This window comes from Streptomyces sp. NPDC059224 (assembly GCF_042754285.1).
Taxonomy (GTDB): Bacteria; Actinomycetota; Actinomycetes; order Streptomycetales; family Streptomycetaceae; genus Streptomyces.
Window position 1 is genome coordinate 113,750 of sequence record NZ_JBHZAN010000022.1, and the last position, 57,671, is coordinate 171,420.

General features: G+C 71.1%; 46 protein-coding genes, 1 pseudogene and 1 riboswitch (1 of these 48 cut by a window edge). Of the genes and pseudogenes, 22 read left to right on the forward strand and 25 right to left on the reverse strand.

The annotated features are described in order from the left end of the window. Nucleotides 1–194 precede the first annotated feature (194 nt). The gene (locus ACFXI4_RS24870; RefSeq protein WP_384994614.1) at nt 195–2,798 is read right to left on the reverse strand and encodes a PA14 domain-containing protein; all 2,604 of its coding nucleotides are present in this window, start codon (nt 2,796–2,798) and stop codon (nt 195–197) included. Between the two features lie 157 nt (nt 2,799–2,955). Between ACFXI4_RS24870 and ACFXI4_RS24875 the strand changes: the two genes are divergently transcribed. From ACFXI4_RS24875 to ACFXI4_RS24900, 6 genes are all read left to right on the forward strand, one after another. Beyond that, entirely contained in the window at nt 2,956–3,969 is a 1,014-nt protein-coding gene (locus ACFXI4_RS24875; protein WP_362725487.1) for a LacI family DNA-binding transcriptional regulator, read from the forward strand. A 142-nt stretch (nt 3,970–4,111) separates the two neighbouring features. Next, nucleotides 4,112–5,209, forward strand: a complete 1,098-nt coding sequence (locus tag ACFXI4_RS24880; RefSeq protein ID WP_384994617.1) for an ABC transporter substrate-binding protein — start codon at nt 4,112–4,114, stop codon at nt 5,207–5,209. 1 nt (nt 5,210) lies between these two features. Further along, nucleotides 5,211–6,728 carry a sugar ABC transporter ATP-binding protein gene (locus ACFXI4_RS24885; RefSeq protein WP_384994620.1) on the forward strand — a complete coding sequence of 506 codons (1,518 nt, stop codon included), beginning with the start codon at nt 5,211–5,213 and terminating at the stop codon, nt 6,726–6,728. Further along, nucleotides 6,721–7,683 (forward strand): ABC transporter permease, encoded by a 963-nt coding sequence (locus tag ACFXI4_RS24890; RefSeq protein WP_384994623.1) that lies wholly within the window; start codon nt 6,721–6,723, stop codon nt 7,681–7,683. The genes ACFXI4_RS24885 and ACFXI4_RS24890 overlap by 8 nt, the downstream gene beginning before the upstream one ends. After that, a complete protein-coding gene (locus ACFXI4_RS24895) occupies nt 7,680–8,711 on the forward strand; it encodes an ABC transporter permease (protein WP_384994625.1) in 1,032 nt (343 codons plus the stop codon). The genes ACFXI4_RS24890 and ACFXI4_RS24895 overlap by 4 nt, the downstream gene beginning before the upstream one ends. A 350-nt stretch (nt 8,712–9,061) precedes the next feature. Next, nucleotides 9,062–9,205: a hypothetical protein gene (locus ACFXI4_RS24900; protein WP_384994627.1), complete on the forward strand. Its 144-nt coding sequence runs from the start codon at nt 9,062–9,064 to the stop codon at nt 9,203–9,205. Between the two features lie 18 nt (nt 9,206–9,223). Here ACFXI4_RS24900 and ACFXI4_RS24905 read toward each other — a convergent pair whose 3' ends face one another. Further along, a complete protein-coding gene (locus tag ACFXI4_RS24905; protein WP_384994629.1) occupies nt 9,224–11,080 on the reverse strand; it encodes a glycoside hydrolase family 2 protein in 1,857 nt (618 codons plus the stop codon). A gap of 220 nt (nt 11,081–11,300) precedes the next feature. On the opposite strand from ACFXI4_RS24905, the gene ACFXI4_RS24910 reads away from it, so the two are divergent. The 4 genes from ACFXI4_RS24910 (at nt 11,301) to ACFXI4_RS24925 (ending at nt 15,680) form a co-directional block, all read left to right on the forward strand. After that, complete coding sequence (locus ACFXI4_RS24910; RefSeq protein ID WP_384994631.1) at nt 11,301–12,377, forward strand: LacI family DNA-binding transcriptional regulator; 1,077 nt, start codon at nt 11,301–11,303, stop codon at nt 12,375–12,377. A 120-nt stretch (nt 12,378–12,497) separates the two neighbouring features. Further along, nucleotides 12,498–13,841 carry an extracellular solute-binding protein gene (locus tag ACFXI4_RS24915; RefSeq protein ID WP_384994633.1) on the forward strand — a complete coding sequence of 448 codons (1,344 nt, stop codon included), beginning with the start codon at nt 12,498–12,500 and terminating at the stop codon, nt 13,839–13,841. A 12-nt stretch (nt 13,842–13,853) separates the two neighbouring features. Next, entirely contained in the window at nt 13,854–14,801 is a 948-nt protein-coding gene (locus tag ACFXI4_RS24920; protein ID WP_384994636.1) for a carbohydrate ABC transporter permease, read from the forward strand. A gap of 12 nt (nt 14,802–14,813) precedes the next feature. Continuing rightward, a complete protein-coding gene (locus tag ACFXI4_RS24925) occupies nt 14,814–15,680 on the forward strand; it encodes a carbohydrate ABC transporter permease (RefSeq protein ID WP_384994638.1) in 867 nt (288 codons plus the stop codon). Nucleotides 15,681–15,875: 195 nt separating this feature from the next. Here the strand turns inward: ACFXI4_RS24925 and ACFXI4_RS24930 are convergent, their stop codons facing one another. Both ACFXI4_RS24930 and ACFXI4_RS24935 read right to left on the reverse strand, forming a co-directional pair. Continuing rightward, the gene (locus ACFXI4_RS24930) at nt 15,876–16,355 is read right to left on the reverse strand and encodes a hypothetical protein (RefSeq protein ID WP_384994640.1); all 480 of its coding nucleotides are present in this window, start codon (nt 16,353–16,355) and stop codon (nt 15,876–15,878) included. 213 nt (nt 16,356–16,568) lie between these two features. Beyond that, nucleotides 16,569–17,117, reverse strand: a complete 549-nt coding sequence (locus ACFXI4_RS24935) for a GNAT family N-acetyltransferase (protein ID WP_384994642.1) — start codon at nt 17,115–17,117, stop codon at nt 16,569–16,571. A gap of 531 nt (nt 17,118–17,648) precedes the next feature. Here ACFXI4_RS24935 and ACFXI4_RS24940 point away from each other — a divergent pair. Together ACFXI4_RS24940 and ACFXI4_RS24945 are read left to right on the forward strand one after the other, a co-directional pair. Further along, nucleotides 17,649–22,439 carry an RICIN domain-containing protein gene (locus tag ACFXI4_RS24940; RefSeq protein WP_384994645.1) on the forward strand — a complete coding sequence of 1,597 codons (4,791 nt, stop codon included), beginning with the start codon at nt 17,649–17,651 and terminating at the stop codon, nt 22,437–22,439. 160 nt (nt 22,440–22,599) lie between these two features. Beyond that, a complete protein-coding gene (locus ACFXI4_RS24945; RefSeq protein WP_384994647.1) occupies nt 22,600–22,857 on the forward strand; it encodes a hypothetical protein in 258 nt (85 codons plus the stop codon). A gap of 80 nt (nt 22,858–22,937) precedes the next feature. Here the strand turns inward: ACFXI4_RS24945 and ACFXI4_RS24950 are convergent, their stop codons facing one another. Beyond that, the gene (locus ACFXI4_RS24950; protein ID WP_384994649.1) at nt 22,938–23,507 is read right to left on the reverse strand and encodes a TetR family transcriptional regulator C-terminal domain-containing protein; all 570 of its coding nucleotides are present in this window, start codon (nt 23,505–23,507) and stop codon (nt 22,938–22,940) included. 182 nt (nt 23,508–23,689) lie between these two features. Here ACFXI4_RS24950 and ACFXI4_RS24955 point away from each other — a divergent pair, with 182 nt between their 5' ends. The 3 genes from ACFXI4_RS24955 (at nt 23,690) to ACFXI4_RS24965 (ending at nt 26,362) form a co-directional block, all read left to right on the forward strand. Further along, complete coding sequence (locus tag ACFXI4_RS24955) at nt 23,690–24,709, forward strand: alcohol dehydrogenase catalytic domain-containing protein (RefSeq protein ID WP_384994652.1); 1,020 nt, start codon at nt 23,690–23,692, stop codon at nt 24,707–24,709. Between the two features lie 293 nt (nt 24,710–25,002). Further along, nucleotides 25,003–25,722, forward strand: coding sequence for a molybdopterin-dependent oxidoreductase (locus tag ACFXI4_RS24960; RefSeq protein ID WP_384994655.1), 720 nt, complete (start codon nt 25,003–25,005; stop codon nt 25,720–25,722). Beyond that, nucleotides 25,673–26,362, forward strand: a complete 690-nt coding sequence (locus tag ACFXI4_RS24965; protein ID WP_384994658.1) for a cytochrome b/b6 domain-containing protein — start codon at nt 25,673–25,675, stop codon at nt 26,360–26,362. The genes ACFXI4_RS24960 and ACFXI4_RS24965 overlap by 50 nt, the downstream gene beginning before the upstream one ends. Before the next feature lie 29 nt (nt 26,363–26,391). Here ACFXI4_RS24965 and ACFXI4_RS24970 read toward each other — a convergent pair whose 3' ends face one another. After that, nucleotides 26,392–27,747, reverse strand: a complete 1,356-nt coding sequence (locus ACFXI4_RS24970) for a mycothione reductase (RefSeq protein WP_384994660.1) — start codon at nt 27,745–27,747, stop codon at nt 26,392–26,394. Between the two features lie 157 nt (nt 27,748–27,904). On the opposite strand from ACFXI4_RS24970, the pseudogene ACFXI4_RS24975 reads away from it, so the two are divergent. After that, nucleotides 27,905–28,161, forward strand: a pseudogene (locus ACFXI4_RS24975) (toxin Doc); the annotation flags it as partial. A gap of 44 nt (nt 28,162–28,205) precedes the next feature. Here ACFXI4_RS24975 and ACFXI4_RS24980 read toward each other — a convergent pair. After that, nucleotides 28,206–29,105, reverse strand: a complete 900-nt coding sequence (locus ACFXI4_RS24980) for an NAD-dependent protein deacetylase (protein WP_384994662.1) — start codon at nt 29,103–29,105, stop codon at nt 28,206–28,208. Nucleotides 29,106–29,378: 273 nt separating this feature from the next. Further along, nucleotides 29,379–30,635, reverse strand: coding sequence for an alpha/beta hydrolase (locus ACFXI4_RS24985; protein ID WP_384994665.1), 1,257 nt, complete (start codon nt 30,633–30,635; stop codon nt 29,379–29,381). A 128-nt stretch (nt 30,636–30,763) separates the two neighbouring features. On the opposite strand from ACFXI4_RS24985, the gene ACFXI4_RS24990 reads away from it, so the two are divergent. Continuing rightward, nucleotides 30,764–31,210, forward strand: coding sequence for a MarR family winged helix-turn-helix transcriptional regulator (locus tag ACFXI4_RS24990; RefSeq protein ID WP_384994667.1), 447 nt, complete (start codon nt 30,764–30,766; stop codon nt 31,208–31,210). A 58-nt stretch (nt 31,211–31,268) separates the two neighbouring features. Here ACFXI4_RS24990 and ACFXI4_RS24995 read toward each other — a convergent pair whose 3' ends face one another. Together ACFXI4_RS24995 and ACFXI4_RS25000 are read right to left on the reverse strand one after the other, a co-directional pair. Further along, complete coding sequence (locus tag ACFXI4_RS24995) at nt 31,269–31,772, reverse strand: hypothetical protein (RefSeq protein WP_384994669.1); 504 nt, start codon at nt 31,770–31,772, stop codon at nt 31,269–31,271. Between the two features lie 209 nt (nt 31,773–31,981). Next, the gene (locus ACFXI4_RS25000; protein WP_384994671.1) at nt 31,982–32,521 is read right to left on the reverse strand and encodes a hypothetical protein; all 540 of its coding nucleotides are present in this window, start codon (nt 32,519–32,521) and stop codon (nt 31,982–31,984) included. 824 nt (nt 32,522–33,345) lie between these two features. Here ACFXI4_RS25000 and ACFXI4_RS25005 point away from each other — a divergent pair. Further along, nucleotides 33,346–34,113, forward strand: coding sequence for an SDR family NAD(P)-dependent oxidoreductase (locus ACFXI4_RS25005; RefSeq protein ID WP_384994673.1), 768 nt, complete (start codon nt 33,346–33,348; stop codon nt 34,111–34,113). Between the two features lie 78 nt (nt 34,114–34,191). Continuing rightward, a complete protein-coding gene (locus ACFXI4_RS25010; protein WP_384994675.1) occupies nt 34,192–35,115 on the forward strand; it encodes an RNA polymerase sigma-70 factor in 924 nt (307 codons plus the stop codon). 38 nt (nt 35,116–35,153) lie between these two features. On the opposite strand, the gene ACFXI4_RS25015 is transcribed toward ACFXI4_RS25010, so the two are convergent. Further along, on the reverse strand, nt 35,154–36,203 hold the full coding sequence (locus ACFXI4_RS25015) for a helix-turn-helix domain-containing protein (RefSeq protein ID WP_384994679.1): 1,050 nt from the start codon (nt 36,201–36,203) through the stop codon (nt 35,154–35,156). Between the two features lie 213 nt (nt 36,204–36,416). Between ACFXI4_RS25015 and ACFXI4_RS25020 the strand changes: the two genes are divergently transcribed. Next, on the forward strand, nt 36,417–40,625 hold the full coding sequence (locus tag ACFXI4_RS25020) for a S8 family serine peptidase (protein ID WP_384994682.1): 4,209 nt from the start codon (nt 36,417–36,419) through the stop codon (nt 40,623–40,625). A 107-nt stretch (nt 40,626–40,732) separates the two neighbouring features. Here ACFXI4_RS25020 and ACFXI4_RS25025 read toward each other — a convergent pair whose 3' ends face one another. Together ACFXI4_RS25025 and ACFXI4_RS25030 are read right to left on the reverse strand one after the other, a co-directional pair. Further along, entirely contained in the window at nt 40,733–41,665 is a 933-nt protein-coding gene (locus ACFXI4_RS25025) for an aldo/keto reductase family oxidoreductase (RefSeq protein WP_384994685.1), read from the reverse strand. Nucleotides 41,666–41,713: 48 nt separating this feature from the next. Continuing rightward, on the reverse strand, nt 41,714–42,574 hold the full coding sequence (locus ACFXI4_RS25030; protein ID WP_384994687.1) for an aldo/keto reductase: 861 nt from the start codon (nt 42,572–42,574) through the stop codon (nt 41,714–41,716). 225 nt (nt 42,575–42,799) lie between these two features. Between ACFXI4_RS25030 and ACFXI4_RS25035 the strand changes: the two genes are divergently transcribed. Beyond that, nucleotides 42,800–43,807: a hypothetical protein gene (locus tag ACFXI4_RS25035; RefSeq protein WP_384994690.1), complete on the forward strand. Its 1,008-nt coding sequence runs from the start codon at nt 42,800–42,802 to the stop codon at nt 43,805–43,807. Between the two features lie 54 nt (nt 43,808–43,861). Here ACFXI4_RS25035 and ACFXI4_RS25040 read toward each other — a convergent pair whose 3' ends face one another. The 8 genes from ACFXI4_RS25040 to ACFXI4_RS25075 form a co-directional block, all read right to left on the reverse strand. Further along, complete coding sequence (locus tag ACFXI4_RS25040) at nt 43,862–44,617, reverse strand: tetratricopeptide repeat protein (RefSeq protein ID WP_384994692.1); 756 nt, start codon at nt 44,615–44,617, stop codon at nt 43,862–43,864. Nucleotides 44,618–44,687: 70 nt separating this feature from the next. Beyond that, a complete protein-coding gene (locus ACFXI4_RS25045) occupies nt 44,688–45,482 on the reverse strand; it encodes an SGNH/GDSL hydrolase family protein (RefSeq protein WP_384994694.1) in 795 nt (264 codons plus the stop codon). 849 nt (nt 45,483–46,331) lie between these two features. Beyond that, nucleotides 46,332–47,759 (reverse strand): RICIN domain-containing protein, encoded by a 1,428-nt coding sequence (locus tag ACFXI4_RS25050; RefSeq protein WP_384994697.1) that lies wholly within the window; start codon nt 47,757–47,759, stop codon nt 46,332–46,334. A 397-nt stretch (nt 47,760–48,156) separates the two neighbouring features. Then, nucleotides 48,157–49,857: a dipeptide ABC transporter ATP-binding protein gene (locus tag ACFXI4_RS25055; protein ID WP_384994699.1), complete on the reverse strand. Its 1,701-nt coding sequence runs from the start codon at nt 49,855–49,857 to the stop codon at nt 48,157–48,159. Next, nucleotides 49,854–50,777, reverse strand: coding sequence for an ABC transporter permease (locus tag ACFXI4_RS25060; RefSeq protein ID WP_384994701.1), 924 nt, complete (start codon nt 50,775–50,777; stop codon nt 49,854–49,856). The genes ACFXI4_RS25055 and ACFXI4_RS25060 overlap by 4 nt, the downstream gene beginning before the upstream one ends. Next, a complete protein-coding gene (locus tag ACFXI4_RS25065; protein ID WP_384994703.1) occupies nt 50,774–51,733 on the reverse strand; it encodes an ABC transporter permease in 960 nt (319 codons plus the stop codon). Before ACFXI4_RS25065 ends, ACFXI4_RS25060 begins: the two co-directional genes overlap by 4 nt. 3 nt (nt 51,734–51,736) lie before the next feature. Beyond that, complete coding sequence (locus ACFXI4_RS25070; protein ID WP_384994706.1) at nt 51,737–53,356, reverse strand: ABC transporter substrate-binding protein; 1,620 nt, start codon at nt 53,354–53,356, stop codon at nt 51,737–51,739. A 233-nt stretch (nt 53,357–53,589) separates the two neighbouring features. Beyond that, nucleotides 53,590–53,706: a putative leader peptide gene (locus tag ACFXI4_RS25075; RefSeq protein ID WP_384994709.1), complete on the reverse strand. Its 117-nt coding sequence runs from the start codon at nt 53,704–53,706 to the stop codon at nt 53,590–53,592. A gap of 35 nt (nt 53,707–53,741) precedes the next feature. Next, nucleotides 53,742–53,855: riboswitch (SAM riboswitch) on the reverse strand. A gap of 252 nt (nt 53,856–54,107) precedes the next feature. On the opposite strand from ACFXI4_RS25075, the gene ACFXI4_RS25080 reads away from it, so the two are divergent. Beyond that, complete coding sequence (locus ACFXI4_RS25080) at nt 54,108–54,923, forward strand: DUF427 domain-containing protein (protein ID WP_384994711.1); 816 nt, start codon at nt 54,108–54,110, stop codon at nt 54,921–54,923. A gap of 18 nt (nt 54,924–54,941) precedes the next feature. Here ACFXI4_RS25080 and ACFXI4_RS25085 read toward each other — a convergent pair whose 3' ends face one another. The 4 genes from ACFXI4_RS25085 to ACFXI4_RS25100 form a co-directional block, all read right to left on the reverse strand. Beyond that, nucleotides 54,942–55,763, reverse strand: coding sequence for a DUF1684 domain-containing protein (locus ACFXI4_RS25085; protein WP_384994713.1), 822 nt, complete (start codon nt 55,761–55,763; stop codon nt 54,942–54,944). A 277-nt stretch (nt 55,764–56,040) separates the two neighbouring features. Next, complete coding sequence (locus ACFXI4_RS25090) at nt 56,041–56,238, reverse strand: hypothetical protein (RefSeq protein ID WP_384994716.1); 198 nt, start codon at nt 56,236–56,238, stop codon at nt 56,041–56,043. Nucleotides 56,239–56,362: 124 nt separating this feature from the next. Continuing rightward, a complete protein-coding gene (locus ACFXI4_RS25095; protein WP_384994718.1) occupies nt 56,363–57,274 on the reverse strand; it encodes a GlxA family transcriptional regulator in 912 nt (303 codons plus the stop codon). 10 nt (nt 57,275–57,284) lie between these two features. Then, nucleotides 57,285–57,671, reverse strand: the 3' portion of a protein-coding gene (locus ACFXI4_RS25100) for an isochorismatase family protein (RefSeq protein WP_384994720.1). 213 nt of this gene lie beyond the right edge of the window; the window shows 387 of its 600 coding nt (coding positions 214–600); its start codon lies beyond the right edge, outside the window; the stop codon is at nt 57,285–57,287.

The following is a 57,671-nucleotide window of genomic DNA, read 5'->3' on the forward strand; positions in this document are numbered from 1 at the left end:
GGGGGGTAGCCCGCGGGGGGGGGGGGGGCGGGTTCCGAGGCCCGCCCGGGCCGGCCACACCCGCCCGGGGAACCGGTTCCCCGCCCGGGGTGGGGTCCGCGGTCGTTGGGGCGACGGCGGACCGCACCCCTTTCATTCATGGCGCAGGAGACTCGGCGCGACGCGGGGAGGCGTTCGCCGATTCCGGGCGGGTGTCAGGAGCACCCGGCCGGGGTGGCCCGTGAGGCGTCGGAGATCAGCGCCTGCTGGGCCTTCCTGAGCCGTTGGACGTCGGGCTTGACCACCTTGCGGTCGTACGTCAGCAGGCCGTTGAGCTCACCCTCGACGTCCGAGATCTGGGTGTACACCGCGCCGTTGCCGCCCTTGCAGGCCAGCGCGTGGACCTCGGCGAGCTTGGCCAGGTAGTCGTCGGTGTAGGCCGCCGGGTCGACGTCGACGTATGACTGCTGCACCGACCAGGCGTGTCCCGGTACGGCAAGGCCGAGGCCGCCGTACTCACCGCTGACCAGGGCACGCCGGCCGTCGGGGTGGGGCGGCAGGGCCGGACTGGGATAGCCGTGTTCGTCCATGATGTCGCCGGTGCCGCCGTCCTCGCCGAGGTTGAGTCCGGACATGGAGTTGACCAGCCGGGTCGGGTCCCAGGACTTGGCCTGGTCGGCGATGCGGGCCATGTCGTACTGGCCCCAGCCCTCGTTGAAGGTGACCCACATGACGACCGACGGGCTGCTGTAGTGCTCGTCGATCATCTGCTTCATCTCGCGCTCGTACTCGGCGCGCGCCGGGGCCGACGGGTTCACTCCGGCCGTCATCGCGGGCATGTCCTGCCACACCATCAGACCGAGCCGGTCGGCCCAGTAGAACCAGCGGTCGGGTTCGACCTTGATGTGCTTGCGCACGGCGTTGAAGCCCATGTTCTTGTGCATCTTCAGGTCGTAGGCGAGCGCCTCGTCGGTCGGGGCGGTGTACAGGCCGTCCGGCCAGAAGCCCTGGTCCAGGGTGGCCATCATGAAGACCGGCTCGCCGTTGAGAACGGTGCGCGGGACACCGTTCACCTTCTCGACCCCGATCGACCGCATCCCGAAGTAGCTGCCGACACGATCGGCTCCGACGCTCACCTTCAGGTCGTAGAGGAACGGGTCGTCGGGCGACCACAGACGCGGGTTGCGGATGCGCAGGGTCAGCGGCCCGCCGCTTCGGCCGGTGACGGTGGCCACCTTGCGTTTGCCCTGGTAGGCCGTCGCCGTGACCGGCAGGCCGTCGCGGACGCCCTGCGGTTCGACGGTGAGGGTGCCGGCGCCGACGTCCGGGGTGAGCTTGAGCCGGCCGACGTGGTCGGCGGCCACCGGTTCCAGCCACACCGTCTGCCAGATGCCGGAGGTCGGCGTGTACCAGATGCCGCTGGGATCCAGTCGCTGCTTGCCGACCGGCGGGTTCTCGCCGTCGGCCGCGTCGGTGGGGTCGTAGACGCCGACGATCAGCTCCTGGGTGCGGCCGGGCTTCAGCGCGTCGGTGATGTCGGCGCTGAACTTGTCGTATCCGCCCTGGTGTTCGGCCACCTTGGTGCCGTTGACGTACACCTGCGCCTGCCAGTCGACCGCGCCGAAGTTCAGCTGCAGCCTCTTGCCGGAGCCGATCTTCCAGCCGGCCGGGACGGTGAAGGTGCGCCGGTACCACATCCGGTCCTCGTGCCGTTCGAGCCCGGACAGCTGCGACTCGACGGGATACGGGACGAGGATCCGCTCGCCGAGCTTCCTGCCCACCGGCGGCTGTTCTCCCGCCGCGGCGGCGGCGAACTGCCAGGAGCCGTTGAGGTTCCGCCAGGCGTCGCGGGTGAGTTGGGGCCGTGGGTACTCGGGATGGGCGTTGTCCGGCCCGACCTTGCCGGCCCATCTGGTGCTCAACTCGTACGTCGACCTGTTGGCGCCGCTGCTCCAGAAGGATCCGACAACGTTGCCATCCGTGCCGGTCAGGCCGCCTTGACCGTCGTAGCGCACGTCGGCGAGACCGGACGCGGTGCCGGTCTTGTTCCCGACGACGGGCTCCTTCAGCGTGATCAGCAGCTTGTGGGGGTCGGCGGAGTCCAGCCGGGCATCGCCCAGTGGCCAGGTGGCGCCCCCGATCACGGCGTCGAGATGCTCGCCGAGACCGGCCGGCGGCGCGCCGAGCGGCTGCGCGAACTCGAGGGCGAGGGTACGGCCGCTCGCCAGGACCGCGGTGGAGACGGCCCCGTCGTAGTCGTAGCCGTCGGGCAGGCGGAACGCGGACGACGGTACGGCCGTCTTGGCGCCGCCGGGCGGGGTCCAGCGCAGATGGAGGTTGGAGCCGCCGTAGTGCTCGAAGTACTCGACCTTGATGTCATAGGCCGTGCCGGCCGTCAACTCGACGGGCTGGCCGGTCTGTTCGCGGTCCCAGTCGTCCACCCAGTGGTCGATGACCAACTGCCCGCCGACCCAGAGCCGGAAGCCGTTGTCGCCGATGATGGAGAAGGTGGTCGGCCCGGTCTTCTCCGGGACGATCTTCCCGGTCCAGCGGACGCTGACGTCGTCCGACTGGCCGGTGGCGAAATTCAGCCGCGGCTCCAGGGTGTCGAAGTCGAGATTCGGGTCGAACCCGGTGGCCTTGAGCTTGTCGAAGTCGAAGGCGCCGGGGGCGGACTGGGTGTAGTACTCGCCCTTGAGGCCGTGGACTTCCACGGGATCGTCGGCCGCGGTGGCGGCGGGTGCCGCGGTGAGGCCGGCGAGGCCCAGTGCCGCGGCGAGCAGCAGGGCGAGGCGCTGTCCGAGAGGTCTGATGCGCACGAATCCTCCTTGGGTGAGGAAGGGTGGCGGCTCGTTGCTTCAGTCTGTACAACGTTGGAAGGAACGGCAGTTGGCATGAGAGCACGGCTCTCGGCCTCTGTCCAGGGGCATGACAATCCCCGGGACGCGAGGCACTCATCGACGCTGAGGAGATCCCTTGCGGGTCAGCCTGAGGGACGTGGCGGAACGCGCGGGCGTTTCGATCAAGACCGTGTCCAACGTGGTGAACAACTATCCGCACGTCACCCCGGCCATGCGCGCCAGGGTGCAGGCGGCGATCGACGAGCTCGGCTACCGGCCCAACCTGACCGCGCGACATCTGCGCAAGGGCCGGACGGGCATCATCGCGCTCGCCGTTCCCGAACTCGGCAACCCGTACTTCGCGGAGCTGGCCGGCGCCGTGATCGACGCGGCCGCGGAGCACGAGTTCACCGTCCTGCTCGACCACACGCGGGGCGAGCGCGAACAGGAGATCCTGGTCAGCCAGGGATTCCGGGGCGGAGTGATCGACGGGCTGATCCTCAGCCCGCTGACCCTGGAGGCCGAGGACCTCCGCGGCCGGTCCGGCGACGTACCGCTGGTGCTGCTCGGCGAGCGCGTGTACGGCCTGCCCTTCGACCACATCGCGATCGACAACGTGGCGGCTGCCCGCTGCGCGGTGCGTCATCTGCTGGGCCGTGGCCGGACCCGGATCGCCTACCTCGGTGTGCGCACCGACTCCGTGAACCAGCCCGCCCACCTGCGACTGGACGGCTGGCGGGCGGAGTTGACGGCGGCCGGGGTGCCCGCCCCGGACAGCCTGGTGGTGCCGGTCGGCGGCTGGGACCGGGACGACGGGGCGCGTGCGATGGCCGAGTTGCTGGACTCCGGCGTGCGTCCGGACGCCGTCTTCGCCTTCAACGACCTGATCGCGATCGGGGCGATGCGGGTGCTGCACGAGCGGGGCCTGCGGGTGCCCTGGGACGTGGCGGTGGTGGGTTTCGACGACATCGCCGAAGGGCGTTTCGGTGCCGTCACCCTGACGACGGTGTCGCCCGACAAGCAGGCCATCGCGAAGATGGCCGTGGCCTCGCTGCTGCGCAGCCTGTCGGGCCGCGTGGAGCCCGGCGGACGCGAACTGACCGCGAAGTTCGAGCTCGTCGAACGGGAGAGCACCTTGGGCCGGCGGTGACGAGATTTCGGACGGAAGGCTTTACACGGCCCTTCCAACGATGTAAAAACCTCCCCTGAACGACGAGCTCGCCGAGTTGACGCAAGAGCAAGCCTCCCCGAGAGCGCTCTCAGCTCCGGGGCCGTGCCGTTTGGGGACACTCATGAAGCCCACCGCACTTGCCCGTCGCACCTCCGCACGAACACTTCTCGCCGCCGGCCTCGTGGCGAGCCTCGCGCTCGCCACCGGATGCACCAAGTCCGAGGACGACTCGGACGCGAAACCCTCCGCCTCGAAGCAGGACGACGCCGGCCAGGTGGTCGCCTCGCCCGGCACCGCCTCCGGCCCGACCTGCACCATCGACGCCTACGGCGGTCAGAAACTCGATCTGAAGAGCGCCACCGTCGGCTTCTCCCAGTCCGAGAAGGAAGCCAACCCCTTCCGGATCGCGGAGACCGCCTCCATCAAGGCCGAGGCCAAGGCGGAGGGCGTCAAACTGCTCACCGCCAACGCCCAGTCACAGTTCTCCAAGCAGATCAGCGACGTCCAGGACCTCATCGCCAAGGGCGCGGACCTCCTGGTCATCGCTCCGCTCAACTCCGACGGCTGGGAGCCGGTGCTGCGCACCGCGGCCGCCAAGCACATCCCGATCGTCACCATCGACCGCAAGATCAACGCGGCGGCCTGCAAGGACTATGTGAGCTTCATCGGCTCCGACTTCGTCGAGCAGGGCAAGCGGGCCGCGGACCAGATGATCCGGGCGACCGGCGGCAAGGGCGAGATCGCGATCCTCCTCGGCGCGGCCGGCAACAACGTGACCACCGAACGCACCAAGGGCTTCGAGGACCGCATCAAGGAGAAGGCACCCGGCCTGAAGATCGTGTTCCGTCAGACGGGTGAGTTCGCCCGCGAAAAGGGCCAGTCGGTCACCGAGAACCTCATCCAGTCCAAGCCCGGCATCACCGGGATCTACGCCGAGAACGACGAGATGGGCCTCGGCGCCGTCAACGCCCTCAAGGGTGCGGGCAAGAAGCCCGGCGACGTCAAGATCGTGACCATCGACGGGACCCGCAACGCCGTACAGAGCATCGTGGACGGCTGGATCTACGCGGTGATCGAGTCCAACCCGCGCTTCGGGCCGCTCGCCTTCCAGACCCTCGACACCTTCACCAAGGGCGAGAAGGTCGGGCAGGACATCGTCATCAAGGACAGCGCCTACGACAAGAGCAACGCACAGTCGGACCTCGGCAAGGCCTACTGACGTGCTCTCGGTCACCCAGCTGTCCAAGACCTTCCCCGGCGTGCGCGCGCTGTCCGACGTGGACTTCACCGCGCGCGCCGGGGAGGTGCACGCGCTCGTCGGCGAGAACGGCGCGGGCAAGTCGACGCTCATCAAGGTGCTCACCGGGGTGTACCGGCCCGACCGCGGCGAGGTCACGTACGGCGGAGAACAGGTCCGTTTCAGTACGCCGCTGCAGGCCCAGCAGGCGGGCATCTCCACCATCTACCAGGAGGTCAACCTCGTCCCGCTGATGAGCGTGGCCCGCAACCTGTTCCTCGGCCGCGAACCGCTGAACCGGCTGGGCCTGATCGACTTCCGGCGCATGCACCGGGAGGCCGACGAGGCACTGCGCGGTCTCGGCATCCGGGTCGACGTGCACCGGCCGCTGCGTGAACTCGGCGTCGGCGCCCAGCAGATGGTCGCGCTGGCCCGTGCCGTCGCCGTCGACGCCCGCGTCGTGATCATGGACGAGCCGACCTCCTCCCTCGAACCACGCGAGGTGCAGACCCTGTTCGAGGTGATCCGCATGCTGCGCGGGCGCGGCGTCGCGGTCGTCTACGTCAGCCACCGCATGGACGAACTCTACGAACTCTGCGACACGATCACCGTCCTGCGCGACGGACGCGTCGTGCACACCGGCCCGCTCGCCGACCTCGACCGGCTGCGGCTGGTGGCCATGATGCTCGGCCGGGAGATCGGCGAGGTACGCGCGGAGGGCATGACCAAGTTCACCGGCTCGCACGACACCGACGCCGAACCCGTCCTGACCGCGAGCAATCTGACGGCACGCCACACCCTGCGGAACGTGTCGCTGACGGTCCGCCCCGGCGAGGTCGTAGGCCTCGGCGGCCTGCTCGGCTCCGGACGCAGTGAGACCGCGAAGGCCATCGCCGGGGCCCTGCCCACCGACACCGGCCGGGTCGTCGTCGCCGGCGTGACGGTACGGGCCGGTTCGACCGCCGCAGCGATCCGCGCCGGCATCAGCCTGCTGCCGGAGGACCGCAAGAGCGAGGGCATCATGCCGGGCCTGTCGGTCCGCGAGAACATCGCGCTCGCCGCGCTGCCCGGGCTGTCCCGGTTCGGCCTCGTCGACGACGCCCGGGTCGACCGGATCGTGGAGACGTTCATGAAACGGCTCCGGATCAAGGCCTCCGGAGCCCACCAGAAGGTCGGCGAACTCTCCGGCGGCAACCAGCAGAAGGTCCTGCTGGCCCGCTGGCTCGCCCTGCACCCCAAGGTCCTGCTCCTGGACGAGCCGACCCGCGGCATCGACGTCGGCGCCAAGGCCGAGGTGCAGGCGCTCATCGACGAACTCGCCGACGACGGCCTCGCCGTGCTGCTGATCTCCTCCGACACCGAGGAACTGATCGAGGGCAGCGACCGCGTGGTCGTCCTCAAGGACGGCGCCGTGGTCCGTGAGCTGACCGGTGACGCCGTCACCGAGGGCGAACTGATGCGCGCCATTGCCGCCGTACCCGCTGGAGAGAGCGATGACTGAACTCACCCTCGGGCGCGGCACGCTGGACCGTGCCCGGCTGCTGCGCCTGCTCCAGGACTACGGCGTGTACACCGGCGTCCTGGTGCTGCTGCTCTTCAACTTCGCCTTCACCCCCCACTTCGCCTCCGCGGAGAACTTCCGCACCCAGGCCGTCCAGGTCGCCCCCGTCCTGATCGTCGCCCTGGGCATGGCGCTGGCGATCGGCACCGAGGGCGTCGATCTGTCGGTGGGCTCCGTGATGGCGCTGGCCACCTCGCTGCTCTCGCTCTACCTCGGCTACGGGCCCTGGATCGCCACCTTGATCGCGGTGATCGCGGGCGCCGTGATCGGCCTCGCGAACGGTGCGCTGATCGCGTTCGTGGGCGTCCAGCCCATCGTCGCCACCCTCGCCCTGATGGTCGCCGGACGCGGACTCGCCCTGGTCCTGCTGCCCCAGCTGAAAGACGTACGCGACCCGGGCCTTGCGGCACTCGGCTCCGGCGCCGTCCTCGGCGTGCCCTACCTGGTCCTCATCGCCGCCGCGCTCGCCGTGCTGGTCGCGTTCGTGATGCGCCGCACCACCTTCGGGCGGCAGGTCCTGGCCGTGGGCGACAGCCGCCCGGCGGCCCGGCTCGCCGGGCTCCCGGTCCGCCGGGTCCTGGTCGTGGTCTACGTCGCCTCCGGCGCCCTCGCCGCGATCGCCGGCGTGCTCGCCACCGCCCGCCTCGCCGCGAGCGACCCCACCTCCCTCGGCACCCTGATGGAACTGTCCGCCATCACCGCCGTGGTCGTCGGCGGAACCCCGCTCAGCGGCGGCCGGGTACGCATCGGCGGCACCGTCGCGGGTGCCGCGCTCATCCAACTGCTCACCACCACCCTCATCAAGCACGATCTGCCGCCGTCGTGGACCCAGATCGCCCAGGCCGTGGTGATCGTCCTCGCCGTCTACGCGGCCCGGGAACGAGGCAGGCGATGACCACGCAGACCGAAGAGGCCGGAATGCCGTCCGACACCGTGAGCCGCAAGGGCGCCGGTCCCGGGCGCACGAACCGTTCCGAGCGGCTGAGCGGGCTCGCTCAGCAACACGGTGCCCTGGTCACCCTCGTGATCGCCATGGCCGTGGCGTCGTTCGGCTTCGACACCTTCCTGACGGGCGACAACCTGGAGAACATGGCGCTGTCCTCGGCGTTCCTCGCCGTGGTCGCCCTCGGCATGACCTTCGTGATCGTCACCGGCGGCATCGACCTGTCGGTGGGCTCGCTGTTCGCCCTCGGCGGCGTCCTCGCCGCCTGGGGTTCGCAGTACGGAACGGCGGTGGCCCTGCTGCTGCCGCTCGCCGGCTGCGGACTGATCGGCCTGGTCAACGGAGTACTGATCGCACATGTCCGGCTGCCGCCGTTCATCGTCACCCTCGCGGCGATGCTGGGCGCCCGGGGCATCCTGCTCGCCATCACCGACGAGGGTTCGAGAACGTATCTCGTCGACAAGGACTCCTTCTTCGCCACCCTCGGACAGGGCTCCCTGGGCGGCATCGGCGTGCCCGTGTGGATCACCGTGGCGCTGTTCGTGCTCGGTGCCGTCGTGCTGCGCCGGACCAGGTTCGGACAGTACGTGTACGCGGTCGGCGGCAACGAGGACGCGGGAGCCCTGATGGGCGCACCGGTGGCCCGTACGAAGATCTCCGTCTACACGCTCTCGGGCCTGTGCGCCGGGCTCGCCGGCGCCCTCAACGCGGCCTGGCTGCTGTCCGGTGTGACGATCCTCGGCAGCGGCATGGAGCTGGAGGCCATCTCGGCCGTGGTCATCGGCGGCACACTGCTCAGCGGTGGGTTCGGCTTCATCAGCGGCTCGCTCGTCGGGGTGCTGCTGCTGAAGGTCATCCAGAACGTGATCAACCAGATCGGCTCGCTCGACTCGGCCTACCAGCAGGTCGTCAGCGGGGCGTTCCTCGCCGTCGTGGTGGTCGCCCAGACGTGGCTGGGCCGGAGACGGAGAGTGCTGTGACAGCTTCCCTGACGAGATCCCGCCGCGGACCGGCCCGCCCGTCCCCCCACCGTGACCGTGCAGGACGCCCGTTTCCGAGTCCTGTCACCGACGCTGATCCGGACCGAGTACGCGGGGGACGGCCACCTCGAGGACAGCCCCGCCTCCAACACCGTCGGGCGGGACTCCTTCACCCCGCCCCGCCACACCTCGTCTGCGAGGACGACGGCACCACGCGCTCCGGACGTACGGCGACCACCGGGATCCGCCGCACCGAGCACCAGGACACCCAGCCGCTGACGATCGACCCGGCCCGGGGAACCTTCCCCGGGCAGGCCGTCCGCCGCAGCTGGACCGTGTCCTTCCTCGGCGTGGACGAACCGCCGAGCCGGGTCAGCGCGGGAGGCACCCGCCTCACCCGTTCGGTCTGGCACCGGGACGACGACGCCCACGTACCGCGGATCACCCCGCCCACGCGGAGCATCCGCGCCGCCATGGCCGTCGCGTACCGGTAGGGGGACGGGCCGTGGCCGCTACACCCCGTCGGCCACGGCCGGCGTCCCGGGCTTCTCCTCGGAGGCGGTCCCGGTGCCGGTGACGATACGGCGGATCGTCTCCAGCGGCAGTTTCGGCGAACCGTCCGTGCGGAGGAGGCCGTTGGTCTCCTGGGCGGTGTCCATGAACTGCGTGTAGCAGAAGCCCGCGACGATCGGGCTCCTGTGCAGCACTCCGAAGATGTCACCGAGGAGGGCGGCGTACTGCGTGTCCGAGCTGGTCCGCGTGTAGGAGAACTCGTCCTCCTCGGCGCCCACCGACAGACCGCCGAACTCGGTGACCATCAGGGGGACTTCACCGGCCCGGTAGCGCTCCGTCTGCCGGGCGTGGAGGGAGAGGGTCCGCCCGGCCGGACCCGGCGAGGCCAGCAGTTCCTCGAACCCGGCGGCGTCACCGTAGCGACGGGTGAGCAGCTCGGGGTCGGAGGAGTAGTCGTGCACGCCCATGATGTCGCTGTCGGTGTGCTCCCAGCCCTCGTTGGACATGACCGGCCGGGTCGGGTCCAGCGCGCGGGTGAGGTTGGCGAGCGCGACCGTGTAGGCCTGCTGCGCCGGGTCGTCGGCGATGTCCGAGCAGCCCCAGCTCTCGTTGACCGGCACCCAGGTGACGATCGAGGGGTGGCTGCGGTCACGCCGTACCATGTCCAGCCACTCGCGGGTGAGCAGCTCCACGGCCTCGGTGCCGTACTCGTACGCGGCGCCGGTCTCGCCCCACACCAGCAGACCGAGCCGGTCGGCCCAGTACAGGAAGCGCGGGTCCTCGGCCTTCTGGTGGATACGGACCGCGTTGAAGCCCATCGCCTTGATCAGCTCGACCTCGCGGCGCAGTTCGCCGGTGCCGGAGTTCGCGATGAGGGTGTCGGGGCGGTAGCCCTGGTTGAGGACCGAACGCACGTAGTAGGGACGGTCGTTGAGCAGGAAGGTGCCCCGGCCGACGCCGGCGCTGCGCAGGCCGACGTAGCTGTCGACGGTGTCGAGCACCTCGGCGGTGGCGGCGTCGCGGACGGTGACCCGCGCGTCGATCAGGGTGGGCCGCTCGGGGCTCCACAGCAGATCCTCGCGGTCGATGCCGTTGCGCAGGGCCGGGACGACGAGGTCGACGCGGCCGCGCGGAGTGCGGACGGCGGTGGTGGACTCGGCGAGCACCTCGCCGTCGTGGCTCAGCACGATCTCCACGCTCACCGGGCCGGCCGCCACCGAGGCCAGGGTGATCTCGGCCCCGACACCGCGTGCCGGGTCGGGGAACCAGGCCAGGTCGGTGACGTGGCGAGCGGCGACGGTCTCGGTCCACACGCTCTGCCAGATGCCGGTGGTCCGCTCGTACCAGACCGCGTGCGGGCGGTCCTGCCAGTCCTGCTTGCCGCGCGGCTGCGCGAGGTCGGCCGGGTCGTCCTCGGCGCGGACGACCAGCACGTGCTCGGCGGTGCCGGGCAGCATCGCGTCGGTGACATCGGCGGTGAACGGCGTCTGGCCGCCCACGTGCTCGGCCACCAGCCGCCCGTCCAGCCAGACCTTCGCACGGTGGTCGACGGCTCCGAAGTGCACCAGCGACCGGTCGCCGCCGCCGACGGCGAGGACCTCGTGGGGTATGCGCCGGCGGTACCAGACCACCGCGTGCGCGGCGGTCTCCCCGATGCCCGAGGCGGGCGCCTCGGGCGGGAACGGGACGGTGATCTCCCGGTCGAACGCCTTCGTCGCCGCATCGGAGAACCACGCGTCGCGCTCGCCCTCGCGGGCGTCGTCGTACCCGAACTCCCAGGCACCGTCGAGGCTGTGCCACCGTTCCCGCCGCAGGATCGGCCTCGGATACGTCCCGTCCTGCTCGCTCGCCTTCACGGACCCTCCTCCTGCCTCTTTCCGGAATTCCCGGCATAGGCGTTTCTACGATCGAAGCCCTGCCATCATGAGTGATCGTTTGCATCGATGCAAGGTCCGGGTGGGATGGGACGATGAGTCGAGGCTCCCCGGTGCGGCAGACTCTGGGAGCCCGCCGGGCGCCGAATGAGGCCACCCGGCGGGCTCCGAGTGCCGGCACGACGGGAAGAAGGAGGCCCCAGTGGCCAAGGTGCGGATGCGGGACGTGGCCGAGCATGCCGGGGTGTCGGTACGGACGGTGTCGAACGTGGTCAACGGCTTCTCGCACGTCAGCCCCGAGACCCGTGCCAAGGTGCAGCGCTCGCTCGACGAGCTGGGCTACCGCATGGACTACCTGGCCCGTGGCCTGCGCTCGGGCCGCACCGGCTTCATCGCCCTCGCGGTGCCGTTCCTGGCCGAGCCGTACTTCGCCGAGCTGGCCCAGGCGGTGATCCGGGCCGCGGGCCGGCGCGGCATCACGGTGCTCGTCGAGTCGACCGCGGGCGACAGCGAGGTGGAACGACGGATCATCGAGGGCGGTCTGACCAATGTCGCCGACGGTGTGCTGCTGAGCGCGCTGACCCTGCCCGCCACCGACATCGCCGCCAAGAAGCCAGACTTTCCGCTGGTCATGCTGGGTGAGCACAGCGTCGGTGACCAGTTCCCGCGGGTCGGCATCGACAACGTGGCGGCCGCGCGCACCGCGGTCGAGCACCTGCTGGAGCAGGGCTGCCGCTGGATCGTCGCGCTCGGCCGCAACGGCAGCGAGAACGGCCGCCAGCGCACCGAGGGCTACGAGCAGGCGATGTCGGCGGCCCGGGTGCGGCGGGTGAACTGGCTGGTCGTACCGGTCGAGGACTGGACCAGGGAGCAGGGTTACGTGGCCGTGCGCGAGCTGCTGGAGGGCGACGGACCGCTGCCCGATGCCATCTTCGCCTTCAACGACGCGCTCGCCGTCGGTGCGCTGCGGGCCTTGGACGCCTCCGGGGTGCGGGTGCCCGAGGACGTCGCCGTCGTCGGCATCGACGCCGTCCAGGAGTCCGCCTACACCCACCCGCCGCTCACCTCCGTCGCCCCCGATCTCGACGTCATCGCCGAGCGCTCGCTGGCCCTGCTGGAGGAGCAGATGCAGGCCTCGGGGGAGTCCGGTGAGGCCGCGTCGGGCGAGGGCGCGCAGGTGGGGGCGGTGGTGGCGGCCACCCAGGAGGCCACGCCGTACCGGTTGGTCGTGCGGGAGTCCTCGCGCCGCGAGCCCGTGCGCGAGCCCGCACCGGAGTGATCCGTGGCGGTGGCAGCGGGCCCCGGGGACTTCTTCCCGACCGTCTATTGCATCGTTGCAAATCGTGTGCGAGGGTCTGCGCCATCGAGTTCACATCGAATTAACGAGGTGAATACCCCTATGAGCGGAGCGATGGCGCGCCGGCGGTTTCTTGCCCTCGGTGGTGGCCTTGCCCTGACCGGAGGGCTCGCGGCGTGTTCCTCCCCGCTCGCGTCCGGTCTGACGGGCTCGCAACCGGACACGGCGGATGTCATCTTCTGGAACCTCTTCACCGGTGGTGACGGCGCCAACATGGTGCTGATGGAGAAGGCCTTCCAGAAGGCCAACCCGGGCACGACGGTCGAGGCGACCGTCCTGGGCTGGGGCAATCCGTACTACACGAAGCTCGCACTGGCCACCGCGAGCGGCACGCCGCCGGACGTCGGCATCACCCACCTCTCGCGGCTTCCGCTGCTGGCCGCCTCCGGCCTGCTGGAACCGATCGAGCGGACCCCCCTCGGCGAGCTGGGTGTCACCGAGGAGAAGTTCACCCCGGCGGCCTGGAAGAAGGCCACCGTGGACGGCACCGTGTACGCGGTCCCGCTCGACACGCACCCCTTCGTCCTCTATTACAACGTGGACATCGCACGCAAGGCCGGGCTGCTGAACGCCGCGGGCGACGACCTCGTGCCTCTCAAGGGCAAGGAGGACTTCGTCGACGCGGTGAAGGCGATGAAGGACGCGGGCGGAGCCCAGTACGGCTCGGTCATGTCGATCACCGCCGACCCGTCCACGGCCTGGCGCTTCTTCAGCATGATCTACTCCGGACTCGCCGGCCCGATCGTCACCGACTCCGGCACGAAGATCGCCATCGACGACGAGGCGATGCAGGAGACGGTCGCCTTCATGCAGAGCCTGACCGGTCCGGACCTGATGCCGAAGAACCTCACCGGAGCCGGCGCCAACGTCCTCTTCAGCACCAACAAAGCCGGCTTCCTCTTCGACGGCGAGTGGCAGATCCCCACGTACCGGCAGGTCAAGAACCTGAAGTTCAACGTCGTGCCGTTCCCGGCGCTGCTCGGCGCGAAGCCGGTGGCGTACGCCGACTCGCACGCCCTCGTCCTGCCGCGCAACGACCGCGGCAACGAGACCCGCACCCGCGACGCGTCGAAGTTCGTCAGGAGCCTCCTGGACAGCAGCGCGGTGTGGGCCGAGGGCGGACACATCCCGGCCTGGCTGCCGACGCAGCGCAGCAAGGCGTTCCTCGAGCAGTCACCGCAGCACAACTACGTCGAGGCCGCGTTCAACGCCCAGTACGACCCGGTGGCCTGGTACACCGGCGCCGGCTCGGACTTCCAGGGCGTGATCGGCGGCACGGTCATCGAGGCGCTCGCCGGGCGGATCACGCCCAAGGGCATGGCCGCCGCGATGCGCTCCGCCCTGAAGCGGTACACCACGTCCCGACCGCCGGTCACGATGAAGTAGGAGGCAGTCACCATGACGACCGTCGTCCCGGCGCGACCGGCCCGAGCCGCATCACGCACCGACCTCACCGCCGACCGGCCCTCCCCTTCCGAAGGCCGGGCGGGCAGACTCCTCACCGCCCCCTTCCTCGTCGTCTACCTGCTGTTCCTGGTCGGCCCGCTGCTCGTCGGCGTGGTCCTGAGCTTCTTCAACACCACCACCGTCAAGAGCGGCCTCGGTGACTTCGTCGGCCTGTCGAACTACCACGAGGTGCTCACCGACTCCCTTTTCTGGGAGAGCATGTGGCACTCGGTGCTCTTCACCCTGCTGACCACGCCCCCGCTGGTGATCCTCGCCCTGGGCGTCGCCGTCCTCGCCTCGCGGATACGCCGCGGCCGGCTCTTCTACCGCATCGCCTTCTTCGTGCCGTACGTCGTGCCGTCCTCCGTCGTCACCCTGGTCTTCCTGTGGATGTACACCCCGCAGATCGGCCTCATCCCGAAGGTCTTCGACGCCGTCGGACTACCGGTACCGGACTTCATCGGCAGCACCTCGGGCGGCTGGACCGCCGTCGTGCTGATGACCGTGTGGTGGACGTTCGGCTTCAACTTCGTCCTCTACACCGCCGCGATCCAGGACGTCCCCGCGGACGTCTACGAGGCGGCGGCGATCGACGGCGCGAGCCCTTGGCAGCAGATCCGCCACATCACGGTGCCGCTGCTCGGCCGGACCACCAGCCTGGTGCTGATCCTGCAGATCCTCGCCTCGCTGAAGGTGTTCGACCAGATCTACCAGCTGCTCGGCGGCGGACCCAACCAGTCCACCCGACCGGTCATCGAGTACATCTACGACACCGGCTTCACCGCCTACCGCGGTGGCTACGGCGCTGCCGCCACCATGGTGTATTTCGTCATCATCGTCGCGATCTCGGCGGCCTGGTACGGGCTGCGGCGCCGTCGCGCGACCGGCAGCGCGGCCTGAGCGGAGGACCCCTTGACCACCATCACCCAGCCGCGGACCGCCGAGCCGAAGGGCGCGGTCAACGGCGCCAAGCTCTTCAACCGGCTCTGCGCCGTGTGCCTGACCCTGTTCGCCCTGATCTGGCTGGTGCCCTTCGTCTGGGCACTGATCACCTCGCTGCGCGACGACGCCGCCATCACCCAGAGCCCTGCGTCGATCTTCGCCGGCGGCTGGTCGCTGGACGCGTACTCGACCGCCTGGGACAGCCACCCGATCGGCACCTGGTACCTCAACAGCCTGGTGATCTCGGTCCTTGCCGTGATCTTCACGGTGGCCTTCTGCTCGATGGCCGGATTCGCGCTGGCCTTCCTGCGTTTCAGGGGCCGGGCCCTGGTCATGGCCGTCGTCACGGCCGGCCTGATGCTGCCGACCGAGGCGCTGGTGCTGCCACAGTTCATCGAGTACCGGTCGTTCCATCTGCTCGGCACGTTCTGGGCGCTGGTCCTGCCGTCGGTCGCGGCACCGATCTCGGTGTTCGTCTTCCACTCGTTCTTCCGCGGCATCCCCACCGCGCTGATCGAGGCGGCGCGTATCGACGGCGCGAGCTGGTGGCGGGTCTACGCCAACGTCTGCATGCCGATCTGCCGCCCGGCCGTCTCCACGGTCGCGATTCTCACCTTCATCACCTCCTGGAACTCCTTCCTGTGGCCACTGCTGGTCCTCAGCCAGACCAGGTCCCAGACCATCCCGGTGGGCCTCGCCTCGCTGGTGGACCCGAGCAGCCCCCAGTACGCCGAGATCATGGCCTCCTCGGTCCTCGGCTTCATCCCGCTCGTCGCCGTCTTCCTGGTCTTCCAGCGGCAGATCGTCCAGGGGATCGCCACGACGGGCATCAAGTGACGGATCTGTTCCCGCCGCCGTGAACTCCCGTGCTACGGCGTGGTCTCCACCGCCCTTCTGAGCGGTGGAGGCCACGCCGTACCCGGTCGGAACACCGCAGGAGGACTGCCACCGGTGGGCAGCCCGCGCCCGACGACAACGCCGCAGACGTGCGTGCCAGACCCCGCGCCCGCGGCATGATCCGAACGACAGGCCCTAGCGGTCGACCGCCGCCTTGGGGTTGACCTCGCAGTGCTCGATGTCGTCCACGCGTCCCGTGCCGGCGACGGCCACGCGCAGGGTCGCCGTGCCCTTCGCGGACACGTACGTCTGGTCGGAGGTCTTGATGATGGTGCCGCCGTACCCGTCCTTGAAGGTGATCTTCACGGTGAAGAGGCTCTCGCTCGCGTTCGGGTTCCTGACCTCGACGGTGGCGTAGGGGTCCTCCGGGCTCGCGCAGTGCACGAGGACAGCGGTGCCGTCCTTCTGCGGCCGGGCGGTGGCGCCGGAGGAGGACGGCGTCGGGGTGGAAGCGCGGGTCGGCCGCGAACGGCGGGTGGCGTCGCCGCCGGAGGCCGGCGTCGAACTGTCGTGGTCCTGCCGGGAACTGCTGCAACCGCCACCGTCACCGCCGTGATGGCTGCGGCTTCGGTGGCCGTGGGTCGACGAGAACCCGGTCAGGGTCAGTACGACCATGGCCGACACCGCTGTGAATCTGAGCCTGCGCCCCCGTGTGTACATGCCGTAACCCTATCCACAGGTGTCACAGACGATCCGGCGAGGAGCCGATCCGATCGGTGGGCGTGAACCGGTGCGCCGAGCTGCCGGACTCGGGTCCGGCCATGCGGTGTCGTGGCATCACCGGCCGGTCCCGGATGCCGGGTACTTCCGACGGCAGGCCCAACGGCGTCACAGCTCGTTGTTCAGCAGTGAGTACATGAACATGTCCCGGCGTTCGTCCCCGACCCGCTGCCACCCGCGCAGCAGCCCCTCGCGTTGGAATCCCGCACGCTCGGCGGTTCGCACGGACGCCGTGTTCCAGGGCTCGACCCACAGTTCGAGCCGGGGAATCCGCAGATCCCGCAGCGCCCAGCCGGCCACCGCGCTGACGGCGGCCACGGCGGCTCCCTGGCCACGCGCTGCCTTGACGACCCAGTAGCCCAGCGACGCACGGCCCTGTTCGAGGGTGTCCAACCACAGTCCCACCTGGCCGACCGGCCGGCCGGCGGAGGTCGCGATGACGAACGTGTACCCGGCCCTCGTGGTCGCCCGGCCCCACTGCCGTTCGACGAACGCGACGCCTGCCGACTCGGTGTAGGGCGAGGGCACCGTCGTGATCAACGGGATGTAGTCGTCCTCCGACGCCTCGCGGACCAACGGAAGGTCAGAAAGGCGCCATCGCCGCAGCACGAAGCCGGCACCGGCGGCGAGTTCAGGCACGTCAAGCGGTTGTTCCATGCACCCATCCTGCCGTGGCCCACGGCAGGCCCGCACTTGGTTTCCACGGTGTGGCCGTGGCCGGAGGGGCGCGGGGTGAGCACGGCCCCAACGGCCCGTGACGGGCGCGGCCTTGCGCCCCGGCACGGTCCTCGCCGCGTCTGTGATGTTGATCTCAAGGTTACGGAGGGTGGTGTGGGTGTGAAATCGGTGAGGGGCCGGTAAGTGTTGCTCACAGGCTGCGCACAGGATCCGTCCGGCCCCTCCATGCCGCGCCGAGGCTACCGACAGTAACTACCCCTGGCCCTAACGTCCTTGCCATCGGAATCAGCCGTATGTCTATGGTGGCGTCCGCTCCTGGACGGACCTGACCAGTCCCTTTGTCCGGGAGTGCTCGGCGTGTCCACGGGGGGGAGCGCCACCACCATGTGAGGGCCCATGCGCGGGCCCGAGCTGTCCCTCCCAGGAGTGCGCCTGAAGCAGCCACCCCAACAGAGAGGGATACGCGTGTTGCGTAGACCTATACGCCGGCAATTCGGACGCCCCAGATGGATGGCGGGCTTGGCGACTCCGGTCGTCGCGGTCCTCTCCCTCGCTCTTCTGGTGACCGGGGCGGTACAGCCGGCTTCCGCCGTCGCCGGTGACCCGCGCACCGCTCCGGCCGCCGACTCCTACGACGGGTACGACGCCAAGGCGGCCGAGCAACTCCGGTTCGACCAGTGTCTGATGGCCGACGGGCTGCGCAGGGGCGGGCCGAACATGTACGGCCTGTCCGCTGCCTCCCTGCCGTTGCCGGCGGACCAGTTGCACCAGAAGGCGGACCGCACCTGGGGCACCGGCGCGTTCGCCCAGGCGTTGCAGAAGGACCACGACGACTCCGACGCCTGGGTGAAGAAGACCGACGACACCCGTCAGGCATGGGGCAACGCCGTCAGCGGCCTGGACAGTTATCCCGGGGCCCCCGAGAAGGAGAACCTCTTCGACAAGACGGGGCTGCTGCCCTGGCTCTTCCAGTCGTACTTCAAGTCGATCGACCTGCTGTCCCCCTTCTACGACCCGTCACCGCAGGCGGACGACCAGGCGAAGAAGGCCGCTCTCGCGGTCGGAGACCCGCTGTACACCAACGGCGGGACGAGCCAGGAGCAGGAGGCCTGGAAGCTGTGGAAGAAGAACTCCGGCGACCCGGTCCCGAACGAGATCTTCGTCCCGCGGGTGTTCGCCGACGACGCCCGTGTCTTCCTCGCCTCCGGGGGCTTCCCCACGACCGCGCCGACGCCGGACACCCCGGAGTTCCGTATCGCGGTGGAGGACCTCAAGACCCGGTTCGCGTCGTGCGCCTGGCACGACCCGATCGACCCCGACCGTGTACTGGGCAAGGAGGTGGCGCAGGCGTCCGCCGAGTGGCAGCAGGAGATCACTTCGCAGGCCACCCAGCGCAACCAGGTCCTTGCCGCCTCCAGCAGCGCCGGCACGGCCCTGCGGGACGGCACGTTCGCGCTGGGCAAGTTGCTGGGGCAGTCGTGGATCGCGGACTACTCGACCCGCTGGCTGGACTACTACACCGAGGGCGGCTTCAACTGGATCGGCGACGGCGAGCTGGAGATCCAGGTGCCGGGCGCGGCCGGCAAGTGCCTCGACGTCCAGGGTGCCGGCAAGACCAACGGCACCCCCGTGCAGGTCTACACCTGTAACGCCGGGGCCGGCCAGAAGTGGCAGATGTGGGCCACTTACGACGGCGGCCGAACCCTGCGCAACCCCAACTCGGGCAAGTGCCTTGAGGTACTGAACGGCGGCACCGCCGACGGCACGAAGATCCAGATCCGCGACTGCGGCAGTGCCAAGGCCCAGCAGTGGAAGTTCGACGTGCGCAACGCCGGTCCGCTGGTGAACGCGGCGTCCGGCAAGTGCCTGCATCTGCCGGCGTTCGACAACAGCAAGGACGCCGTCTCGTCGGCGTGCAACGGCTCCGCGGCACAGAAGTTCCGGATCGTCGCCAAGACCCACACCGGCAGCGCGCCCGCCAAGGCCGACGTGGACAAGGCCAAGGCGGCCGTCACCGCGGCGCAGGCCGAGGCGAAGAAGCAGCTCGCCGTGGTCAGGACGCAGCTGGCCACGGCGCAGAAGGCCGCGACCACGTCGGACACCGCGCTCCAGGCCGCCTACGCCATCGCCGACGCGGCGGGTGCTCCGCGGGGCCGGGGTCTGCTGGTCGGTTTGCAGAAGGACCAGGTCATCAAGGGCGCGGCCGCCGCCCTCCAGGCGCTGGAGAAGGCCGGCGAGACCGCGGAGGCCGCAACGCGCGCCGCGGCCGGGGACAGCGCGACCATCACGCAGCGCGCCCTGGCACAGGCGGCGCAGTCGAACGCGGAGTTCCGCAAGAAGGCCGCGGAGGCGGCCGAGTTGCAGGCCAAGGCCGCGGCCGATGCGGCCAGGGTCCATCGCGACAACGCCAAGAAGGACAAGGAGACCGCGGAGGCCCAACTCGCCGTGGCGGTGAAGGCCGAGGGCGACGCGAAGGCGGCCGCCGCCGACGCGCACGCCAAGCGCCTCGCGGCCGAGGCCGAGGAGAAGACGGCCGAGGCGGAGAAGGAGAACGCCGCCGCCAGCCGGGCCGAGGCCCTGGAGCACCGCAAGAACGCCGAGTCCGAGGCGGCGAAGGCGAAGGACGCCAAGGATCGTGCCGAGGCCGCCGAGAAGACCGCCGAGGACCGGCGGGACGACGCGGTCACGGCCAAGGACCACGCCCGGGACATGCGCGACGACGCGTGGGACGCCGAACAGAGGGCGGACGCGGCGCGCACCAAGGCCGACGCGAAGCAGGCCTACGCCGACAAACTCGAGTCCGGTGACGCTGCCGACGCGGCTCGTGCCGCGGCGAACCAGGCGGACACGGCGGCTGACGACGCCGAAGCCGCGGCGGGCAGGGCCCGTTCGGAGGCGGACGCCGCCACGCAGGCCGCGGCCGACGCGGACGCCGCGGCGACGCGTGCGGAAGCCGCGGCCAAGCGTGCCCGTTCTGACGCGGACGCGGCGCAAGCCGCCAAGCTGAGGGCGGACTCGGCGGTGAAGACGGCCACCAGCGCCGTGGCGGACGCCATCGCGGCCTCACAGCATGCCGCGTCCGAGGCGACGGCGGCGGTGAAACTGGCCGACGAGGCCGAGCAGCACGCGAAGGACGCCCGGGCCCAGGCCGACAGCGCCGGCAAGGAGGCCGGCAACGCGCTCGCGGCGGCGGCGAAGGCCGCGGGGTTCGCCCACGTCACCGCGCAGGCGGCCGTCGACGCCGGCAAGTCGGCCCAGCAGGTCGCCGCGCCGGCAAACGACGCCGTGGAACTCGGCTCGCCGTACGTGGACACGGACTCGGCCGCCGGTCTGGTGGTGCTGACGGGGCAGTCGTCGAAGACGATCGCCGAGCAGCAGCAGGCCGTCGCGGACGCGCACGCCAAGAACGCCGCCGCCGAGGCCGACGCGGCGAAGAACCTCGCCGACCAGGCCAAGGGCGACGCCAAGGAGGCCTACCAGCACGCGGCCAACGCCGCCCAGTACGCCGCCGACGCCCGCACCTACGCCAAGGACGCCCTCGGCTACGCGGCCGACGCCGCGAAGGCCGCGGCCGCGGCGCAGGCGTCACTGGCCCGGACCATCGGCTACGACCAGCAGGCCGCCGAGGACGCGGCAGCCGCCGACAAGGCCGCGGGCAACGCCGAGGGTTACGCCAAGGACGCCCGCGACTCCGCCGACGCCGCCGAACTGGACGCCGAAGCGGCCCGCTCCGCGGCCGGCCAGGCCGAGCAGGCCGCCAAGGACGCCCGCGCGGCGGCCGATCGCGCCGACGCCGCCGCCACCGAGGCCGAACAGGCGGCGAAGGACGCGGACAAGTACGCCAGACAAGCTCAGGAAGCGGCCGACCGGACGGAACGGGGGGAGGCCAACAAGGAGGCGTCCCAGGGCACCGGCACGGGTATCCCGGGCGTGTTCGCCGTGCCGGACGAGTCCACCGTGCAGATCGTCAGCTCCCGGCAGATCGGGACCTGCCCGGGGATGCCGGACGCCGCGTTCGTGGGCTGTGACGCGACGTTCGACCTGGTCGTCACCTACGAGGCCGACATCTACCTGTGCACCGACGACCAGGCCCAGGCCACGGCCGACGGATGCCCGAAGCAGGCGTGGGAGTTCCTCAAGCGGGCGACGCTGAAGAACATCAAGATCGACGGCTGGACGCACGAGTTCTCCGGCAAGGACATCGTCCGCGCCGGATGGCAGAGCCTCTTCGGTGATGTCGCCGGATCGATCCTGTTCTCCTTCTTCGCCGAGGACCTGTTGGACTGCTGGCACGGCGACAAGTCCGCCTGTGCCTGGAGCCTCGCCACGTACGTCCCGCTCGAAGGCGCGCTCGCGCCGATCGCGCGTGCCGTCAAGGCCCTCGACGCCGCTGCCAGGACCGGGATCGGCTACGCGGACGCCTGGAAGGCGCTGCGCGCCCTCGACGGGCTGTCCAACGAGGCCCTCGCCGGGCTTGCCGCCAAGATCGGCAAGATCCTGGGCAAGACGTGCGAGCGCAACAGTTTCCCCGGCACCACCCGGGTGCTGATGGCAGACGGAACGACCAAGCAGATCCAGGACGTCCGGATCGACGACGCGGTCCTTGCCACCGATCCCGAAAGCGGCCGCACCGAAGGCCGCACCGTCACCGACACGATCTACACGCCGGACGACACCGACTTCGCCGACATCACGATCGACGCCGGCGACGCACGGATCACCGCCACCCGGCACCACCCCTTCTGGTCGCCCGGCTCCCACCACTGGATCGACGCCGGCGACCTCGAGCCCGGCCAGACCCTGCGCACCAGCGACGGCCGGACCGTCGTCGTGGCCAGCGTCCACCGCTATCACCGGCTGCACTCGGCCTACAACCTCACCGTCGACGACCTCCACACGTACTACGTCCTTGCGGGCGGTACCCCGGTCCTGGTGCACAACTCGGGCTCCGTGTGCGAACACATCGCTCTCGGCCTGCAGACGGTGGGCGAGAACGAATGGGCCCTCGACGAGTTCGCCATGGAACGCGAAGCCCTGACCTATCACGACTGGCCTGGCAATGGCCCGTGGTACAAGAAGTTCGAGGCGTACCTTTCTTCGGAGTCCACGGCGAAGATCTCGTTCAACCTGGACGGGATCACGGACCCCGTCGCCGCGGCCCGCGCGGGCAAGTCGGTCGATCCGAGCGGCTTCGAGAAACTGACGAACTGGGAGCTCTACAAGGTCAGTCAGTCTCCGGAGGCGTGGGACAGGATCACCTGGTACAAGGGAGGTAAGGTAGATGCCAACCCCTTCAAATAACGGCCCGAGAGCGGCCGTGAGTTCGGCTGTGATGTTCAGGTCCGATCGGACCTTCAGGGTCTGGCGGTACGGCGTCGGGCACTCCCAGCTGCTCCTTCGGGCCGTTCCCGACAGCGTGGACACCGTATGTCTGGACCTGCGTTTCGAAGGGGTGAGCGCCATGCAGCTGGTCCAGCACTACAAGTCGATCGAACTCTGTGCCGCGAGCACCACCGAAGCCGAGGAGATTCTCGGATTCTCCGGAATCGCCCCGTCGCGCAGAGAGCTCTATCTGCCGGTCGTCCTTCGGTCCGAGAGCGGATCGGGGTTCGTGCTGTGCCGAAGCGTCACCGCTGAGCGCGGCGGAGAAGACCCGGTCGCATCCGACCTCGAATACGAGGACCGCAGCGTCATCTGGAGCAGTCGCCCGCAGTCGTAGGCGCGAAGCCGGACGGCCACGAGGAGCAGCGCCCCGACACCGCACGGTGTCGGGGCGCTGCTCGTTCGTGACCCGCGGGCTCAGCGGAGCACGACGTCGAAGACGATGTGGAAGAACGCGTCCAAGGGGGCGGAGGACTTGTCGGCGCGGGCCGCGATCAGGGCACCCTCCCAGGCGCTGAGAACGAAGAGCGCGGTCGCCGGCAGGTCGAGCGAGGCGCTGATGTCGCCCGATTCCCGGGCCTCGGCAAGTACCCGCTCGATGTGCGAGGCCCACTGCTGAAAGCCGCGCCGGACCGCCGAGCGGATCTCCTCGGAGTGGTCGGCCACCTCGGCACCGAAGTTCCCGACCAGGCACCCGCGGGCGAAGCCGCTGTCCACGGTGTCCGAGCCCATGAACTCGAAGTGCGCCCGGAGCCGTTCCAGCGGAGGGCCGGGCATGTCGAGCATGTCGAAGCGCAGGCCGACGGCATAGCGGCCGAGCGCCTCCAGGGCGCTGTCCTCCTTGCTGGCGAAGTGGTTGTAGAAAGAACCCTTCGGGGCGCCGGCGGCCGAGGTGATGTCGCTGATACCGGTGGCGTTGAAGCCCCGGGTACGGAACTGCTCCAGTGCCGCCTGCGCAATCTCCTCGCGCTTCGATGCGCGTGCCATCCCGATCACCTCCCGATCAATATGTCCGGTCGTCTTGATCACTGTCAAGGGTACGTCGCGGGCTCGCGCATCCTTGCCCGCTCGGACTTGACGTCAATTAAGACGACTGGTCATATTGAACCGCCATCGCAAGAAGAGAGCCCGCCGGCCCGTGCCGGCCGGGCGGTACCGAGGGAGCCTCCATGTCCACCACCTACCGGGCCTTCGAAGCCACCGGAGTCCACAGCCTCCGGCTGGTCGAGCGTGAGCTGGTCGACCCGGCGCCCGGCCATGTCCGGCTCCGGGTGCAGACCTGCGGCGTCTGCCACACCGACGTCCTTGCCGTGGAGGGCCTGCGCGCCGACCCGTCGAGCCCGCTCGTGCCCGGACACGAGATCGTCGGCGTGATCGACGCCGTGGGGCCGGGCGTCACCGCCTGGCACCCCGGCGACCGCGTCGGTGTCGGCTTCCTCAACGGACACTGCGGGGAGTGCGAGCCATGTCGCCGGGGCGACTTCGTCAACTGCCTCGACCAGGGGCAGACCGGCACGAACGTCGACGGCGGCTACGCGGAGGTGGCCTACGCGCGTGCCAGCGGACTGGTCCGCATCCCCGACGGCATGTCCGCGGCCGAGGCCGCCCCGCTGCTGTGCGCCGGACTGACCACCTTCTCCGCGCTCCAGCAGGACTCCGTCCGGGCGGGCAGCCTGGTCGCCGTGCAGGGCATCGGGGGGCTGGGGCACCTGGCCCTCCAGTACGCGCGCAGCCTCGGCTACCGGGTCGCCGCCGTCGCCCGCGGCAAGGACAAGGAGCCGCTCGCCCGTGAGCTGGGAGCTCATGAGTACATCGACAGCTCGGAGACCGACCCCGGCGCGGCCCTCGCCGGCCTGGGCGGTGCCTCGCTCGTCGTGGCCACGGCGTCGAGCGGCGCGTCGATGAACCCCCTGCTGCGCGGTCTGGCGCCCGGCGGGAAGCTCGTCGTCGTGGGTGCCGCGCCCGACCCGATGTCGGTCTCCACCCCCGACCTGATCTTCGGTACCCGGAGCATCGTCGGCAGCCTGACGGGTTCGTCGATCGAGAACGAGGACAACCTCGGCTTCACGCTGGCCCACGGCGTCCGCCCTTCGATCGAGACGATGCCCTTCGAGCGGGCCATGGACGCCTACGAGCGGATGCTCTCCGGCAAGGCGCGGTTCCGCGTCGTCCTCGAAGTCGCCGCCTGACCGAACGGCCTGGCGTCCGCGTCGGCGTCAGGTGCGGGTCAGGGGCGGCACAGTCGTGACTGCCGTCACTATTCTGACAGGTGATCGAGGTGTGCGGTGAGGCCGCTCCGTGATGGTGTGACCGACGTCCGCTCCTGTGAACTACATCTCCAACAGGCCTGGATGAAGGGGTGACCGTTGACGGTCGACGAATGACCATGCCATGATCGTCACCGCTTGAACAGGTTACGTACGCTGCCGGTGCATCGTCGGTCCGCGTGGCCCGGTGCCCCCATCGCGAAGGACCACTCGACATGGCAGAACAGCCGAAGCGGAGCCCGGACGGGGCGCCGGTCGGGCGCCGCGCCCTGCTGGGCATGCTCGCCGCCGGTGCGGCGGGCCTCGCGACCGCCCCGTACCTGCAACGTGGCTGGGAGGGGTTCCTGGGCGCCGCCTCCCAGGTCGACGCGACGGGCCTGACGGGCCTGCTCCCCAACCCCGGAGGGTTCCGCTACTACAGCGTCGTGGGCTCGGTGCCCCGTAAGAACGACACCACCTACGAACTGCGGATAGACGGCCTCGTCGACCGGCCGAGAACCTTCACGCTGCCCGAACTGCGGGCCATGCGGCAGACGCGGATCGTCGCGGACGTCCTGTGCACCGACGGGTGGCGCGTCAACGACACGCCCTTCGAGGGCGTGCGGCTGTCGGACCTCCTCGACGCCACCGGAGTGCGCTCCGAGGGCGCGGCCGTCCGCTTCACCTGCTTCGACGGCGCCTACACCGAAAGCCTCAGCCTCGAACAGGCGCGCCGCTCGGACGTGCTGGTGGCGCTCAGGATGCAGGACAAACCCCTCACCCACGAACACGGGGGACCGGCACGGCTCTACGTGGCCCCCATGTACTTCTACAAGTCGGCCAAGTGGCTGTCCGGTATCTCGGTCACCGACGAGGTCGTCCCCGGCTACTGGGAGGAGCGCGGATATGCGGTCGACGGCTGGCTCGACGGTGCCGACCGCGGCGGCGCGGTCTGAGGGGACCGACCGGGTCCGCAGGTTCGGCCGGGCCCAGCGCCTGGTCCACCGGGCGACCGGCTGGCTCATGCTGCTCTGCCTGGTCACCGCCGCCTGCCTGTACATCGCACCACTGGCCCAGGCCGTCGGCCGGCGTCACCTGATGGTCACCGTCCACGAGTGGTCGGGCATCTGTCTGCCCGTTCCCCTCCTGCTGGGGCTCTTCTCCCGGGACTTCCGCGCGGACCTGCGCCGCCTGAACCGCTTCGCGGTGTACGACAGGCAGTGGCTCAGGGCGGTGCGCAGACGCCGTGACTGGCCGGAGGCCCGTCCGGCGGGCAAGTTCAACGCCGGGCAGAAGATCTACGCGGGCTGGATCGCGGGTGCCGTGCTGGTGATGATGTTCACCGGTCTGCTCATGTGGTTCCTCGGGCTCCTGCCGTTCATCTCCCGCACCAGCGCGATCTTCGTCCACGACTGCCTCGCCTGGGCGATCGCCGGCGTCCTGCTCGGGCACCTGCGCAAGGCGTACCAGGACCCCGAGGCCAGGCTCGGGATGCGCACGGGATACGTGAGCCGCTCCTGGGCGGCGCGGCACCATTCACGCTGGCTGCGCGACGACCCGCCGGACGCGGCGGGCGAGAGGTCCGAGCGCCGCTGAACGGAGCGGCCCGCCTCGGCGTCGCGCGACTACAGGTTCAGCAGCGCCTGCTCGACGGCCTCCGTGAGGGCCGGGTGGATGTACAGCACGTCCCGCCCGATCCGGTCCACCGTCAGTCCCAGGGACATGGCCTGGATCAGGGGCTGGATGAGCGTCGCGGCCTGGGGCCCGATGATGTGGGCGCCCAGGAGCAGCCGATCGGCCGGACTCGCGAGGAGTTTCACGAAGCTGGTGGTGTCCTCGAGGGCCCATCCGTAGGCGGTGTCGGCGTAGTCGCGGACGCTCACCAGGCAGTCGATGCCGCGCCGCCGGGCCTCCTGCTCCGTGAGGCCGACACTGGCGACCTGAGGGCTGGTGAACACCGCGTGCGGCGCCACCTTGTTCTGCAGCGTCCGCACGTCCTGCGGATGGAGGATGTTGTGCCGCACCACTCGCGACTCGGCGTTCGCCACGTGCTTGAGCTGGAAGTGGTTCACCGCGTCGCCGAGTGCCCACACCCCGGGCACGGACGTGCGGTAGGCGTCGTCGGTGACGATGTGACCGTGTTCGTCCAGCTCCAGCCCGCCGTCGACGGCCCGCAGCCGGTCGGTGTTGGGCCTGCGGCCGACGCACACCAGCAGCATGTCGGCCTCGACGGCATGCTCACCGTCCGGACATGTCACCAGCGCCGCCACACCGTCCCCCTTCGGTTCCACCGAGGTGACCCGGGCACCGAGCAGCACACGGTGCCGCTGCGCGGCGAGCTCGGTGAAGCGCCGCGACACCTGCTCGTCCTCCGCCATGAGCAGGCGTGGCCCGCGCTGCACGATCGTGACGTCCGCGCCGAACGAGGTGAACACGTGGCCGAACTCGGCGGCGATGAAGCCGCCGCCGAGCACCAGCAGGGACGCGGGCAGGGCGTCGATCCGCATGATGGTGTCCGAGGTGTGGAAGGCGACGGTGTCGAGGCCGGGGACGTCCGGCACCACCGGCCGCGACCCGACGGCCACGACGATCGTCTCGGCGGTGATCCGCTCGGCCCCGACCTCCAGGACCTTCGGGGCGACGAAGCGCGCGGGTTCGGTGAACACGTCGACGCCCTGGCCTCTGCGGTACTCCACCGCACTCTCGTGCAGCGGATCGATCCGGCCGAAGACACGGTCCCGGACGGACTTCCAGTCGACGTGCGACACACTCGCGTGGACGCCGAGGCGCTGCGCCGTCCGCGCCCCCTCGGCGGCGTCCGCGGCGACGACGAACATCTTGCTCGGGATGCACCCCCGGTTCAGACAGGTGCCGCCGAAACGGTCCGGTTCGACGATGGCGGTCCGCAGGCGGTCGAACTCCTCGGACAGCAGCATGTTGCCGCTGCCTGCCCCCAGGATGACGAGATCGTAGTGCCGCACGTCTACCACCTTCCGTCGGGCGGGACACCGACCTTGCGGCGCGTGGCTGTGAGAACGCGGTCCCACTGATCACAATTCTGTCCCCGGGCCCCGCTTCACACCACCGCCGGCCACGAGGACGGAACGGCATCCCGGTTCACCGGCAGGCACCTACTGGATGCCGACCCTCGCGACAGCCGATCCGGACACCGCCTGGCGCGCCGCGGCCCTGCTGCACACCATCGTGCGCCTGGAGCCGCTTCCGCACCGCAACAGCCTGTACGCCGCGTTCATCGCCGCCCAGTACATGTGGCACAGGCCGGCGAGGGCATCGACGCTCCCTGTGGCGCCCTGTCCGACCTGGTCCGCAAGGTCCGTGACACCCGGATCAGCGTCCAGGACGTCGCCGAGCAACTGCGGAGCTGGAAGCTGTAGCCCCCCGCTCCCCGCCCGGAGGCGCACCCGGGCCGTAAGGCGCCTCAGCCGGCAGGCCCGGCACCGACCGGGATGCCCAGCCGGTGGGCCACGGTGGTCAGGGCCGGACCCAGGGGGAGCGCGACGCGGGTGAGGGCGTGCGGGTCGCCCCGGGTCGGGTCCTGGTTGACGATCACCACCGGCTTCCCCTCCTGGTGTGCCTGGCGGACGAACCGGAGTCCGGACATCACCGTCAGCGAGGAGCCCAGGACCAGCAGTGAGGACGCGTCACGGACCAGCCCCCGGCAGTGCTCGACGCGCTGCGGCGGAACGGCCTCGCCGAAGAACACCACGTCCGGCTTGAGGACGCCGCCGCAGTCGGCGCAGGGCACCGTGCGGAAATCGCCGACCTGCGCGTCGGTGAGGTCGGCGTCACCATCCGGGTTGATCCCGGCGGCCACCGGGTCGAAGCCCGGGTTCTCCGCCTCCAACCGCCGAGCGAGTACGCGCCGCGGGCTGTAGGCGCCGCAGGAGAGGCAGACGACCCGGTCGAGGCTGCCGTGGAGTTCCACGACACCCTCGCTGCCGGCGGCCTGGTGCAGACCGTCGACGTTCTGGGTGATGACACCCGAGACGTGCGCGTGCCGTGCGAAGGCGGCCACCGCCAGGTGCCCGGCATTGGGGAGGGCGCGGCCGAAGGTGCGCCAGCCGAGGTGGCTGCGCGCCCAGTAGCGGCGCCGCGCGTGCGCGCTGCCGGTGAAGTCCTGGTAGGTCATCGGCGTGTGCCGGCTCAGGCTCCCGTCCTTGCCCCGGTAGTCCGGGATGCCCGACTCCGTGGAGATACCCGCGCCGCTGAGCACCAGTACACCGCCGGCGCTCAGCGCGGCGACGACCGGTTCCAGGTCGGTGGTACCCGGCGGCAGGTCCGCGGCGGGGGTCCAGCTCAGGGTGGGGCGCATGCGCATGCCGCCAGGGTACGGAGTCGGCGGCGTCCCGGGCTCGCCGGCCGGCGGCCTGTTAGGGGTCGGCGGCACAGCCCGCGGCCCCGGTGGCGCTCCGCGCGGGCCCGGCCAGAAGACGCGGGCGCCCGTCGGGGACGGGCCGCGCGGCGCGGAGGCCCTGATCCGGGGGAGTGCAGGCCCTGCCACCGAGGGGCCGGTAGGCGACTCGGATCGCGCACCCTGCCGTGCGTCAGCGTGCCTCACCGCCGCCACCGGCAGGCCGCCGGTCCCGAGGCGTCATGCCTGGCGGGCGTCGCTGATCTGGGTGGGGACGGCGCCGAGCCACCAGGTGGGGTCGGCGGTGCCGTCGGTGGTGCGGCCGTCGTTGTGGACGTAGTGGCGTACGTCGCGGCCGGGCTCGGCGAACTCGCCGTTCAGGGCGCGCTCGACCCACTCCGCGCCGAAGCGGAAGACCTCGGCGGCGGTGCCGCCCAGCGGGTGGAACTCGTTCTCGTAGACGCGCAGCTCCTTGGGCGCGCGGACCCGCTCGTAGCTGGCCAGCGCCTGCTCCAGCGCGGTGAGTTCGTCGAATTCGCCGATGCCGTAGAGGACGGGGCAGGTGATGTCCCGGACCAGGTCGCCCAGCGGCATCCGGGCGGCCAGTTCGGTGTCGAAGGCGTCCTCGTCGGTGTAACCCGCCATGAACATGTAGTTGTTCTTGAAGGTGGGCTGGGCGCGCTCGAAGATGGTGGTGAAATCGCCGGTGACGGCCTCGAAGGCGGCCAGCGCGGCCAGGCGGGGGTCGGTCGCGGCGGCGCGTGAGCCCCAGTAGCCGCTCATCGAGATGCCGAACATGCCGATCCGGGCGGGGTCGACCTCCGGCAGCGAGGCCAGGTGGTCGATGTAACGGCTGATGGCACGCTCGTAGTTGGTGAGGTCGACGGTCAGCCCGTTGGCCCGGCTCTCGCCCTGGCCCGGGCCCTCGATGGACAGGGCGACGATGCCACGGGAGGTGTAGTACCGCTCGGCCGCCTGGATGTAGTCCTCCTTGATCATGTCCATCCCGGGGCCGAGGATCACCGCGGGCGCGTCGCGGACGTCACCGGCCGGCAGGTGGAGGAGGGCGAAGATCTCCTTGCCCTCGAAGTCGAGGACGACGCGGCGCACCCGGTGGTCGCGGAGCGCGCCCAGGCGGTCGACGCAGTGGTTGGTGCGTTCGCGGAAGGCGAGCTTGCGCGGGTCGGCGGCGTCGAAGACCGAGTACTGGGCGCGGCCCCACATCACGGCGGCGCGTACGTACAGGTCGGCCGCGGTCTGCGCGAAGCCGCCCTGCTCGTGGTGGGCGGCGCGCTCCTCGGCCTGTCCGGCGACGGTGGCCCAGGCCTTGGGCAGCATCACGCCGCTCTGTACGAGGTCGAAGACCTTGTCGAAGTCGGTGTGGTCGTGGCCGAGCTGCTCCAGGGTGCCCTTGGCCTGGGGGTGCAGGGCGTCGAAGCCGCCCTGGGCGAGGGCGATGTCCAGGGCCCAGCTCTGACCGGTGGAACGAGCAGTCATGTCGGATGTCCTCACTCGAAGGGTGTGGCAGGCATTCGCCGGGGCAATACCTAAGTACTTATTAAATAAGTACTTAGGTTAAGCTGATTGTCAATCCGCCCACCGATCGGAGAGAGGGAGACCCGGCGATGCCCGAACCTACCCGCGACACGGCCCTCGACCAGCTCGCGCGCGCCGCCTACAGCCTCAGCGCCGCGGACTCCCGCCTGCGCGGACGCGCCACCCGCACCCCCGGCGCGCTCTCGCTCACCCATGCCCGCGCTCTGCGGGTGCTGGCCGAGGAGGGGCCGCTGCCGGTCGGCCGGCTCGCCGCGGCCACCGAGACCACCGGCGCCGCCACCACCCAGCTGGTCAACGGTCTGGCCGCGGCCGGCTACGTCACTCGCGAGCGTCCCGCAGCCGACAAGAGATCCGTCCTGGTCGCCCTCACCGACGCCGGTCGCCGTCGCCACCACGAACGTCAGGTCGGCCTGGCCCGGGCCCTCGACAGCGCGCTCGCCCGCCACGACACCGCTGCCCTGGACACCGCGACCGACGTTCTGCGCCAACTCGCCGCCATCTACGACCAGTTGTGAGGCGGCTCCGGAGCCGGACGCCGATCCGCTTCACGGTTTTCGCCGCTCGCGCATCCGCTCAGTGGCACATCGGACGGCCCGCGTGCCGCTTCCAGAGCAGGTTCACGTGTTCCTTGGCGGCGGTGTGCGCGCGGACGGCGGTCACGGTGACGGACCCACCGGTCTGACCGGGAAGGTCGAAGGCGTAGAGCGCCCGCCTGTGGTCGAGAACGCCCTTCAGCCGCCGGAACGTCAGGGGTGTGCCGTTGCACGTCACCGACCGGACGGTTTCCCGGTCCGCGCCGATCACGAGGTTCTGGCTCGTGCCGATCGCCGCGATGGTGACGAGGGGGACGAGTCCGGGCCGGGAGGAGAAAGCGGTGTCGCCGGGGGAGGAGGTACAGGTCGACACGGTGTATCCGCCGTCGGCCCCAGCAGCGCCCGAGCAGAAACGGCCGTCGGCGGTTGCCCAGACGAACAGGGCACTGCGCCGGCCGACGCTGGCGGTGGCCGTTCCGGCGTGACCCGGAAGGTCCTTGACGGACATCTGCGCCAGCAGGGTGGACCTTGCCGCCTCAATCACCCTGCTAGGGGCGGCGGTTGTGGAGTGGGGTGAAACGGGGCGGGTGGGAGCGGCCGATGTGGCCGGGTTGTGCGACCGCGTCGGGAACGAGTCGCCGCGCTGGCCGCAACTCGCCACGGAGAGCAGGACAACGCCCGTGAGCGCGGACGCCAGGAGCCTGTTCATGATCCCCCCGATATGCCAGGCACTCCCCCCAGCCTAGCGCCGCGTCAGCAGTATCTGCTGGTGAGCCAGAAGCAGGCGCCGGTTCCCAGACCGAACACGAGGTGGGCGCTCAGGTCGTCGGCCAGTGTCCTCGCGCTGTATTTCCAGATCGGCTCGTAGAGCCCGGCCTGCGGGAGGACCAGATAGGCGCTGGCGCACACGGTCGCGCCGAGCGGAATGCCGAGCAACGGATTCGGGCGCCGGGCCGATCCGGCGGCAATTCCGTACAGCGCTCCCCACGCGGAGCCGTACGACCAGTGCATCGCCGTGCTCGTGAACCAAGCCCACCGGTCAGGGATCTCACGCTGTGTGAACCCCTCCAGCACCCGCTTCGCCACCTTGCCCGGATCCGGCGCCTCTTCCCAGTCCTTGACCGGCGCGAACTCCCAGCCCTTGGGACTGTCCGTGCCGCCCGCGCGTCGATAGCGCAGATAGCGCACCGCATCCATGCACACCGTCCCGGCGATGCCGGCGACGACGCCGTTGACGACGGCGGCCAGGGGGGTGAGGGGCCGTCGCGGACGTCCCGTTCTCATGATGCCCATGACGTCAACCACCTCGGGCAACCGCCCGCGCCCAGTGCCGCGCCGTCGCCCCTCGGGTTCCAGGAAGTACAGAATCTCACTGGTCACCGTCGCCCGCACCCCACGCGGTGTCTGGCGCCCACGGCGTGCCGCACGGCCGGGTGGCGTGGGCCGCGGTGGCGGTCCAGGGTGGGTGGTGTCCGGGGCCCCGTCGGCGTCGCCGGGGGGCCGCGCTCGTAGCGGTGAAACACTCAGTGCCCCGCAGGCGGGCGGAGCCTGATCCCGGCGGTTCTGCGACCAAGCCCCCCGCACATGGCCGTGTCAGAGGTCCTCCCAGCTCGGTGGGCCCTCGACGCACTTCCGGTCGGGTCCACCACGTGGACCACGTCTCGGGTGCCCACCGCCCCCTCTGCCCTGCCGGGCTCCGGGTCCGTGAACGGGCAGACCGACTCCGACCACCACGCCGCGCTCTCCGCACGTCTGACGACCGAGCACGAGAGCATCCCGGGCCGACTCGTTGACCACGTGCACCGGCAGTCCGTCAGCGCCGGAACCGCCGCAGGCCCCGCACCCCCGTGACGGAGACGGCAGTGGTGGCCGGCGCGGCCGACTTGCACCGTGCTGCGTCTGCTGGGGTCTGCCTGGTCTCGAAGGCCTCACGCTCGGACTCCCCGGGATCATGGATCGGAGAAGGATCCTCGCAGGTCACAGGCCGTTGAGCCATGTGGTCCTGGACTGTCCGTCGGTTCCGCGGCCGACCGCGTGTCAGAGACGGCCCGGCTGTCTCGTCTCAGGTGGTGAAGGCGGGATCCGGGAGTGCCCGCCTCGACAACAGGGAGCAGACGATGAGGGACGAGAGCACGCACCAGGAGGTCGCTCTGATCACCGGTGCCAACAAGGGGATCGGGCGTGGCGTCGCCGAGCAACTGGCCGCGCTGGGTATGGCGGTCGTGATCGGCGCCAGGGACCCGCTGCGCGGCGAGGAGGCCGCCGCGGCGGTGCGCGCGGCCGGTGGCCGTGCGTACGCCGTCACCTTGGACGTCACCGACCCGGCCACCGTCCAGGAGGCCGCCAGGCGGGTCGAGGATCGCTCCGGTCGTCTCGACGTACTGATCAACAACGCCGGAATCACCGGCTCCGGACAGGTGTCGCCCGCCGACGCCCACGATCAGGTTCCCAGCTCCGTCGATCTGGACATGGTTCGGGCGGTGTTCGAGACCAACGTCTTCGGGGTGATCCAGGTGACCAATGCCATGCTGCCGCTGCTGCGGCGGTCACCGGCGCCACGCGTCGTCAACGTCAGCAGTCACGCCGCGTCGCTGTCTCTCACCAGCGATCCGGACGGCCCCTTCGCCGCGCTGCTGCCGTCCGCCGCGTATGCGCCGTCCAAGACCGCGCTGACGGCGCTGACCGTGCAGTACGCCAACGAGCTGCGGAGGGACGGCATCCCGGTCAACGCGGTCGCCCCCGGCTTCGTCGACACCGACAGCAACAACCACACCGGGTTCCTCACGGTCGCGCAGGGCGCCTCATGCGTGGTGCGCCTGGCCGTGCTAGGCACGGACGGACCGACCGGAGGGCTCTTCGGTGCGGAGGGCCCGGTGCCCTGGTGAGGGTCGGGCGCGTGTGGAGCCGTAGCAGGTCCGTCCACCAGGGTCGTTCAGGATGCACGCGAAGAAGGGGGAACAGGTGTGACGAGGACCGAGGAGTTCCAGGAGCTGCGGCCGCTGCTGTTCTCGATCGCCTACCGGATCCTGGGCAGTGTGAGCGAGGCGGAGGACGCGGTCCAGGAGGCATGGCTGCGCTATGAGGCCGCCCCGGCCCGGCCCGGGTCGCCCAGGGCGTTCCTGTCGACCGTGGTCACCCGGATCTCGATCGACGTACTGCGCTCGGCCCGCGTCCGGAGGGAGGAGTACGTCGGACCGTGGCTCCCCGAACCGCTGCTGACCGACCCGTACGAGGATCCGGTGCGGTCGGCGGAACTGGCGGACTCGGTGTCGATGGCGGCCCTGCTCCTGCTGGAGCGGCTCACTCCGCTGGAGCGTGCGGTCTTCGTGCTGAGGGAGGTGTTCGTCTTCGGCTTCCCGGAGATCGCGTCGGCCGTGGGACGCTCGGAAGCGGCGTGCCACCAGCTCGCGGTGCGGGCACGCCGGCACATGGAGGCGGGCCGGGTCCGGTTCGAGGCGGACCGGAGGGAACGCGACAGGCTCGCCGGACGCTTCTTCGACGCCTTGCGCGCGGGAGACGTCGACGGGCTGACCGAGCTGCTGGCCGCCGACGTTCACATGACCGGCGACAGCGGCGGCAAGGCACCGCAGTTCGAGCCCGTCATCCTCGGCGCCGAGAACGTGCTCCGGGCGCTGGCGTCGTTCGTCCCGCTGCTCGTCAGGAGCGGTGGCGCTGTCGAGCCACGGCAGGTGAACGGCCAGCCGGGCTCGATCTTCCGAGACCGGGACGGCCAGGTCCTCAGCACCTGGGCACTTGACGTGCTCGATGGGCGGATCCAGGCGATCCGCACCGTGAACAACCCCGACAAGCTCGGGCATGTCGGGGTGGTGGCGGACGCCTGGGAGGCCTTCCGCGAGGCGGGGCGGGCGCACCGGCCCGCGGAATGACCGAAGTGCGGACGGCGGCGGCGATGCCGGAACACCGCTCACTGCAGCCAGCCGCGGCGGGCGGCCTGTGCCGCCGCCTGGAAGCGGGTGGCCGCGCCCAGTTCGGTCATCAGGCGGTGGATGCGGCGCTGGGTGGTGCGCTCGCTCCAGCCCTGGGTGCGGGCGATGGCCGCGTCCGTGCAGCCGGACGCGAGCAGGCCCAGAAGGGCACGCGTGTCGGCGTCCGGGCCGTCGTTCCGTGCGGCCGGCGGGCTGGTGTCCCGCAGCGGGGTGGCACGTTCCCACTCGGCCTCGAAGAGTGCTTCCAGCGCGGCGAGAATGGGCGAACGGTGGATGAGGTAGGCCACGGAATGGCCGCCGGCGGCGAGACTGAAGGGGATGATCGCCGACCCGTCGTCGGCGATCACCAGCTTCAGCGGCAACTCCGCCCGCACTCGGGCTTCTTCACCGGCCCGCACGCTCGGCAGGATGTCGTCGCGAAGCCGGCCCGGCCACGCCACGGCGGCCCGGTCGTAGATGACGCGATGGGCGACACCGGTGTGCTGCCGCTGCCGCTGGTTCTCCAGATCGCTGCCCGGGCGGTTGACATAGGGGGGCCGGTCGAAGGCACGTATCCGGTGCTGGGCGCTCCCGGTGAGCCGCTGGAAGGCTGAATTGATGTCCTCGTGACCGGTGAGCAGCTCCACGGCGATGCTCGGGTCGCTGATCCGGTTGGCCTCGCGATGCGTCTCGGCGAGCTGCCGGACCAGCGAGCGGGCCGTGTCGAGCCGGCGCTCGCTCTCCCGGATGAGCTCGGTGACGGCGACGTCCGGAGCGGCGGCCGTGAAACGAGGCGGGCGGCCCGCCGACCTGATCGCGAGGCCGTTCTTCACCAGGGCGGACAGATGACGGCCGGCCACCGCCGCACCCATGCCGCAGGCTTCGGCGATCTCGGAGGCGCTGCCCCGGGGCAGCCCGACCAGGACGGTGTAGACCAGCTGCGATTCGTCGCTGAGGCCGACGACGTCAAGTTCCAATTCCAGCTCCGGTATCCGCTTTCCACCAGCCGCCACCTGCCACGACGCGGCCACCACGCCATCCTCGCGCACGGTCCGTTCCTGCCCGCGTCCGCCCCTGGGCCAAGGGCGGACCGCGTCGCCCCGCGGCTCCCGTGGCCGATCACTGCCAGCTGACGGAAGTCCGCCACGGCCGTCATCTTGTGCCGGCTCCCACGGGTTGACAGATTCCCCACGCGTCGGCGCCGTTCAGACGGCCGACGCCCTCTCTTTCCCCGATCTCCTCAGGCAAGAAGTGGAGTGCCCATGAAACGGCGGAGACGAGCGGTCGCTCGTGGCGTCGGCGCGATAGCCATCGCGGCCCTGCTGCTCGGCACGCCCGTGCAGTACGCGGCCTCGTCCGCAGCGGCTGCCACGGCGTCCGGCACCGGCTCGAAGGACGCGCTCGCCGCGGCCGCCCCGTCAGCCGTGCCGGGTGCCTCCGCACTCGGTCCCGTGGGCTCCTTCCTGAAGCCCGGTCCCGCGCGGACCAGGCCGGCCGGCCCTCACCAGGTCCTCGTGGTGCTGGGGCCCGGCGCCCAGGTGACCGGGGAACGGAAGGGCGCGCGGAGCGACCTCCGGGTCCGCACCCCGCTCACCTCCGACGCCGGGGTGAACACCGCCCTGCGACGCGCCCGCGCCGTCTCCATCCGGCCCCTGGTCCCGGGACTCACCGCCGCGCAGGGCCGCGCACTGCACACGGCCGCCCGGGCGAAACTCGGCGCCGGCGCGGTCGATCTGTCCAAGGTCCAGGTCGTCCAGCTGGCCGGCGGCGACGACGCCGCCGCCGCCCGGACACTGGCCGCCACACCGGGCGTCGTCTACGCGGAACCCGACCAGACCGTCTCGCCGATGAACACCGGCGCCGTACCCCTGCGCGCACCGGGAACCGCGGCCGCAACCGGCGGCGCCGACGGCGACGGACGGGACACGCCGAAGGCGCGGCACAGCGGCACGACCGGCTCCGACGGTGTCCCAGGCAACGCGGCCCTCGCCACCTCGACGCAGAGCTTCCTCGACGCCGGCGGCGTCGACGTCACCGGCGCCTACAGCCTGCTCAAGCGGAAGTTCGGCCAGCTGCCGGGCACCGGAGAGACCATCACCAACGTCTCGATCGGCGACCTCACCGACGAGTCGACGCCGAACCTCGGTTCGACCGGTCCGACGACCGTCCTGCACGACGGCCGCCGGTACCTGGACGTCCCCACCATGCCGCTGATCCCCACCTACACCGCGGACGCCACCGGTGCCCTCGACCCGGCCGGCTCGACCCAGGGACAGGACCCGGCGCTCGGCGAGGTGCTCCTGGACTTCTCCGTGATGGCGCCGCTTCCGCACGAGGCGCAGCGCCCGGGGATGCGGGGCAGCGGGGACTCCGATCTGCTGGGCATCGCGCCGGGCGCCAAGTACCGGCTCGTCGTCCCGCAGGAGCCGACCTTCAGCCAGATCGCCGTCGCCCTGCTGGCCGCGGCCCGGCAGACGCCGCGGCCCGACGTGATCACCGCCAGCCTGGGCTACGGCACCGACGCCTACGGCATGCCCGGCCGCTACCTGGAGGACGACCCCGTCCAGCAGTCCGTGATCGCGTCCATCGTGCGGCAGTACGGCATCACCGTCGTCGTCTCGTCGAACGACGGAACCCGCCTGTACACCAACGCGGCCGTCGGACCGGACGGCGGCAGCACACCGACCGACGTGACACGCAAGCCCGCCGACACCACCCGTATCGACGACGACCAGATGTCGACCACGCCCACCCGGGTCCTCGATTCCGGGGCGATCGCCGCGGGCGGCACGACCACCGACGACACGCTGTCCGTTCCCCCGCAGGACGGCGGCGCGGCCTCGACGGCCGGCACCTGGGCGACCACCAGGCTCAACGGATCCGGTGTCTTCTCCTCGGGATTCGGCACACGTGTCGACGTCTCGGCGCCCAGTGACGGCATACCCGCCTTCGAACACCAGGGGCAGACCGCGCAGTCCGTCGCGGAGGTCCTCAGCGGCGGCACCTCCGCCTCCGCCCCCGAGATCGCGGCGGCCGCCGCGGTCGTACTGCAGACCTCGCGGCTGACCGGCCGGCACCCCTCACCTGACGAGGTGCGCGCACTGCTGGAACGGACCGGCCGCGCCGTGCCCACGCCGCCGCAGGTCGACCGGCCGCTGCACGTGGGCCCGCAGCTCGATGTCACGGCGGCCGTGCAGGCCGTACTGGCCGGGGCACACGGCGGACTCGCCGGTAACGGAGCGGCCAGGATCGTGCGGCTGTCCGTGGCGCATCGCCAGACCATCGGCGGCCTCGGCGGCAGTTACCTGGAGTCCACCGATCCGGGCCGCATCGACCTGGCCGGACCGGGCACGGGGTCCGGTGCCACCGGGGAGGGCCTGGTGGGACCGGTGACGATCGGTGCCGACGTGACCGGCCTGACAGGAGACAAGGGCATCGAGTACGTGCTGCGCATCGGGAAGCGGGAGTTCACCTCCGCCACTCCCGCGGTGCGGCTGACACCCGCACAGATGCTCACCGCGGCGGGTCTGCCCGTCGCCTCCACGACCGACCGCCGGCTCTCCCTCGCCTTCGAGGTGCGCCACGGCCGCCAGGTGCTCGCGGCCGCGCGCCACGAGCTGACCTTCGGCCCCACCGACGGGGGATACGCCGAGGCACTCGCCCCGGTGGTCCAGCCCGTGGTCGCAGCGGGTCACTCGGTACGGGTGCGTTACGACCTCACCGGAGTGCGCAACGTCAGCTCGCCCGAGCTGGTCGTGTCGGGGGTCGGCCACTTCAGTCCGGCGGCGGCTCCCATCTTCTCCGCTTCCTACAGCGTTGCGCTGACCGCACCGAGGGGGACGGTCACCGTCCCGGCCGGCGCCTTCACGGCGGGCGGCGGCATCTACGGGATCGGCGTCGTCCAGAATCCCACCGGCGGCGCCAGGGGCGTGCCGTTGTACGGGGAGTTCGCCTCGGTCCGGGTCGACGGCGGGAGCATCGCGCAGCGCCCCGCGGCACCGGCCCTGGCCGCCGAGCCGTCCGGGGGGCCGTCCGCCGGATCCGGACATCTGCTGGAGATCACCCGGGCCGCGCCCCGGTTCTCCGTGAGCTACGACGTCTCGCGGGTCAAGGGCGCGACCGGCACGCTCCTGGAGTTCTCCGCCCCCGGCCCGAACATGTACGGCTCCTACAACCTGGTCAGCAACCAGAACGGCAGCGTCCGCGACCACGACGGAGTGGACAGCCCGGCCAGGCTGCACCGCTCGCTGACGGGCACGCGGGGCACGGCGAAGCTCGACGCCCGGGCGCTCGGGCTGCCCTCGTCCATCGCCTACGACCTGCGGGTCTTCGCCCTCGACAGGAACGGCGGGATCCTCGGGCAGGCGTCACCGACGTCCTTGCTGGCCTACGACGACGGACCGGCTCCGGACGGCACCAACCTGACCGATTTCGCGATCGTTCCTGGAGGAACCTCCGTCGCGTCGGTCGAGAGCCCGACCGCGGAGGGCTCGGTCTACGACTACGACGCCGCCGACGGAACCTATGGACGCAAGCTCACCGGCGATCCCGCCTACGGCTCGGTCTACGAGGTGTTCGGCGTCGACTCCTCCCACCACGCACTCGTGCTGCACAAGCGGACCACCACCGGCGAGCAGTGGCTGGAGACCTACGACACGAGCACCGGTGACGCCGTCGGACGTCCCGCCCGCGTCGACGACCAGTACGTCGTGACCGGCGCGCGCGTGGACGACGAACGCCGTCGGGCCGCCGTGCTGGCGTCCCGCACCGGGGACGGGGCGGGCTTCGTCCTGCCCGTGGACACGGCGACCGGCACCCTGGGCACACCCCTCCAGCTCGACTCCGCCACGGTGGGCGGCGCCCCCTACGGGCTGCTGGAGCTGGACCGGACGACCGGTGTCTTCACCGCGCAGAAGACCGGCTCCACCGTCAACTGCCTGGCCGGGAGCGGCTCCGGCACGGTGGCGGAGGTCGACCTGGACACGGGTACGGTCACCCAGGGCCCGGGCGGAACCCCGTGCGCCGGAACCCTCGCCTCCGATGAAGAGGGCGACCTCTACGAGACGTGGTACCACTCCATCAGCGTGAACTTCCCCGGCACCGGGTATCTGGCGCGGCTGGGCGGCGGTGACCCGGTCAACGTGGGGACGGCGCAGGCGCCCGTCGCACTCGCGGTCGACGGGCGGCACCACCTGGCGCTCCTCGGCTTCCGCTACCCGGACCTGCAACCCACCGGAGGCTTCCAGCAGTACGGCTTCACCGACAACAACGCCACCGGCCGCATCGCCGTCGTCGACCTGAGGACCGGCAAGACGGTGGGAACGGTCAGCGGCGTGGAGTACCCGCAGTTCGGGGCCTACAACGGACGGCTCGACTCGCATCACGAACGCGCCGTCCAGCTCGACCCGGCAACCCGCACGGGCTGGACGTACGCGGGCGACGGCAGCCAGATCCAGCAGTTCTCCTACTGATCGGGTCCACCGGTCGGCCGTCAGGTTCCGCGGGCGGTTCGAAGCGCCCGCGGAAGCGCCGCGCAGCGGCGAGCGTACGGCTCGCCGCTGTCCGGGTGGGGCGACGGTCAGGGCACGATGTACTGGGCGGCGCGGAACAGTTCGTACCACTCCGCACGGGTCAGGGGGACGTCCGATCCGAGGGCGGCGTCCGCGACGCGCTGCGGGGTGGTCGTGCCGATGACCACCTGCATCCGGGCGGGGTGGCGGGTGATCCAGGCCGTCGCGATGGCCAGGGACGGCACCTCGTACTTCGCCGCCAGGCGGTCGATGACGGCGTTGAGTTCGGGGTGGCGCTCGGAGCCGAGGAAGGGCCCGTCGAAGAAGCCGGCCTGGAACGGCGACCAGGCCTGCACGGTGATGTCGTGCAGTCGGCAGTAGTCCAGGAGCCCGTCGTCACGGCTGACCGACTGGTCCAGGCCCTGCATGTTGGCCGCGACGCCCTGCGCGACGAGCGGGGCGTGCGTGATCGACAGCTGGAGCTGGTTCGCCACCAGCGGCTGACTGACATGGCGGCGCAGCAGGTCGATCTGGCGAGGGGTGTGGTTCGAGACGCCGAAGGCCCGCACCTTGCCCGCCGCGGCCAGGTCGTCGAAGGCACGCGCGACCTCTTCGGGTTCGACCAGGGCGTCGGGACGGTGCAGCAGCAGGATGTCGAGGTAGTCGGTGCCGAGAGCCTTGAGCGAACCGTCCACCGACTCGACGAGGTGCTCATAGGAGAAGTCGAAGTACGGGCCTTCGCCGACGATGCCCGCCTTCGACTGGATGATCAGCTTTTCGCGCTGCGAGGGGCTCAGCCGCATCGCCTCGGCGAAACGCCGCTCGCAGCCGTGCAGTTCGCTGCCGTACACGTCGGCGTGGTCGAGGAACGTGATGCCGGCGTCCATCGCGGTCGCGAGGAGTTCGCGGACCTCGGCGTCGCTCTTGTCCTGGATGCGCATCAGGCCGAGCACGATGTTCGGGACGACCATGTCGGTGCCGGGCAGTGTGAACGTCTTCACGATCGGGTCCTTCTCCATCAGTGGGTGGGCGGTGCGGTGCCGGGCACCTCAGGCCGCCGACAGGCGGGAAATCTGCTCCGCGGTCAGCTCGACGTCGGTGGCGGCCGCCGAGTCACGGATGCTTTCGGGGCGGGAGGCCCCGGGAATCGGGACCACCACGGGCGCCAGGGCGAGCTCCCAGGCCAGGGTCACCCGGTAGACGCTGACGCCCACCTCGTTTGCGACCTCGCGGAAGGCGGCCTGCTGCGCCGGGAGTTCGGGCGCGTTCGCGATGCCGCCCAGTGGGCTCCAGGGCAGGAACGCGATCCCGAGTCCGGCGCAGTGCTCCAGCTCGCGCAGACTGGAGCGGAACCGGGGCGAGAACTGGTTCTGGACCGAGGCGAGGCGACCGCCCAGGATCTGGTTCGCCTCGTCGATCTGGTCCACGGTCGCGTTCGAGATGCCCGCCATGCGGATCACGCCCTCGTCGAGCAGGTCACGGATCGCGCCGATCGAATCGGCGTACGGGACGCGCGGGTCGGGGCGGTGGAACTGGTAGAGGCCGATCGCCTCGACGCCGAGGCGCTTGGCCGACTCCTTGGCGGCCCGCTTGAGATGGGCCGGATCACCGTTCACGGTCCAGCTGCCGTCGCCGGGCCGCAGGTGGCCCCCCTTCGTCGCGACCAGCACGTCGTCCGCTCCCCGGCCGTACGTGCGCAGGGCCCCGGCGATGAGCTCCTCGTTGTGGCCGACCTCGGCGGCGTCGCGGTGGTACGCGTCCGCCGTGTCGACGAACGTGACACCGGCGTCCAGCGCGGCGTGGATCGTCGCGATCGATCTGCCGGCTTCGGGGCGGCCCTCGATGGACATCGGCATGCCGCCGAGCCCGATCGCCGAAACCGTCCGTCCGCCGATCGTGCGTTGCTTCATCGGATGTCTCCTCCGGGTGTGGAAGACAGGTGGTCGAGGTCTTCCCGTGCGGAAGGCCTGCTCGGCCGAGCCTAGGAATCGATGATTCAGAGGTCCAACAGTTGTTGGTCATGGCATTGAGAAGGGGAATCGATGAGTGTGTCCGGCGCGTACATCTCGCCGCCCCGGCCGGACGCCGGGACGGTGCGTGCGGCGCCGTCACGACGCACGGGTACGGTTCGTCGCGTGGACGCTGACGTGGAGCTGGACGCGGACGGATGGGAGTCGCGGCACCGGGCCGCGTACGGGTGCGGTGCCTGGGAGCGGGCCTGTCGTCAGGGGGGCCTGATGACCGCCTGGCACCAGGAGCAGGATCTCCTCTTCGGCGCGCCCGCGTCCCGGCGGCACGCCGCTGAGCCGGGCGCACGCGTGAAGTGGCCGTGGGGGAGCGGCCCGCACACCCTTGGTCTCCTGCTGTGGCGGACCGCCTACGACGCCGGAATCCTCGTCGACGAAGTCCCCCTGGCCGATGTCCTGCGCTACTGCGACCCCGCGGCCGCTCCGCCGGCGGCGGGCCCGATGCCCGACGCGGCCCGCGACGGTGGGATCGGGGTCGGCGGAGTCGAGGCGGTGGCCAGGGTCAGACCCGTACTGCTCGCCCATCTCGCCCCCGAACTCCCGCGTGCGGCCCTGGCCGGGGCGCGGCCGGCGGCGACGGTCGGCTACCGCGTCCGGGAGATCCTGGCGACACCCGACTGGGACCGCGGCGACTGGCCGGCGGTGATCGCGCTGGCCCGGCAGGCGATGCGGCGGGCCGACGTTCTCCGGGAACAGGGGAGCTGGCGGCCCGGCGCCCGGGAACGGTCCCTGTACGGCCGCATGTCCCTGGACCGCGAACCGGCCGACGTCACCGGCGCGCGGGGTGGCCGGGCCCCGGGCTGGCTGGCCCGCGCAACGTACCTGGTCGGCCTCGCCGACGTGCTCTCCGGGGCCGTCGAGGCGATGCCGCGCGACGACGGAGGAACCCCGGAGCCGCTGGCGCAGGCCCTGGAGGCCACGGCTCGTGCCTGCGCCGGGCTGCGGTCCAGCACCGAGGAGGTACGGCTCCTGTGGGCGGCCGAGCCGCAGGAGCCGCGGGATGCGGCCGACTGGGAGCTGTCCCGCGTACCGGAGACCCTGCGGGTCCAGACGGAGGAGACACGGGAGCTGGTACGGACGCTCTCCGCCTTCCTGTGGGCGCTGGCGTGCGCGTGACCGGCCGGTGCGCGTCACAAGTGGGCGGGGCCGGCGCTGCCCGGGCCGCACCGCTCAGATGAAGTCGCCCCGTCGCTCCACGGGGTTGACGGCGTCGCGTCGCTGCTGCGCCGCGCGGGCCGTCCGCGTCGCCGCCTCCTCGCGCAGGTGTGCCTGGCTCTGCAGGGCCATCATCGACCCGAGCGGATGGCGGCCGGTCATCGGGTTGTCCACGCAGGACCGGTAGAGGGCGGCGGCGCGCCCGGTGTCCTGGTAGAGGGTGCGGTAGAGCTCGGCGGCACGGTACTGGGCGTAGGGGTGGCCGCGCTCGGCGGCCGCCAGGAAGTGCTCCAGCGCGTGTTCCGCGGGCGTGCGGGTCAGCGGCAGCAGCCGCTCCAGGTACAGCTCGCCCAGGGCCAGCATGGCTTCGGGTTCGCCCAGCCGGGCCGCGGCCCGGTAGTGGCGGGCCGCTTCGTCGAGTGACTGGGCCATACCCGCCTCGGGGCAGCCCTGGTGGTACAGCGCGCCGAGGTAGTAGGCCGCCCGCGGCGAACCGGTGCTCTGCCGCAGCAGCGGCACCGCGATCGCGTAGTGGCCCTGCAGATAGGCGATGTGCCCCAGGAGTTCCACGGCGGCGTCGTGACCGGCGGAGGCGGCGGTCTCCAGGAAATAGGGGGCCGCGGCGCGGTGTTGCGCGCTGTTCCAGCAGTGCAGACCGATCTGGTAGTGGTCCTCGGCACTGGTCGGCTCGCGGCCGTCCACGGTGAAGTCGGTTCCCTGCCAGTGCGCCACGTCGCCGCCCCCTTCGCCCCGGCCCGCCGCGGCGGGCACCCATGGGTCATTGTGCCTCGCGCGCAGGCACCCCGGGAGTCCGGTGCCTGCGCGCGTGGTCGTGGGCCGGTCAGCTGTTGGCGTTGAGGACGGGGTAGAAGCCGGAAGCGTGGCCGGTGGCGGTGGGGTGGTAGGACTCCCAGGTCGGCGAGATGACGATGGAGTGCAGCCAGTCGTCTCCGGAGCACAGTTCGTGCCCGTTGAACGTGGTGCGGACGTCGCCGAAGACGAAGCCGTGCGCGGCGGCCCTGCCCTGGATGACGCTGTCGAGGACGTCCGAGGCCTCGTCGATCTTGCGGTGCTTGGTGTCGCTGAGCCCGATGCAGAAGACGTTGAGGGTGTACAGGTGCGGGTAACCCAGCACGACCACCTTGGCGTTGGGCGCCTTGGCGCGGATCGCGGCGTAGGTGGCGTCGAGGCGGCCGGGCAGGGTGTTCCGCGCGTACGTCTCGGCCTGGTTGACCCTGTTGACGCAGTCGGAGTCCGAATCCGTGGCGCAGGCCGTCATGACGTCGGCGAAGCCCGCGTCGTTCCCGCCGATGGTGACGGAGACCAGCGTGGTGGCGGAGTTGAGGGGGCCCAGCTGGGAGTTCGTCACGTCGGTGGTGACCGCGCCGGAGCAGGCCGTGTCCGCGAAGGAAGACGGGGCGTGCGCGTTCTTCCAGAGGTAGGGGTAGGAGCTGAGGCTGCGGTGGCAGCTGCCGCTCGCGCTGTCGTAGTTGCCCGCGCCGTTGCCGGCGGAGTACGAGTCGCCCAGCGCGACGTACACCGGCCCGGCGGCCTCGGCCGGAGCGGCCAGACCCAGACTGATGAGGACTGCGGCGCCCAGAGCTGCGAGCAGGGACAGCGACTTGGTCGATCTCACGGGACCTCCAGAAGTGGAATGTCGGATTCCATCGGGTGGTGCACGAAAGGAGCGTGAGGTTGATGTGGGCATGACAGGTCACCCTCTTGTGGCGCTCCTCGTTCGCGCCCTGGCCTCGCGGGAACGGGGTCAGGGCGCTGGTGAACGGGGAGGGCCGCCGCGAGAGGGCGGTGAGACACCCCCGGCGGACCGGTGGGGGTGGTGTGCGGACCGCGAGGACGCGGCCGGCCGGCCGTCAGTGCATGCCGGTGCCGTACGAGTTCGCCATCCCGGTCACGGGACCGGCGGCGGGGGCCGAGGCGCGCGCGCCGTGGTGGCAGTACCTGCGTAGCCGGGCGCGGCGGTGGAGGGCTGGTGGCCTGGGTGAGGTGCTCCTGCCGCGTCGGGGCCGTACGGGGGCTCCGCTCCTGTGTGCTGCGGCGGCCGCGTCGTCGCGGGGGGTCGGGCTGTTCCTCGGCGGGGACCCGTCTGTGCGGGTGGCGGTGAGAGTCGTCGGGGTGGTTGCCGTCGTCGGGCCGGGCGCTGTGGCGATCGGTTCCGTGCGTCTCGCGGTGCTGGGCTTCTTGATCCGCATGCGTTCCTCCTGTGGGGGGATGCGGGTCAGAGGGGCGAGTGGGTACGGCACACGGGCCCGCCGGATGGGCAGGCTGGACGTGCTCCTGACAATTTCAATTCTGAAGTATCGTGAGTCCAGGCGCTGTCGGCAAGCCATCGGGCGCAGAATTTACGCGCGTAACACCTGGCCCTCCGGCGCGCCACGAACTGCGTTCCGAGCGATCGCCCCCGAACCACCGCGCTCCGTCACACGCATGTGTGACGGAGCGCATTCAAGGAGGCCGTGCGGCCCCGTCAGGCCGGCAGGTGGAACTGCTGGTTGGTACCGCCGGCGCAGGTCCAGATCTGCAGTCGGGCGCCGTTGGCGGTCGACTTGTCGGTGACGTCGAGGCACTTGCCGGACGCGGGGTTCACCAGGGTGTCGCCGCTGCCCCGCTGCCAGACCTGGGCGCCGGTGCCGTTGCAGTCGTACAACTGGACCTTCGTGCCGTTGGCGGTGCCGGCGGAGGTGAGGTCCATGCACTTGCCGAGACTGCGGACGGTGCCGTCGGACCCCACGGTCCACTGCTGGGCGCCGGTGCCGTTGCAGTCATACATCTGAACGGCCGTGCCGTTGGCGCTGCTTGCCGCCGCGACGTCCACGCACTTGCCGCCGAGCCCGGTGATCTGGCCGGTGGACCCGGTGGGCGGCGGGGTCGTCGTACCGCCGGTCACGGTGTTGAAGGTGCTGGAGAACTGCCAGGCGCTCTGCGGAGTCCCGCTGCAGGTGTCGGAGAGCTGGCCGTTGGTGGCGCACGCCTTGTCGCGGCCGAGTGCCCAGAAGGCGAGTTCCTGGATGCCCTTGGACTTGGCGAAGTCGGCGAGGGCGGTGGCGTTGCCGGTGGTGAAGATCTCGCTGGTGTCGTCGTTGACCCCGATCATCGGGGTGTTGCCCTCCATCGCCCACAGCTCGGCGTCGGACTTCTCCGGCCAGATGGCGCCGAGCTGACTGCGCAGGGCGGTGGCGGCGTCGGTGGCCGCCTTGCCCATGTCCCGGGTCCCGTCGTAGTAGTCCATCGTCATGATGTTGACGAGATTGACGGTGAGCCCGTTGCTCTTGGCGTTGGACAGCAGCTTCGTGCCGTTGCCGTCCAGGCCGTTCGGCATGGAGGGCAGGGTGTACTGGACGTCCAGCTTGCGTCCGGCGGCGGCGTACTCCTGCTGGAGCTGGACGAGGGCCTTGTTCCGGCGGTCGTTGGCCGCGGTGTCGGCGATCGCACTGCCCTCGATGTCGAAGTCGACCCGGGTGAGGTTGAGGGTGTCGATGACCTTCTTGTACTGGGCCTTGAGCGAGGCCACGGTGGTACAGGCCTGTGCCTCCTCGGTGCCGGAGGCGCCGCCGAAGGAGGCGATGACGTCGCCGCCCGCGCCGCGCAGGGAGTTGATCGCCGAAGTCCAGCCGGCATCGGTGACGGGGGTGTCACCGTTGAACATGGCGTTGCAGCCGCCGCCGTCGATGACGAAGGCGAGCGTGAAGTACTTCAGGCCCGTGGCGGTGCGGGCGTTGGTCATGGCCGAGGGCGAGTTCCACGTCTCGACATACGGCGCGGCGTAGTGGGCGGGGAAGCCAGGGCCGGGGTTGGCGGCGGCGCTCGCGGAGCCGCCGGCGGCGAGGAGGGCGGCGGCGGCCGTCGCGAGGACTGCGGGAAGGGCGGTGAGGGCTCTGGCGGTCGATCTGATCACAGGACGGCTCCTGTCATGAACGCGTGACGCGCGAGGTGGGGGTGCCGAGACAGAGCATGCGGGAGCTGCAGCGGTATGTTCACATAACTGAATGATGGTTCCACTGCTGAACCATCGATGGTTGAAGACGGTATGGACTAGACCAGCTGCGCGTCAATACCCCGTACATCGACCGCACTTCAGGCGCCCGGGCCCGCCGGCGGCCCAGCGCGCCGAGCACGGGCGGTCGCCGGCGGGCCGGATGCGCCGCGCCAGGTGCCGTCGAAGCCGAGCCGTTCCCCGTCCTCCAGGAGCTGAAGGGTCTCCGCACAGACCGGGGCAGGGGACGTCGTCCGCGAGGTCACCGGGTCAGGAAGGCGAGTGAGGCGACGGCCGTAGTGCTCAGGGGTGCCGGTCTTCAGTTCGTGGTGGTTTCGGCGGCGGGGGCGGGGGACCGGCCGCCCGGGATCGCCGCCAGCAGCTCCCGGGTGTACTCGTGGCGGGGCTCGGCGAACAGGTCCTCCGGCGGGCCCGTCTCGACGACGCGCCCGGCCCGCATGACGGCGACCTGGTGCGCGATCTGCCGTACGACCGCCAGGTCGTGCGAGACGAACAGATACGCCACGCCGGTGTCCGCCTGCAACTCGGCCAGCAGGTCCAGGACTTGGGCCTGCACGGAGACGTCGAGCGCGGAGACGGGTTCGTCACACACCACCAGGTCGGGGGAGAGCGCCAGGGCCCGCGCGATGGCCACCCGCTGGCGTTGTCCGCCCGACAGCTCCGCCGCTCGCCGCTCGAGCGTCGCGGCGGGCAGCGCGACCCGGTCGAGGAGCTCGCGGGCGCGGTCGAGCCGGGCGGTGCGGTCGCCGACCCTGAACGCCCGCAGCGGCTCGGTGACCACCTCGCCGATGGACAGGCGCGGGTCGAGCGAGGCGTAGGGGTTCTGGTAGACGAGCTGGGCGCGCCGGCGCAGCTGTCTGACCTCGGCGCCCCTGGCGGTGGTGACGTCGGCTCCGTCGAACAGCACCTGCCCGGAGGTCGCCTCGGCCAGGCGCAGGATCAGCCGGGCGGTGGTGGACTTGCCCGAGCCCGACTCCCCGACCAGGGCGAGGGTCTGCCCGCGCCGCAGGGTGAGGCTGACGTCGTCCACCGCGCGCAGGGCGTGGGCCGGGCCACCGGCCCGCGGCAGCCTGAACTCCTTGACCAGGTGGCGTGCCTCGACCAGTGGAACCGTCGTGTCGGCGGGGGCGGCGGCGACCGGGGTGCGGGGACGGGCCGTGGTCAGGCTCGGGGCCGCGGCCAACAGCCGCCGGGTGTAGTCGTGCTGAGGGTCGGCGAGGACGGCGCGGGTCTCGCCTGCCTCGACCACCCTGCCCTGGGACATGACCACCAGGCGCTGGGCCCGGTCGGCGGCCACCCCGAGGTCATGGGTGACCAGCAGGATCGCGGTGCCCGACGCCTCCGTGAGGTGCTGGAGACGGTCGAGGATCAGCCGCTGCACGGTCACGTCGAGCGCGCTGGTCGGCTCGTCGGCGATGATCAGCCGCGGCTTGGCGGCGATCGCGACGGCGATCAGAGCCCGTTGCCGCATGCCGCCGGACAGTTCGTGCGGGTACTGCCGGGCCCGGACGGCCGCGTCGGGCAGCCCGGCCCGGTCGAGCACGGCGACCGCCTCGGCCGCCGCCGTCCGGCGGGTCGCCAGGCCGTGGATGCGCAGCACCTCGGCGACCTGGTCGCCGATCCGTTCGACCGGGTTGAGCGAGACCGTCGGGTCCTGGGGGACCAGCCCTATCTGTGCGCCCCGCACGGTACGCAGCTCCGCCTCCGACAGTGTCGCCAGATCGTGCCGGCCGAAGCGGACCGTGCCCGTGTCGACGCTGCCGTTCGCCGCCAGCAGGCGGGTGACGGCATGCGCGGTGGTGCTCTTGCCCGAGCCGGACTCACCCACCACGGCGGTCACCTGCCCCGGCCATACGTCGAGGTCCACGCCCCGTACGGCCGGGACCGTGCCGCCCCGGGTGCGGTACGACACGGACAGGCCGCGGATCTCCAGGAGTGGTGCGGTCACGTTCCCACCGTTCTCGCGTGCGTCATCGTTCACGTGTGCGTCGTCGGTCATCGCTGCCGCGCCCATTCGCCGTCCAGCGCCCGGGCGACGCGGTTGGTGGCCAGCACGGTCGCGGCGATCGCCAGGCCGGGCAGGGCGGTCAGCCACCAGGCGTTGGCCAGGTAGTTGCGGCCGTCGGAGATCAACGTCCCCCACTCCGGGGCGGGCGGCGGCGCGCCGTAGCCGAGGAAGCTCAGCGCCGACACGGCCAGGATCGAGGAGCCGAAGTCCAGAGTGGCCAGGACGATCACCGGCCCCGCGGCGTTGGGCAGGACGTGCCGGCCCAGCACCGAGTACCAGCGGGTCCCGCAGGACCGGGACGCCTCGACGAACACCGCCTGCCGCACCCGCAGCACCTCGGCCCGCGCCACCCGGGCGAAGGAGGCGACGCTGGCGATGCCGACCGCGACCGCCACCTTCACCGTCCCGTACCCGAGGGCGGTGACCAGGGCCAGCGAGAGGAACAGCGCGGGGATGGCGAGGAGTACGTCGACGAGGCGCATCAGCGCGTCGTCCACCCAGCGGCCCACGAACCCGGCGACCACGCCGAGCAGACCGCCGACCACGAAGGCGACCAGGACCGCGATCAGCGTGGCCTTCAGGGAGAGCTGGGCGCCGTGCACCACGCGGGAGAAGACGTCGCGGCCCAGTTCGTCCGTGCCGAACCAGTGACTGCCGCTCGGACCCCGGAAGTTCTCGGACGGCACCCCCTGCAACGGATCCTGCGAGGTGAACAGTTCCGGCCAGAAAGCGGCGAGCACCACCAGCACGAGGACGACGGCGGACACCAGCAGGCCCGGACGGCGCAGCAGGAAGCGGACCACCCGGCGCCGGTCGGCGAACCGGCCGGGCCGCGCGGGAGGTCCGGGCTCGACCGGCCGGGCGAGGCCGAGTGCGGCCTCCGCCCGGTCGTCGACGAGGCTCTGGCTCATGCGAAGCTCGCCCTTCTGTCCGAGGTCACCACGATGCGCGGGTCCAGCAGCGGATAGACGAGGTCGACGAGCAGGTTCGTCGCCACGAAGATCAGCGCGCCGAACACCACCACCCCCTGGACCAGCGGGATGTCCTGGGTGGTGACCGCCCCGGCGGTCACCCGGCCCAGACCGTCGCGGGAGAACACCGTCTCGACCACCACCGAACCGGCGATCAGCTGCCCGACCAGCAGGCCCACGACCGTCAGCGCCGGCAGCGAGGCGTTGCGCAGCGCGTGCCGCAGATGCACCCGCCACCGGCCGGCGCCCTTGGCCCGCGCGGTCTCCACATAGGCCTGGTCCAGCGCGGTCAACAGGCTCTTGGCCAGTACCTGCGCGACCAGCGCGCCGGTCGGGACCGCCAGTGTCAGGGCCGGCAGCACCAGGCCGCGCAGCCCGTCGTCGCCGAACGCCGGGAACCAGCGCAGCCGGAACGAGAACGCCTCGACCAGCAGCAGACCCACCCAGAACGTCGGGACCGACACGCCGAGCGGCGGCAGCGACAGCAGCAGTTGCCGCAGCCACCGCCGCGAGGTGTACGTCGCCACCACCGCGAGGCCGCCGCCGAGCACCACCGCCAGCAGCAGTGCCGCCCCCGTCAGCTGGAGCGTCCGCGGCAGCGCGTCGGCCAGGGTGGAGGTCACCGGGCGGCCGGTGGAGACCGCGTCGCCGAAGTCCCCGCGCACCGCCCGGCCCAGATACTCCGCGTACTGCGCCGGCACGGGCTTGTCGAACCCGTACTCGTGCCGCAGCCTGGCCAGCCGGGCCGGGTCGACCTGCCCGGAGTCCATGCCGGCCCCGGCCATGGCGGAGACCGGGTCACCGGGCAGGAAGTCCAGCACCAGGAACGACACCGTGTAGGCCGCCCACAGCACTCCGACCGCCTGCGTCAGCCGTTTGATCACATAGCGCCGCATCCGCTAGCCGATCCAGGTGTCGTGCAGCTGGACGCGGCTTCCGGAGTCGAACTCCAGGCCGTGCACCTTGTCGGAGACGCCCAGCTGGGTCTGGAGCTCCACCACCGGCACGTTGTACGCGTTCTGCACGATCAGTTTCTGCGCCTGCGACACCAGCTGCCCGCGCTTCGCCGGGTCCGTGGTCGCGGCCTGCGCGGACAGTGCCGTGTCCAGCGAACTGGCGGGCAGGTGGTAGAAGTTGCCCAGCCGGGAGGAGAAGGAGCCGCGCAGGATGTCGGGGTCGGCGCGGGTCACGTTGCCCCACACCACGTCGAAGTCACCCGACTGGAGCGTGGTGGCGAACTGTGTGACCGGGAGCTGTTTGAGCACCACGTCGATCCCGACGGCCTTGAGCTGCTGCTGGACCAGCTCCAGCGCCGGCTGGTTGGTGGCCGCGTTCGGGAACCAGGTGACGGTCAGACTCAGCCTCTTGCCGTCCTTGGTGCGTACGCCGTCGCCGCCGGCCTTCCAGCCAGCCGCGTCCAACAGCGACTTGGCCCTGGCCGTGTCGAAGGCGAGGCCGGTGGACAGGTCCGTGTAGTCGGGCGTGGTGTGCGCCAGGACGCTGGTCGCCGGCCGGGTGCCGGTCGGGAAGACGGTGTCGGCGATCTGCTTCCGGTCGACGGCGGCCAGGATCGCCCGGCGCACCTTCGTGTCCTTGAGCAGGGGCCGCGAGTTGTCGAGTCCCAGGCCGAACACCACACCGGGGTTGGCCCGGCTGCGGAGGACGACCCGGCCGCCCTTGAGCGCCGCCTCGTCGGCCTTGCCGACGCTGCTGATCACGTCCACCTGACCGGACTGGAGACTGCCGGCCCGCACCCCCGCCTCGGGCACGACCTTGTACACCAGCCTGTCCAGGTAGGCCTCGCCCTTCTTCGACCACAGCGCGGACCCCCAGTCGTACCCGGTCCGCCTGGCCAGGGTCACCGACTGGTTCTGCACGTACTGCTTCAGCACGAACGGTCCGGAGCCGATCACGCCGTCACTGCACTTCCGCTGGGGGGACCTCCGCACGCTCGCCGACGACTCGATGCCCAGCGAGTGGGTCGAAGTCGCCTGCAGGAACTGCGCGTTGGGCTGCTCGAAGGTCACCTTGACGGTGAGCGGGTCGACCACGGTGGTGCTCTTGACGCCGCTCAGATAGCCCTCGGCGAGGGTGCCCAGGGCGCCGAGGGCAGGTACCGCGTCGAAGTTGTCCTTGACCACCTGCGCGGTCAGCCTCGAGCCGTCGCTGAAGGTGACACCCGACCGCAGACGGAACGTGAACGTCGTCGCGTCGGCGCTGACGTCCCAGCTCTTGGCGAGCCATGGCACGATCTTGCCGGTCTTCGGGTCCTGGTCGGTCAGGGAGTCCACGATCTGGCGTACCGAGTAGATGGTGTCGTTGCTGCCGGCCTGCTGCGGATCCACGCAGCCGGCGTCGGATCCCACCGCGAAGGTCAGGGTGCCGCCGGACTTCGCCCGGCCGCTTCCGCCGCCCGAGCCGTCGTCGCCCGAACCGCAGGCGGTCAGCAGGACGCTGGTGGTCAGGAGCGCGGCCAGGGGCGCCCATCGGGAAGGTCTGAGAACCGCGAGTGCAGTCACGGAGGGGTTTCTCCTACTCGTGTCACCCCGCACGGGGTGCCGGGCTTCGGGGCGCGAGGCACGGCCGTGCAGGGACGTGCGGCCGGGCGGGATCGGCGCCGGCCGGGGGAGCGCTGTGCAGACGGGCGCGGAAGGAGGGCATGTCGGACGCCACCGGGACCGGTGGCGGAGGGAAGGGCGGCGCGAGAATGCCGTGGCCGGTGACGGAGGTCAGCCGGCGACAGGCAGGCCGGTCAGACCCGACAGAGGCAGCTGGTCGAGCGCTTCAGATCGATGTGGCGCCGGCGCGAGAGCCGGGAGTACGCCGTGGCGTCGGCGGGGGAGGCAGCCGGGTGATCGCTGTGTCGCATACCGGTCCCTCCTCGTCTCCGGCCCCGGTCGCGGAGCCACGCGCTTGCGGGAGTCGTCGATGACCCCGCCGGGCCTTCACCTGGAGCACCCCGCCGCGTGGGAGGGTTGCCGGTCAGCGAGCCAGGGCTTGACGCTGACACTCAATGCCGCCTGTGATCGTACGGAGCGGTTTTGTCGTACGTCAATGGCACCACCGGACGCCCTGGTCGAGAGGACGGGACCTCTCACATGCCGGGAAGAGAGGCGCCGCGCGCTGGAGGTGCCCGCCGGGACCTTCGCCGGCAGGCGGAACGGTGACGCGCCGGCTGGCTCAGACTGCGAACCCGTCCCGCTGTGGGAGCGTGCCAGGGGCGCCACGTCGCCGACGTCACCCTGTGAGCAAGCCGAAGGAGAGCCGGTCATGACCACATTCCCCACCGCGCGGGCCGTGCGGACCACCCCCGAGGGCCTCCTGTGGGAGCCGAGCGAGCGCTGGGTGCGCGGCCGCAAGGGCGAGGTCACGGTCGTCGACAGCCGCCACCCCGTCCTCGTCTGGGAGCCGGGGGTGCCCGTACCGCTGTACGCCTTCCCGCGCACGGAGGTCCGGCAGGATCTGCTCCGCCCCGCGAGGAACCCCCCGACGGGCACGCACACCGGGTCGCGGATCTTCTACGACCTGGACGCCGACGGCGAGCCGGTGGAGAACGCCGCCTGGACCTTCCCGGCCGCCGACCTGGCCGGTCACATCGCCTTCGAGTGGTCCAGCCGCGTCGGACGGGGGCTCGACCACTGGTACGAGGAGGAGGAAGAGATCTTCATCCATCCCCGTGACCCGCACAAGCGGGTGGACGCCATCCCCAGCAGCCGGCACCTGGTGGTCGAGATCGACGGCACGGTCGTCGCGGACACCCGCCGGCCGGTCCTGCTCTTCGAGACCGGCCTGCCCACGCGCTACTACGTCCCGCGTGAGGACGTGCGCCTCGACCTGCTCGAAGCCACCGACCACCACACCGGCTGCCCCTACAAGGGCACGGCCGCGTACTGGTCGTGGCGCGGTGCCGCCGACGTCCCGCCCCACCTGGTCTGGAGCTATCCGGACCCGCTCCCCGCGGTCGGCGCCGTCCAGGGGCTGCTCGCCTTCTACAACGAGGCCGTCGACATCACCCTCGACGGTGAACGGCTGGAGCGCCCCGTCACCCACTTCACCAGGACGCTGACGGAACCGCCGCGCCCCTGACGGCGGCCGCGCCTCCCGTCAGGGCTGTCCACCGCGCTCCACCGGGATCTTCTCGCCCGTCTCGATCGCGACCGGCAGCCGGTTCTCGGCCGGTGGCAGCGGGCAGGTGGCCAGGTCCGTGTAGGCGCAGGGCAGGTTGGCGGCGCGGTTGAAGTCGATCGTCACCCTCCCCTCGGCGTCGGGGGCGGGGACCTTCAGGGAGCGGTTGGCCGCGTACGTGGTCACCCCGGAGGTCTTGTCGGTGAACAGCACCATCAGGGCGCCGGGCGTCCCGCCGTTGAACGCGGTGAGCCGGTGCACGGCGCCGTCCAGTTCGAACTCGACCTGGCCGGGTGAGTCGTACACGTGCTCCAGGCCCTCGACGGCGGCGCCGACGGTCACCGGGCGCGGGGTGCCGAAGGGCAGGAAGCGGCCGGCGAGCACCCAGCGCGGGTCGGGCTCGTAGGCAGGTGTCCCCGTGAACGCCGTCCGCAGCGCGCTGTCCGGGTGGCGTGGGCGCACGATGTCGTGTCCGCCGCGCTTGGCGACCTCGACCACCGCGTCACCCCAGCCGGCGTACACACTGGCGCGTTCGGCGAGGACACCGAAGTCGTGGCGGCCTCGTATGGCCTGCCCGTCGACGGTCAGCTCCTCGCCCTCGTCCAGCTCGACGACCACACCGTGGGCCGTGGCCGACCAGGCGCCGGGCGCGTCGTCGAACCGGGTCGGCTCGTCGCTGAGCCAGTGCAGACCGGTGATCGCGAGGAACCCGTGCGGGCCGGCCAGCACCGCCTCCTTCTGCCGGTGCCACTCCTGCCACTCCTGTACGAAGCTCACCCGGTCGACGTCCTGAACGGTCATGTCGGCTCCCTCTGGCTGCGCATCCTGTTCTCTTCAACAGCCGCGGCCGCGCGCGTTCATCCCGCCGGGAGATGTTTCACGTTCCCGCAATGTGAGGGCTGTGACCGCACGGCAGGCCGCGATGTCGTCGAGCCCGTCGGGGACGAGGTCCGGCGTGACGTTGAAGCCGTCGACCGCGCCGTGCCGCGCGAACCGCCGCGACGCCGAGGGCCGTGGCGGGGGTGACCTGCTGGAGCCGGATCCAGCGCTTCTTCCCCTGGGCCTCCTCCTCGCCGGCTCACTCGGCCACCCGGCGCGGGGTCGGCGACCGGTCGGGTGCGTGGGCGGCGGCGCCGGGCCGCGGGGTGCCGTCGCCGCCGATCTCGACGGCGACAGGGCCCGGCAGGACCGGGCATGAGGTCCGGCGGACGGACCGGCAGCGCCCAGAGACCTGCTGCGGGCCGGACGGCGGAGCAGGTGCGGCGGTGGTCGACATGTCGACGGACGTTCGGCCGCACGCCGGAGCACACACCCCGCGGTGTGCCACCGGATGCGCGCATCGGCCGCCCCCGAAGTGGTCGAGGGCGGTCGGCGCGTGCGTGGGCGTGCGCTGCTGCCGGTCAGTGCTTGCGGGCCCGCAGGCGGCGCAGCATGCGGGGGTCCTCGAAGCCGACGGCGCGGGCAGCGGCATCGACGGTGGCGCCGTGACCGATGAGGTGGTCGGCGCGTTCGAGGCGGAGGGTCTGCTGATAGCGGAGCGGGGTGAGGCCGCCGGTGGCGCGGGCGAAGAGGCGGGTGAGGGTACGTTCGCTCACTCCCACCGCGGTGGCCAGGCTGGACAGCGGCAGTGGGTGGTCGAAGCGGGCGTCGATCAGGTCCTGGGCGCGGTGCACGGTGTCGTCGAGGTGGGATCGGTGTCGGAGCATGGCGCTGGCCTGCGGGTCGTGGCCGTTGCGCCGTGCGTAGACGACCATGTCGCGGGCCACCTGTGCGGCGAGGGCCGGGCCGTGCCGGGTGGCGATCAGGTGCAGGGCCAGGTCGATACCGCTGGCGATGCCGGCCGAGGTGACCACCCGGTCGTCGGCGGTGTACAGGACATCGCGGACGACCGTCGTCCTCGGGTAGCGGCGGGCGAGCTCGTCCTGCACATCGTGATGGGTGGTGCAGCGGCGGCCGTCGAGCAGGCCGGCCCGCCCGAGTGCCTCGGCTCCGGCGCAGACACTGGCGACGGTGCCGCCGGCGGCGTGGTGGTCCCGGAGAGCCCGCAGGCAGGCCGCGCCGACGGCGGGGCTGCCGGCCAGGGTGGGCGCCCGCCAGCCGGGCACCACGATCAGGTCCTCGGGGCCGAGTCCGGGCCAGTCGAGCCGGGCCGCCAGGGGCAGGCCCTGAGCGGTGGGGACCAGCGGCTGCTCGGCGACGTAGCTGAGCGTCCAGGGGTGCCCGAAGTCGGCGGCCGTGGAGAAGACCTGTGCCGGGCCTGCCAGGTCCAGCAGGTGGAGTCCTGGCAGCAGGAGGAAGGCGACGTGGCTCACGATCCGGTCATCATGCCCGAGAACCGGCGGCGGCCTCCAGCTGTCCGACGGTGGCGATGGTGGCGAAGCGCCCGGCAAGGGCGTACTCGGTGCGCCTGATGACCTCTTCGGCGCTCAGGGTGCGGGGGTCCGAGAGCAGCTCGGCGACGCTCTGTTCGGCGGGAGCGTCACGGTGCGGGATGGGGTTGGTCGCGGTGGCGTCGGTGACGAAGGTGACGAGATAGCCGTAGTCGCCGGCGACGCGGGTGGTGGTCTCCACGCACTGTTCGGTTCGGATGCCGCAGACGGTGAGCTCGCGGACGCCGCGCTCGGTGAGGAGTTGTTGCAGGTTGGTGGTGGTGAACGCGTTGTGCGAGGTCTTGTGGATCAGGGGTTCCGTGTCCAGTCGCTGCAACTC

What these genes read in the sequence shown, in the direction of transcription:
- ACFXI4_RS24880 (WP_384994617.1), top strand. Translation starts at nt 4,112, where the DNA reads ATGAAGCCCACCGCACTTGCCCGTCGCACCTCCGCACGAACACTTCTC.
- ACFXI4_RS24890 (WP_384994623.1), top strand. Translation starts at nt 6,721, where the DNA reads ATGACTGAACTCACCCTCGGGCGCGGCACGCTGGACCGTGCCCGGCTG.
- ACFXI4_RS24895 (WP_384994625.1), top strand. Translation starts at nt 7,680, where the DNA reads ATGACCACGCAGACCGAAGAGGCCGGAATGCCGTCCGACACCGTGAGC.
- ACFXI4_RS24915 (WP_384994633.1), top strand. Translation starts at nt 12,498, where the DNA reads ATGAGCGGAGCGATGGCGCGCCGGCGGTTTCTTGCCCTCGGTGGTGGC.
- ACFXI4_RS24920 (WP_384994636.1), top strand. Translation starts at nt 13,854, where the DNA reads ATGACGACCGTCGTCCCGGCGCGACCGGCCCGAGCCGCATCACGCACC.
- ACFXI4_RS24930 (WP_384994640.1), bottom strand. Translation starts at nt 16,355, where the DNA reads ATGGTCGTACTGACCCTGACCGGGTTCTCGTCGACCCACGGCCACCGA.
- ACFXI4_RS24935 (WP_384994642.1), bottom strand. Translation starts at nt 17,117, where the DNA reads ATGGAACAACCGCTTGACGTGCCTGAACTCGCCGCCGGTGCCGGCTTC.
- ACFXI4_RS24940 (WP_384994645.1), top strand. Translation starts at nt 17,649, where the DNA reads ATGGCGGGCTTGGCGACTCCGGTCGTCGCGGTCCTCTCCCTCGCTCTT.
- ACFXI4_RS24945 (WP_384994647.1), top strand. Translation starts at nt 22,600, where the DNA reads ATGCAGCTGGTCCAGCACTACAAGTCGATCGAACTCTGTGCCGCGAGC.
- ACFXI4_RS24950 (WP_384994649.1), bottom strand. Translation starts at nt 23,507, where the DNA reads ATGGCACGCGCATCGAAGCGCGAGGAGATTGCGCAGGCGGCACTGGAG.
- ACFXI4_RS24955 (WP_384994652.1), top strand. Translation starts at nt 23,690, where the DNA reads ATGTCCACCACCTACCGGGCCTTCGAAGCCACCGGAGTCCACAGCCTC.
- ACFXI4_RS24960 (WP_384994655.1), top strand. Translation starts at nt 25,003, where the DNA reads ATGGCAGAACAGCCGAAGCGGAGCCCGGACGGGGCGCCGGTCGGGCGC.
- ACFXI4_RS24965 (WP_384994658.1), top strand. Translation starts at nt 25,673, where the DNA reads ATGCGGTCGACGGCTGGCTCGACGGTGCCGACCGCGGCGGCGCGGTCT.
- ACFXI4_RS24980 (WP_384994662.1), bottom strand. Translation starts at nt 29,105, where the DNA reads ATGCGCATGCGCCCCACCCTGAGCTGGACCCCCGCCGCGGACCTGCCG.
- ACFXI4_RS24985 (WP_384994665.1), bottom strand. Translation starts at nt 30,635, where the DNA reads ATGACTGCTCGTTCCACCGGTCAGAGCTGGGCCCTGGACATCGCCCTC.
- ACFXI4_RS24990 (WP_384994667.1), top strand. Translation starts at nt 30,764, where the DNA reads ATGCCCGAACCTACCCGCGACACGGCCCTCGACCAGCTCGCGCGCGCC.
- ACFXI4_RS25000 (WP_384994671.1), bottom strand. Translation starts at nt 32,521, where the DNA reads ATGGGCATCATGAGAACGGGACGTCCGCGACGGCCCCTCACCCCCCTG.
- ACFXI4_RS25005 (WP_384994673.1), top strand. Translation starts at nt 33,346, where the DNA reads ATGAGGGACGAGAGCACGCACCAGGAGGTCGCTCTGATCACCGGTGCC.
- ACFXI4_RS25020 (WP_384994682.1), top strand. Translation starts at nt 36,417, where the DNA reads ATGAAACGGCGGAGACGAGCGGTCGCTCGTGGCGTCGGCGCGATAGCC.
- ACFXI4_RS25030 (WP_384994687.1), bottom strand. Translation starts at nt 42,574, where the DNA reads ATGAAGCAACGCACGATCGGCGGACGGACGGTTTCGGCGATCGGGCTC.
- ACFXI4_RS25055 (WP_384994699.1), bottom strand. Translation starts at nt 49,857, where the DNA reads ATGACCGACGACGCACACGTGAACGATGACGCACGCGAGAACGGTGGG.
- ACFXI4_RS25060 (WP_384994701.1), bottom strand. Translation starts at nt 50,777, where the DNA reads ATGAGCCAGAGCCTCGTCGACGACCGGGCGGAGGCCGCACTCGGCCTC.
- ACFXI4_RS25065 (WP_384994703.1), bottom strand. Translation starts at nt 51,733, where the DNA reads ATGCGGCGCTATGTGATCAAACGGCTGACGCAGGCGGTCGGAGTGCTG.
- ACFXI4_RS25075 (WP_384994709.1), bottom strand. Translation starts at nt 53,706, where the DNA reads ATGCGACACAGCGATCACCCGGCTGCCTCCCCCGCCGACGCCACGGCG.
- ACFXI4_RS25080 (WP_384994711.1), top strand. Translation starts at nt 54,108, where the DNA reads ATGACCACATTCCCCACCGCGCGGGCCGTGCGGACCACCCCCGAGGGC.
- ACFXI4_RS25085 (WP_384994713.1), bottom strand. Translation starts at nt 55,763, where the DNA reads ATGACCGTTCAGGACGTCGACCGGGTGAGCTTCGTACAGGAGTGGCAG.
- ACFXI4_RS25090 (WP_384994716.1), bottom strand. Translation starts at nt 56,238, where the DNA reads ATGTCGACCACCGCCGCACCTGCTCCGCCGTCCGGCCCGCAGCAGGTC.